The sequence below is a fragment of the Arthrobacter sp. SRS-W-1-2016 genome (assembly GCF_002009585.1).
GTDB classification, from domain to species: Bacteria; Actinomycetota; Actinomycetes; order Actinomycetales; family Micrococcaceae; genus Arthrobacter; species Arthrobacter bambusae_A.
In genome coordinates, this window is record NZ_MTPV01000065.1 from 1 (window position 1) to 55,819 (window position 55,819).

Sequence of the window (55,819 nt, forward strand, 5' to 3'; positions counted from 1 at the left end):
CCGCGCCCGGTCAATCACTTGCCGCCAACGGGCAACCCAACATACCGCGCCCGGTCATTTCTAAGTTGCCGTTGACAATGAGAATTGTGGTGCCGCTTGGCGAAGTTCTTGGATGTGCCGGAATTGTTGCTGTGGGGCAGTGCGCCTCGAGGCGCCATTTGTTACGAAGGGAGGTGGGTGACCTTCTTCGCTTCGCCGTCGTAGTGGAGGAGTGCAGCTGGATGCAGCCCATCTGAAGGATCACCGAGAACCGGTAGGAGCAGCCTCGACAAAGGCGGGCCGATTTAGGACTACCGGATAGGTCAAGCCAGGCGAGCGAGACGGGAAGGTATACGAGAGGAACCAGTGTCGTTAGCCTATTGAGGCGACGACAAGGCCAAGCCGTGGATATGGCTGGTACGCGGTGCACGCCCGCTCCTCTTTTCGGGCAGCGGACGCCTGGTCAGGCTTGTTCGTCACGGCTGGGAGGTCACAGGTGTACGAAGCCCGCTAGGTCAAGTTCATGTCTCTCGAGTTCATTACGCATCATAAGTCCATGTCTGAGCACCATAATCGGGGCGCAGACGTCTCGACCGACGGGCCAGAAGCGGGCTAACAATCGGAAATGTGCGTTACACGACGTCACCGGACCGGTCGGGTCGCTTTCAGTGCGGCCAGTATGAAGAGGGGAACCAGTCCCGCGGCGGTCATGATGACGCCGACGACGGCGGGCCCGGTCGCGCCGAGCGCTGATTCGAGTGTCTGGCCGGCGATCCATGAGCCCAGCGCGATTCCGGCGTTGAAGGCCGACACTGCGAGGGCGGCGGCCAGTGTGGGGGCAGGGGCTGCGAAGCGCACCGCGAGGCCTGTAGCGACGGGTGGGACTGCCATGCCGGTTGCACCGAGCAGGACGACGAGGGCTGCGGCGGCTGGGCCGTTGGTCGAGAGAGGGATAAGGGTGAGCAGGACGAGTATGACGCCAAGGGCTGCTGCGATGAATGTCCTGACCGGCTTGCTGTCCGCGAACCTACCGCCCGCGTTCGTTCCCAGGAGGGATCCTGCGCCGAAACCAACGAGCACAAGTGGCACGAGTGCTTCGGGTATACCTGAACGCTCAGTGAGCAGGGGCGAAATGTAGCTGAAGGTCGCCATATATCCGCCGGTCACCAGCACGGTCGCGGCGAGCAGCAGCCATAACCGTCCTGTGCGCAAGGCTGCGAGCTGGCTGCGGAATGACGAAAGCATCGCTGACTGAGGGTCCGCGGGTATGAGCCTTGCGATGAAGACGGCGGCCATAAGGGACAGGAGGGTCAACGCCCAGAAGGCTCCCCGCCAACCGACGGTTTGACCCGCCCAGGAACCCAGGGGCACGCCGATGACCGTGGCGAGTCCGACCCCGCTCATCATCACGCCCAGGGCCCGCGAAGCAGCCGCGGGTCCGGCGGCCGTGGTGGCGACGACGGATGCTACGGCCCAGAAGGCGCCGGTGACCAGTGCCGTGAGCACACGGGCGCCGAGGACGACGTCGTAGGTGTCGCTGAGGGCTGCGATAACGTGGCCCGCGGCGAAGACACACAGAGCGACGACCAGGACGGTCCGGCGCGGCAACCGAAGCGTCGCGATGGCCATGGCGGGCGCTCCCACGATCATCCCCAGGGCGAACGCCGTGATCAGTAGCCCGGCTTGGGCCAAGGTGATTCCGAAGTCGCCAGCCAGTTCGGGGAGCAGTCCGGCGATGACGAACTCGGTGGTGGTCATCAAGAACGTCCCGACCGTAAGGAGCAGGACGACCCAGGGGAGCTTGGACCGTACCGGGGGTGTGTTGTGCGCCGTCACGGCGGAGGTGGAAGACACGAAAGTCCTTTCAAGACTTGAGAATTCGGGGGTGCATGGGTCGGCGGGGGGATATTCATCGGCGAACCTCTTGCCCTTCAAGGAAATCAATTTCCCTGCCAACGTGGCAGACCCGGCTGAGAGGGGGTACCAACAGGGCCACCCTTGTTATCGGCGTCGGCCGTAATCTTGAAAGCATGACCGACAAGGAAGCTGCCCGGACGGCACTGCGGGAATTTCTCATGAGCCGCCGTGCCCGAATTACCCCCGAGGCCGCCGGCTTGCCCGTGGTTGGCACGAATCGACGGGTGAAGGGTCTGCGCCGTGAGGAAGTCGCGATGCTGGCGGGAATCAGCTCGGAGTATTACGTTCGTTTCGAACGCGGTGTGGCTGCGGGTGCGACGAGCAGCGTCATCGATTCCGTTGCGGCTGTACTGAAGCTGGACGAAACCGAACGCGAGCACCTGAACCGGCTGATGGTGGCGTTGTCTCCGCAGGGACGGAAGAGGAACCGCCCCGCGACCCCGGACGCAGTACGCCCGGGGATCCAGCTACTCCTCGACGCCATGGCCCATGTGCCGGCGTTCGTCCTTAATGGCCGCTTGGACCTGGTGGCCGCGAACAATCTGGGCAAGGCACTTTACGCTCCCATCTTCGAAATGACCGCCGATCAGCCGAACATGGCCCGGTTCATGTTCCTTCACGAGGAGGCAGCGCGCGCCTTCTGGCCCCGCTGGCAGGACATGGCCGGGGACGTCGTCGCGTTCCTCCGCACCGAAGCCGGCCTGCACCCGGATGACCCGGACCTTATCGATCTCGTCGGACACCTCTCCACACGGAGCGACGAATTCCGCACGCGATGGGCCGCTCACAATGTCCGCCCCCACACCGCTGGCACCAAGACTCTTCATCACCCGCTCATCGGGGAACTAACCATGCCCTACGAGGATCTCGGGATCAACGCCGCGCCGGGCCATCTGCTCATGGCCTACACACCTCGTGCCGGAACCCCGGAGCACGACGCTTTGCGGATGCTTGCCAGCTGGAACGCGTCCGTGACCGTGGAACCCGGCCTGTCAGCGAACGGAAAGGATCAAGATGATCGACCAGCTCAATGGGGCAAGCCGGCTATTCCCGATCATCGGTGACCCGGTTAAGCACGTCCAGTCTCCCCCGTGGTTGACGCGCACCTTCGCAGAACGTGGCCACAACGGGATTTGCATCCCGATGGAGGTGCCGGAGGGAGATCTTGGGGTTGTCATGGGAGGCCTCACTGCAACGCCGAATGTCGACGGCATCCTGGTGACAATGCCGCACAAGTTCACGGCGTTTGAGCACTGCGCCAGCAGCTCCGAGCGGGCCAGGATGCTCGGGGTGGTGAGTGTCATCAGGCGCAATGCGGACGGCACCTGGCACGGGGACATGCTTGACGGGCTCGCCTTCGTCAAGGCGCAGCTGGACCGCGGCGCCCGGATCGCGGGGGCCAGGGCTCTTCTTGTCGGCGCCGGGGGCGCGGGAAGCGCTATCGCCATCGCGCTTCTCGAAGCCGGTATCGGCGAACTAATCATCCACGATGCCGACGAGGCGCGCGTCGCCGGGCTTCTCGAGCTGCTCGCAGGCTTCGGCAACGGACGGGTGACCGCCGGCAGTCCTGATCCCGCGGGATGCGATCTGGTGTTCAACGCGACTCCGATGGGCATGGACGTCGGAGACCCCGTCCCGGTCGATACAACCCGGCTTACCCCGGCCATGTTCGTCGGAGATGTCATCTCCGGTCACGGCACCACTGCGTTTGTTGCAGCCGCGCAGGCCCACGGCTGCAAGACCGCCACCGGCGACCACATGGTCGAAGCCGTGCAGAACCTTATGGCCGACTTCATGCTGGGAGAATAGAGGTGGCCATGGGGGTCACTGCCAATACCCCTCTCAACAGGGACTCCCACATTATCTCTGCGGGCTGTTTCCTTAACGCATGACCCAACGTGAAACCACTGCGCCGGCGCCTGCCCGCATCAGCCAAGGCATGGTCATGCTCTTCGCGATCGCAGGCGGAGCGGCCGTGGCGAACCTTTACTGGGCCCAGCCGCTCCTGGAAGAAATTGCGTCCTCGTTCAGGGTCTCCACCGGTGAGGCCGGCCTGCTCGTCACAACAGCGCAGATCGGCTACGCCCTCGGCGTGTTCCTGATCGTCCCGCTGGGCGACGTCGTGGACCGCCGGCGCCTGCTCCCGCTCATGATGCTCGTCTGCGCCGCCGCCCTCACTGCGGCCGCCTTCGCACCGAGCTTCCAGGTATTGCTCCTCGCCCTTGTGCTGGTGGGCCTGACAACGGTTTCCGGGCCGCTGCTGACCCCGCTGGCCGGTGATCTCGCCGATCCCGCGCAGCGCGGCCACGTCATTGGAACGGTGGCGTCAGGATTGATGATCGGGGTCCTTGCGTCACGCACGATCAGCGGTTTCCTCGCGGAGTTGTTCGGTTGGCGAACCCCGTACGCTGTTGCAGCTGTCCTGGCCCTGGCGTTCGCGGTACTCCTTCGCAAGACCATCCCGCCGCTGGAGCCCCGGGCGAAATTGGGCTACGGCGCCTTGCTCGGGTCGGTCCTCACCGCGCTTCGGCGACATCCCGATGTGCGCGTGCCGCTCTTCGTCGCCGGCGTCGGCTTCGGCGTCCTGACCCTCTTCTGGACGGCGCTGACGTTCCTGCTCGCTTCGCCGCCGTTCTCGTTCTCCGTCACGACCATCGGGCTCTTCGGATTAGCCGGAATCACTGGGGCCATTGCGGCCCAGAGAGCGGGCCGTTTCCACGACCGCGGCTGGTCCACTCGCGCCATCAGCGCGGCCTTGGCGCTGACGATGCTTTCGTTCGTCGTCGCCGGCTTCGGCAGTGCCTCCATCATCATTCTGGTCGTTGCGATCATCCTGCTTGACGTCGCTGCACGGGCGATCGCTACCCTGGCACAAGCCCGCGTGCTTTCCGCCGACCATGATGCCCGCAGCCGCCTCAACACCGCGTACGTGGTCAGCAACTTCATCGGCGGGGCGGCCGGCTCCACCCTCGGGACCGCTCTGTGGCAACTCGGCGGATGGACCGCCGTCGTGATTGGCGGTGCCGTACTCTCCGGAATCGCCCTCGCCGCCTGGGCCGTCAGCGGCCATCGACCATCAACCAGACGCGCGTCCGCTGTGGTCTCCTGAGACTTTGCTGAAAGTGGTACTGACGGTGACTCCCTCGCAGCCTGTGGAAGCCCTCGTTGTCGTGGTTGAGTCCGCGTTCGAGGCGGGATAACGTGGTCGGCCAGACGTGCAGGGCGTAGGCTGCTTGCCGAAGGGTCAGGTGCTTGGCTGTCCGCACCGTCCGCAGTGATCCGGCGTCCGGTGGCGCCGCGGCTGGACGTGGCCTCGACCGGCTGACCGCCCGTGAAGGGAACGACTCTTGGGTGTCGCTGCCTTTCATCGTTCAACGGTCCTTCATGCGTTGACTCGCCGGTAAGAGTCCTGGCTGCTCGTAGTCTCGAGCGAAGTGAACCGGTCGTGGCGCTGGATTCGACTGCGCCTGCCTGAAGCGCAGTCCGGTTGACGCCGAAAACGGATGCTGGTCAATCTGACGTTCCAAGTCCCCGCGTCCGGTACGCCGTGTCTTTGTCCATGTTCCAGCCGGCGAGCATTCCGTAGCTGAGGAGTTGGTCGCTGAGTTTGGCCAGGCGGTAGCCGGGGTCTGCCTCCAGAGCGAGTTCAAGGAACTGGTGGGCCTTGCTGCCGCGGCCTTCCCACCAGTTGATATAGCCGACAGCAGTGAGAAGAGGCGCTGAGTGTTTGGTGCTGCTGTGGGTGTAGGCGTGAAGCAGTATTTGCTGGGCCCATTCGACGCGGTCCCACTGCGGCTTGCCCGGGGTTTGAGCCAGCAGGATCTGTTCCATGGGGCCGTCGACAGCTGGGATATCTGCCATGAGTTGGTCGCGGATGGCGGCGAATTGGAAGTTCGCGATCAGAGCAATGACTTGGTCATCGCTCGGGTAGGTTCTGGCATCGAGGATTCCTGCCCACAATGTGCGGGCCTTTTCGATTGCGCTGTGGTCGTGACACCGCCCGATCGATTCGATGTGGGTCTCAACGGCGTCGAAAGTCGCTTCCTTGTTTGATGCTGGCAGCACAATCCGGCCCGTCCGTGCGACGGCGCTGCCGCGGTAGACAAGCTCTGCGTTGATCTCGCTGGTATCGATCATCGACAGTGGAAGAGCGCGCCCGAGGCCAGGCTCGTCGTCGTAGGGGGATACTGTCTGGTCGCCGACGAGGAGGCCGTCCCGGATGGTGATGTGTCGCTCGGCGAGTGCGCCGGTCAGTGCGGCTATGACTGCTGCATACGGCTTGTTGTGGCCGGCTGTTGGTTCGGCCGAAGTGTAGACGGCGAAGAGAGCGCTGGTGGCATTCGTATCGTTGCCGAGATAGCCGGCGACAGTTTGTGCGTAGGCGAGTTCGCCGCCGTCGTGCTTTGGCAGATCCACGCGAAGGGTGGCGCCGATGTGGTTGCTGTCCAAGGTGATGCACACGAGGCTTTCGTGGGGCCAGAACCCTAGGGTGTGGCCGATGAAACTGAGGACATCGGCGGGGGTTTTGATAGTGAGCGTGTCCATGGTCCTTCTCTTTCAGAGGCGGCGTCAGCCGTGGCCGTTAGTTTTCGGCGTCGTTCTGTTAGCGGAGCCACTGCTGGGTGTGAGGGGCCGAAGTGCAACTTGGGGAACAGGGAACAATCCAAAAGATCGCGAGGAAATAAGCGACGGAGGAGCGCCGAACGAAGTTTTGGATTGGGGCCGGCGCAAAGCGCCCTGGTTGCACGGAGGACCCGCCCAGCGATGATCGAGCATCAGAACGACAAACTGCGAAGATTCTTCTGGTTGTTCATGGCTGATTTGTAGAAGCGCGGCATGACGCCGCAGCGTCTTGTGACCTCTGCATGGAACTTATTCTGAGAGCCGCGCGCTGGAGCGCCTTTCGAGGGCGAGCTCGGCGCGTTCGACGACGGACCGGTCGTGGGCGTCGAGCCGCCCGTCGGTCGCGAGGCTGGCCATTTCGCAGTCGCGGATTTCTACCAGGCGCCGGTGCAGCTGTGTTTCTGCATGTCGGCTGAGCGCGATGAGCCGGCTGGCACGCCGATTCTCGAGGATCAGCTCACGCTGGCCGGAGGCTATACGGTTCCAGATCGGCCTGATTTCCAGAAGCAGGAGCCGGACACGGAGCACGAAGGTGCCGTGTTTGAGGTGGCCTGCGAGCCGGGGGAGCAGGAGGCCCAGGCTGACCAGGACCACGGCGAACGTTTCGCCCACCCAGTACAAGAACGTCAGGACCGTCGCGGCGGGGCTGACGGCGCCGTCGAACTTCGTGACGGCTCCGTAGAACAGGCGGTCGAGGAGGACCAGAGCGAAGAGGATGCATCCGATGGCGATGAGGGCGAAGGCCGAGCGGAAGGCCCGTCCTCGCATGTTCGGAAGATTTTTGTGGCACACTCGTGCGATATCAAGGCAGATCCACATGATGAAGGCCGACCCGGTCCAGAGGAACACCGCCATTCCGGGCTGGTCGCCGTAGCTCAGAGGAAGGTTCGTGTCGGTGAGCGGGGTACGGCTGGCAAGGAATCCTGCCGTCACGGCCGAGCATGCGATGACCGCCGCCCACCGGCCGAAGGCGAGCTGCCGCCGTCGTGCTTCAACATCATCGACCGCCGCCAGGAGGATGGCGGTCCGGAACTGCCAGAATCCCAGGAGCAACGACACGAGAGTGGCCAAGCCGACGCGGTTCCGTCCACCGAGCATTGCGTCGACTCCGTAGTAGACGGCGGGGATGTAGAGGGTGCAGGCGATTGCCGCGAGGATGGTCGCGCGGAAGACGCTGCCGCGGTGTCGATCGAGCGCGGCGGGCAGCCGGAGGATCGTCAGGACCCAGAGCGTGGCTGCCGGGACGTATTCCATCAGCCGAAGACTTGACGGAACGCCAGCGGCTCCGGCGGGGTGCCGGCGTCGCTGTTGATGATGCGCGTTGCGAGCTGATCGGCGAGGGCTTCGGCGGCAAGCTCCGCGTCATCGGTGTAGCTGCTGCGGGCGAGGGCGCGCAGTACCAGTTCACCGTCGAGGTCAGGAAGGAGGGCTTTGACCAGTTCGCTGCTGACGCCGTCAAGGTCGTGGTCGAGGATCATGTGGCTGAATTCGTGGAGGATGATCTGTTGCCGGTGCCAGTCGGATTTGGTCGGGGCATGGAGGACGACGTCCCGGTCTTCGCAGATGAGCCAGACCCCGCACACTTCCTCGCGGGCTAGTTCGGGAAGCTCCGCAACAATGATGGTTCTGCCGCGCTTTTGTTCCAGTTTCTTGTGGATGAGCTCGAGCGTGGCGTCGTTGGGCAAGCTGAACGCGTGTTCGGCCTTCCTCGCTACTTTGCGGGCGTCACGGTAGTTCATTGCCGGCGTGGGCGGGGGAGTGCGGAACGTTGACCGGGCCGATCTGGTCCAGGGAATACCCGCCGGGGTACAGGCTCGAGCCTGCGTCGCCGGGGATGAAATGCGGCTTGGTTTTCAGCGGCCGACGGCGGGTGATCGCGTTGCGCATGGTTAGTCCGGTTTTGAGTGCGGCCCGGGAGATCCGGCCGCTGCGGGGGAGGCCGAGCGCGTCGGTGAGGCGGCCGTCGTCGAGCATCGTGCTGATGATCCGCTTCGCGAGGGGGCGGAGGACCTTCGGCAGACGGTCCTGGAATACTTGGACGGTGGCCCCCATCAGCTGCTGGCCCTCGGGCGATGGCGCAACGTGGGCTGCCTCGTAGCTGTCGAAGAATGCCTCGGCTTCTTCGTAGGTGGCGGGCATGCCAGTGACGCTCATGCGAATGCCCAGTTCGGTGAAGAAGCGTGAGGCGGCTACGAGCTCCGCCTTTGTGGGTTGGCGCCATGCGTGTTGCTGGATCCAGCGGATCGGTACCACCAGCAGGGTGAGCAGCACGTAGAGAAAGTCGTCCTTGCTGCCGGGGACGTTGCGGTGCACGCGGTTAAGCAACTCGACCATGGGGCGGCCGCGGTCGCTATCCAGTCCGCAGGCAATGAGTTCGTAGATCACGATGGCGGTGTCGTAGGAGCGCTTCATCGGGCGCTGCTGGATTTCGGCGTTGGTGTGGAGCGTCTTTGCGATGTCTGGGGTTGCGAAGTTGCGGTAGTAGGAGAGGAAGAACCCGAGTTCCATATCAGCGGCGAGATCGAAGAGCACCATCTGGCGGAAGGTGGCTTCCCAGTCGCTGGGGGAGGGAGTTTCCTGGCGGTCCAAGCTCGCGGCGAGGGTGGCGTTGATGTTCACAGTGCCCCCATTCGCCGTGCCTAAGTCTGCGTCCGAAGCTTGGGCTCCGGATCCCCAGCTAAGCTGACCTATTCCATGGTAGAACCGTTGCCATTACGTGGCTAGTTAACTTGTAGACGGGTCTACTTTCCCAGCGCATTGACCAGTCCCTTTTGCCCCTGATGCATCATGAGAGCGTGCGCGGCTGTGAAAGCTGGGGCTGCGATCGGGGCCAAGAAATTCATCCATCGCTGGGTGGGGCGGACTCGCCATTCGATGTCCATGCGGGTTGCTTCGCCATTTGTTTCGGGCCTGAGGGTTACGCGGCCGGTGCCGTGCAGGTGGCCACCGGCATCGAACTCAATTTCGTTTGGGGTGATCACCGTCGTTGGGTGGATGCTGATGGTGAGGGTGTAGCCCAAGGACGCCTTGAAGTTAAGGTACGCGGTGGTTGCCTTGAGAACGTCTTCCTGGGAGTTGCTTGCGGCCTCAGTACGAACGAGAGGTGCGGCGAAACTGCAGTATGGCCACCACTTGGGCCAGCTCATGTCGATGTCCGCGATGATCGCCCATACGTCCTCTGGGGTCGCCGGAAGGTGCCAGGAGGAATTGAGGTCGAAAAGGCGAGCGGTCATGGGGATATTTTGGCACCGATCTGCCTTCGACAGCGCCGGGCTTTCCTAGAGGCCGATCTCAAGCCATCGGCTTACAACGGTTCCGCGCTGCTACGCCGCTGGCTATGATCGCGTTCGCAGTGTCACTAAACCGGGCTTTGAGTGTCTTGCATAGCATGGGTTTTGAACCGTCCCGGGTTTGATGCCGCTATCTTCTTTGAGAAAGATAGTGATTATGCCCAAGCAGTTCCCGCCCGAAGTCCGTGACCGTGCAGTGCGCATGACCTTGGATCGGTTGTCCGAATACCCGTCTGTCTATGCTGCGTGCAAGGCCTTGGCGCCGAAGCTCGGGGTCGGCCCTGAATCGTTGCGGCGCTGGGTTGTCCAGGCCCAGGTCGATGCGGGTGAGAAGACCGGTCCGAGGAGTGATGAGCTGGAGGAGATCAAGCGGCTCCGGGCTGAGGTGCGGGACTTGAAGGAGTCCAACGAGATCCTCAAGCAGGCTTCGATTTTCTTCGCGAGGGAGCTGTGCGCCACGAGGCGCTGTGTGTATCGAGGGGCGGTGGAAGACCGTCCTCGTCGGGCCGTCGCAGCGGCCTGATTGAAGCTGGGGGCAGCCTGATCCGGGGAACGCCGGTGAGGGTGGCAAGCGGCCCCGACAAAGGCGGGACGAGCCGGGACTACCAGACGGCGCGGGTTCGCCGAGCAAGGTCAGAAGGTACAACGTGAGTGAACTGGTGTTTGACGCCCTGTAATCGCGAAGCCGTGCTCAAATCTGGTGGATATGGGCCGGTATGCAGCGCACCAGATGCCATGCGTGGCGTCTGGACTCCGAAGCCGTTTAGTTCTGTCGGCGGGGAGGCCACGGTGAAGGCCTGCGGCGTAGCCGTGGCGATGCTGCCGGGGTAGAGCCAGGTGCCTCCCTGACTGATCGATCACGCAGTGAACGTGGGAACCATTTCGTGGTTCCCCAACCGCTAGGTAGCCAGCCTTCCGGTTGGGGTAGGTCCGTTGCCGACCGAAGACCACAAGGTGGGGCGGAGGCCTCGTAGTAGTCGCGGGAGTAACGACCCGCCATTGGGGATCGGGAAAGCCGGTCACAGGGCGAAGGGGGCCAGCAAGTTAGCAGATTGAGTGAATGGAATGTCAGGAGGAATAGTCGCCGGTGAATATCGACGAACTGGAGCACGCCGTCGTTGCGGCGGAGCGACGGGTACTGAAGATCCAGACCAAGCTGCATAGTTGGGCCCGTGATGATGCTCATCGCCGGTTCGATGACCTGTTCAACCTCGTGGCTGACCCAGGCTTCTTGTTGGTGGCTTGGGACCGGGTGCAAGGGAACAAGGGTGCCCGTACTGCGGGTGTGGATGGCCGCACGGCGGCATCTATTCAGGATGGTGAAGGCGTCGAGGTGTTCCTTGACAGGCTGCGGTTGTCTTTGCTCGACCGCAGTTTCGTCCCGGTGCCGGTGCGGGAACGGATGATTCCGAAGGTGGGCGGGAAGATGCGCCGCCTTGGCATCCCGACTGTGGCCGACCGGGTCATCCAAGCCAGCCTGAAATTGGTGTTGGAGCCGATCTTTGAGGCGGATTTCCACCCGTGTTCCTATGGGTTCCGTCCGAAGCGTCGGGCCCATGATGCGGTTGCCGAGGTGCGTTATCTCGCGACGAGACCACGTTGCTATGACTGGATCGTCGAAGGAGATATCAAGGCGTGCTTCGATGAGATCGACCATACTGCCCTGATGGGCAGGGTTCGGTCTCGCATCGGTGACAAACGCGTCCTGGGACTGGTGAAGGCATTCTTGAAGGCTGGGATCCTCTCCGAGGGTCAGCAGCTGAAGGAAACCACCGCTGGAACCCCGCAGGGCGGGATCCTTTCTCCACTACTGGCCAATGTGGCGTTGTCGGTGCTTGACGAATTCGTCGCTCAAGCTCCCGGCGGCCCGTTGACCAGCAAACTGGAACGAGCCCGGCGGCTGCGCCATGGTCGACCAAATTTCCGCCTGGTGCGGTATGCGGACGACTGGTGCCTGATGATTCGAGGCACCAAGGCCGATGCCGAAGGGCTCCGGGAAGGGATCGCGGAGGTCTTGGCCACGATGGGTTTGCGCCTGTCGGAGGAGAAGACCTTGATCACCCATATTGATGAGGGCCTCGACTTTCTAGGATGGCGCATCCAGCGCCACCGTAAGCGAGGAACGAACGAGCACTACGTGTACGTCTATCCGGCAAAGAAGGCCGTGCAAGCGGCTAAGCGGAAGATCAAGACGTTGTGCCGACAGGTCACCGAGAACCAGTCGTTGGATGAACTGCTGCGTCGGTTGAACCCGATGCTGCGGGGCTGGTGCGCCTATTTCCGTCCCGGCGTTTCGTCCGCAGTCTTCTCCTACCTGAGCCACTACACGTGGCAGACGGTGTGGCGATGGTTGCGGCGGAAACATCGCCGGTCCACGGTCAAAGAACTCCGTCGGCAGTACTGCGGCGGAGGCTGGTGGCCAGCAAGCCAAGAGAGGGAAATGTTTCGTCCCGAGAAAGTGGGCACGAGCCGATACCGCTACCGCGGGTCGATTATCCCCTCGCCTTGGCCCACGACCGATGAAACAACCACCACGCCGCTTGACCGGCTTGTGGAGAGCCCGGTGCATTGAAAGGTGCCCGCCGGGTTCGGGAAGCGGTCCGGGGAAACAGGCCCGCCGTAAGGCTGGCACCGCGCCCCGGGCCGACTTTCACCGACCCTCGCCGCCGCTGATCTGCCGGTTCATCGATGAAATGCGGGCTGTTGGGTATGCGGTCGAGTCGATCTGCGGTGTCCTGCGGGAGCAGGGCGTGCAGGTCGCCGCACGAACCTACCGGGCGTGGAAGAAGCGCCTGCCGGCCCTGCGCACTATCGAAGACGCGCGCATCACCGATGCGCTCCGCAGTCTGAAGGTCCCGGATGCGAAGGGACGTCCACGGCCGGAGATCATGTACGGGAGGCGGAAGATGACGCAGTGGCTGCGCCGTAACGGCTTCCCGGAAGCCTCCAAACACACCGTGGACAGGCTCATGCGCCAAGAGCGCATGAATGGGCTCATCAGGGGCCGCCGGACCCGCACCACCATCCCGGGCAAGGACGACCGCCGTGCCGGTGACCTGCTGAACCGGGACTTCACCGCTCCGGCACCGAACCGGATCTGGGTCACTGATTTCACCTACGTCCCGGTCTGTTCCGGATTCGTCTACGTCGCCCTGGTTATCGACCTGTACTCCCGGGCGATCGTCGGCTGGGAAACTTCCACGATCAAGGACACCGCGTTCGTCGAACATTGCCTGCGGATGGCCCTGTGGCGTCGCGAACACACCGGCCGGCCGGCGCCGGCGGGACTGATTCACCACAGCGATGCGGGAAGCCAGTACACCTCGATCCGTTACACCGACACCCTGGCCCTGGAGGGCCTGCAGCCCTCGATTGGCAGCGTGGGTGATGCTTATGACAACGCAGCCGCCGAGACCGTGATGGGGTTGTTTAAGAACGAGGCAGTCGCGAAGGATTCACCGTTCCGTGCCGGGGCGTTGAAGACCGAAACCGACGTGATGGAAATCGTGTTCGAGTGGGTCCACTGGTACAACGACGAACGCCTGCATTCCGCCCTGGATCACCAGACGCCAGAGGAATATGAGCAGTCATATTATGATCGACCAACCGGCTCGTTACCCGACGACGCCGACAAAAAACAGGCGGCATGATTCCCGGGACGGTTCATTTCGAGGCACTGAGGTTACGAGACACCAAGTCGAGTTGGGAGAAGGAATCGGTTGCCCGCAAACGGATCCTTTCTGGATGTCATTGGGGCGCTCCGGCCGCGCTTCCTGCCTGGCGACGGCGTCTCGCCACGGAAGTGACCGAGGTGCCGACTATTCTGCAGAGATGGCAGAGTCGGATGGACCTTCAAATAACTCGAGGCAGACTAAACTCGCACTCATCGCGGCAACAACAGCCCTGGTTTCCGCGATTGTCGGGCCTACCGTGGCCATAGCTGCCACGCACTGGCAGACCGATGCGACAAGCACTCAAGCCCAAACAGAATTCATCCACTCAAACCGGCAACAGGCTTACTCAAAATACGCCGCTGACATAGAACAGCTTTACAGCATCTTGTGGGAGCATTTAGGTGCTGCACAGGCCGGGTTCCCGCACAAGTCCTCGGACGATTCATATCTCATCAAACTTCAAACTGAGACTGCGCCAGCCGTTCGCGGCGTGTTTCAGGACGAGGCCACAATAAGGCTCGTAGGTTCGAATGAACTGAGACTCGAGACGGTCATTCTCCACCGTTCCGTCATAAACATGTTCAACAACTTCAGTTGCGGGGTGGAGGGGCGTAATTGCGAATCGACGCAAGTGCTGGATTTCAACCACGTCTCCTCAAACCTTCAGGACGACGTCAAGTCCCTAGAGGCGGAAATAGACACATGGTCTTCAAAAGCAAGAGTTGACCTGGGAACTGAATGAGCGGTTATGTGCCCCCGCAGCCGTCATCGCAGGGCTGCCCTGGGATACACGGCCCTTGCCGTCCGTCAGGGCCTATGACGAGTTGCTGGCCAAACGCGCCGGCCACCCCGCAGGAAACGAGTCGAAGGAGAACATCTCATGAGCCCCACCGCACCGGCCACGACCATTACCCCGACCCTGCGCCGGCGGCGCGGCCTGACCGAGCAGGCCGCCGTCGCTGCCGTGGACCAGGCCTGCCGCCGGCTGCGCCTGCCCACGGTCAGGGCGGTTCTCGACGAAGCCCTCACCGTCGCCGGGAAAGAACAACTGAGCTACCAGGGCTTCCTCGCCGAGCTGCTACTGGCGGAGTGCGATGACCGGGACCGGCGATCCTCCATCCGCCGGGTCAAAGCCGCCAACTTTCCAAGAAACAAGTGGCTCGGGGATTTCGATTTCGACGCGAACCCGAACATCAACCCCGCCACCATCCACACTCTCGCCACCGGGGACTGGATCCGCAAAGGCGCACCCCTGTGCCTGATCGGCGACTCCGGCACGGGCAAAACCCACTTGCTCATCGGGCTCGGCACCGCGGCCGCGGAACAGGGCTACCGGGTCAAATACACCCTCGCGACCCGGCTCGTGAACGAACTCGTCGAAGCCGCCGACGAGAAAGTCCTCGCCAAGACCATCGCCCGCTACGGGCGGGTCGACCTGCTGTGTATTGACGAACTGGGTTATATGGAACTGGACCGCCGCGGCGCCGAACTCCTCTTCCAGGTCCTCACCGAACGAGAAGAAAAGAACTCCATCGCCATCGCCTCCAACGAATCCTTCTCCGGCTGGACCAAAACCTTCAGCGACCCGCGTCTATGCGCCGCAATCGTGGACAGACTCACCTTTAACGGAACCATCATCGAAACAGGCACCGACACCTACCGCCTCGCCCACACTATGGCCCGACAAACCGCAGGCTAACCGGGGCCGGAGTCGCCTACGTATCGCGGCGGTGTCTTGACCGTTCGATGAAGAACACCGTTCCCAAAGCCGCAACGCAGACCAAAGGAATTGCGATCGTAAGTGTTCGGGTAAGGGCCGGGATCGCGTACGCGAGAGTTGCCATCACAATCATGATGACAACTGACGGCAGGATGACCGCTAATCGTAGTTTCATCGGATTCTAGGAAGACCGTTCAGCGCGGTCTTCGGCCGTGCTCTACCTCAGCACCGGAACCAGAGAGAAACCGGGACCAGATGACGATTTGGGGAAGGCAGATGACCGCAGCAAATACTGCACCCATCCATGGTGTCGGTCCGCCAACCACGACAATCAACAGCGCCAGGGGAACGGAACATACAAGAGCGATGATTGACTGGCTCTCTGTCCTTCGCATTCGGTTTGCCTCCTTGCCGTTCATGGTAGCGGGGGCGGCACTGCAGAAAAAGGTCCCCCGGTTACAAGGGCCAGGGGAATAGGAGCAGTGGCCACGATGGGCCTGGATCAAGCCGTCCTAGCGGTCCTGAACGAAGTTGACATACTCAACACGCCCAGATTGTCTCGAAACCCTAGGGTTTCGAGGCACCTGGGTTATGAGACACCTCGCGAAGATCCCATCGCCGGTCTGTGGATCTCGGTCAGGTGGCCGACAGGGGGGCCACACGTATGAGAATTGGGTCATGACCAAAGTAGGAATCGGGCACACGCAGCAGCTCACCTTGAAGGATGTAAAGTGGTCGCCTCTTGGCGAACTGGAAAGTGTCGTCATGTCCGTCCGCATGCAGGGCCTCACGGCGCACCGACAAATCGCCGCACACTACGGAACCGGACATGAAGAACTGTCGAGTTTCTTCAACGATCTAGCCGAGCCCTGGTCAGGTTGGCAAGGCATCAAATCGTACCGGTCTCTAGAGCGGGACCTGCAGCTCGAAGCAACGCACGGGCAGCCACGTCAACCTCACCTCTGATTTGCGTGACCCGGAATTTCCCGGGACTCCTGAGACTTGGCGGGTCTGCGGCCAGTTGACCCTGGAACCGGGACAGGAACTCATCCAAATCAGCGAAGCACTGCGCAAATTCATGGGTGGTACCCGGCAATGCCCCGTAGGCGGCTTTGTGGATTCGTTTGTCCAAAGCCGCCTGTATAGGTCGTGGGACGAAACTGCCGCCCCTTCCCTGACGGGATTTTCACGGCCCTGACTGTCGACACGATCAGAGCAACGATGAACGCCACCGTGAGGACGGCGAGGATGACCAAGGTAGGTTTGACCTAAAAAGGGACCAGATCGAAGTCCGCATTGCATTTGTTGTGCATTGGAAAGACCTGGTTCGGTTCCAGCCGATGCTCACTCCGGTAGACATGGTCGTAAATTTCGCTCTCGGCCGCGCAGGTTTCATCAATCTCGAGGCCCCCCGCAAGTACCCCAACAGGCCCCGGCCCCCCGTCTAGAGCGAGAGAGGCCAGGGATAACCGTGCTTCTCTGCTACGGCGTGAAGGCGAAGAAACTCCGGTCGCTGTGACCAATCGTCCGGAAGCTGGACCGGCGCTAAAGATAAGGCAGTCAACATCAATGGGTCCGTTGATTTATCAAGACCGAGCTGTCGAACTACGAGTGCTTGGTGCATAGTCATAAGACTACGGAAGTCGTGCCCCTTGGTACTGGCGCATTTGTCGGCTTCTCTGTAAAGTCGCATCCCCTGGTGAACATCTCCCGCTGCAAGGTAAGCAAGGCCCAGCGTCGCCTTCAAAACGGGATCACTACTCGCATAAGGCTGGAGCATGGAGATTGCTCGCAGAGGATGTCCGGACATCGCAATAACATAGGCAGCATTGTTCAAAAGTGTTGGGTCCAGCCTCTCGTCGACGAAGGTCCGCTGTGCGACAGCCGCCGCAGCATCCCAGTCTTCCACCCCGATGCCCAATGCAATCATTGCTGCCGACGCTGCGTAGACGTTCCGTGGCTCGAGCGACAACCATTTCGTTGCCTCCTCAGCCGCGCGGACATTATTACCTTCTAGACTCGCAATCTGATATTGGATGTAAGCGGTGCGCTCCGGATCTATGTAATCCTTAGATGCGACAAACGCTCGTCTAAGTGCTGCCAAGTCGGCACGTCGATTAGACATTTGTGCAATATTTGAGACAACGGCGCTGCTAGTTGGATACTCGTCATTGAGTTTTGTCAGTTGCTTCATTGCTGCGGCGCGTTTAATGCGGCCATTGACGGCACGAAGTCGTAGAAGATTACTCGATACTTCTGCGAAGGTCGCGTCGTCCCCGGCTTTGCTTGCTAAACCACTCGCCACGTGAAGGTATTTCTCCGCTTTATTGTAGTCGCCGTCAATAAGAGAGGCTCTGGCCTGAAGAACAGCAAACTGAGCGACGGGTTTGACTCCCTCTTCAAGGAGGCGTTCGATCTCAGTAAGTACCGCGTCAGGGTGCCCACTCGTCACTAACATTTCGAGATATCGCAACGAAATGTCTTGGCGACCTGGTGCAGAACGGGTAGCTCTCAAGGCAGCTGCAAGTGCCTTTCGCTCTGAACCCACTCGCAGGAACGCTACGGAGAGGTTATGGGCGCTGTCGGCATCCGCAGGGCGACGACGAAGAGCTGACCTGAGTATAGGAATAGCATCTTTGTCTTTCCTCTCGCTGAGAAGAATGAAGGCAAGAAGAGGTTCCTTATCCTCTGATTCCACTTGGTCAATAAGTTCATGGGCTTTCTCAAAATTCCCTGCATCACTTAAAGCAGCCGCAACAAGTAGCTTCGTCTGAGCGTCCACGGGCAGTGAGGTAGCGATCTCTACAGTCTTATCGAGATCTTGTGCGCGAAGTACAACTTCAAGTGCAACTCTGACTGCAACTGGATCAAGCAACTCCCCACTTGACGTCAAAGAAGCCTCTTTAAACACCTCTCTGGCGACCTCAACGGCTTCGTCCTGAAAGGAGCATGCCTCTAGCGCCTGAGCTAGACGGGCCAAGGCTGTAGTAGTTCGCGAGGTCTCGAGGGCCAGGCGGGCTCGAACTAGCGATTGCTGAAGCGCAGCCGCAACAACAGCATTCATTTCCGCTTCGCCATTTCCCCTCCTCGAAGTGTGCATGACCGAGTTATCGAAGGCGTTGCGCGCGGTGGGGCGCGCAGGAACAGGCTCTACGTTTCGAAAAGTAATATCGTTACTTACCGATTCAATCATACCTAAGGCCTGCATTAGGCAGCCTTCCTCTCGTAGCGGCGCGCTTGACGCCTTTCGATTTTCAAGTGCTGAATTACGATATCAATCCGCCGCAATATCCATTCAAGCTTTTCTTTAGACTTTCTGTCACGGCTGAACGGTGATCCTAATAATCGACGAAGCGGGTCGGGATGACAAAGAGACCTTAAAACAATTTCTAAGTCGTTACGCACAGACTTAGGCAGTTTTTCGACGATGCCCCCTAAGACATAATCGTATTTTGCACTCAAAACGTTCAGATCTCGGCGTTGCCCGGACTGAAAGTCGCTTTGGCCTTGTGACAATGCTGATTTCATGTCTGTGATCACCAGGCTAGTGAGAGAGAAGCCGGTCAATAGCTCGATAAAAAGTGACCCGACGCCATAGTAGTCCGCGGCAAGGAAATCGTCTGTCCCATCTCCTCCTTGCCAGAAAATAGCCTCGGGCGGTGAGTGGTGCAGATCTCCTCGACCCATAACGTAGGCATAGATGTCACGCGTCGGCGCTAAAGAAATATCTTTGGCGCGGCCTAAGTCGCCGAATCGAATCACGGGTTTAGATTTATTGACCATGATTAGACAGTTGCTGCATTTTAGATCTCGATGAGCAACTCCTCCCTGGTGCATTCGCATGAGGCTTAGCACAGCAGATCGCCAAAGGCTCAAGGCTTCCACTAAATCAAGACGCTCTCGTGCAACCGGGTCGTTACTAATCTCATCAAGGGAACCAGAAGCGAGAGCGAGTGCTTGATACGGGACGTCAATGGGGATGACAACGCCACCAGAAAAGGTCGCGTGGAGAGTGTGCGATCCACCCTCGAGAAAGTTGATGACACCATCGCAGGATTCAAGTTTCCTTAGGAGGAGTCCCTCATTCTCAAAGTCGAGGACTGCTGCGGGATCGTTTTTACCAGGTTTGAGGATCTTGACTGCAGCGCGCGCTCCGCCTGAAACAGAAACAGCCTCAAAGACTAGGCCGAAGTACCCTTGGCCCAGCAATCGCTCGATCCTGTAGTTGCCCATGATTTCACCCACGAGTAAGGAGGTCCAGTCAACTGGGGGCGATGTAGAAGCAGCGGTCATGCTTTGTATTTTGCTCTAAGTCGACTTATTTCGGCAGGATGTGACTGAAGAATTTGGATAACATCCTCTGGTAATTTCCCTTGGGCTACAACGATGTCTTCAATCGGAACGCTGTAGTATTGCGCTAGCCGCTGAGCAGCTTCCTCACCAACTGGTCGCTCTCCCCGTTCCATGCGGGACAGCTGAGAAGGCGCAACACCGAGTTCCGTTGCGGTGAAGCGCAGTGTGTGGCCTTTGCGATGGCGGAGCTCCCGGAGTAACGAAGCAACACTTTCTCCTTTGTCCATGAGTGCAAGACTACTTTTCGTTGCCAAGCTTGGCAACACTAGGGTGCCGGATGACCTCAGGTTGGGATACATCCGAGGCGCGAAGTGTGCTCGAGTAATGGCCTGGCGGAACTCGACCGTAAGCCGGTCCCCAGCTGCGTCAAATCTGTTTGACGTGCTCTGCAGCGGTGCGCTTGGAGGCGTCTCGTAGGAATGCCTTCTACGCTCCACCTGGATTTGTCTCAGAACCCTTCGGATACTAGACGTATCGACGGTCGCATGATGGTCTCGCGAAGGAACGGCGGAACGCTGTGAGTCGGCGATTCTCATAACTATGTGTCGAAACCTTGCGGTTGAATCGCGGTACGAACCTTTAGTTACGAGACACCTGGAAGGGTCGTGACGAAGCTGATCGGATGCGCGAGGGTATCGACCGCAACTTGCGATGGCACGGTGGGCGTCAACGTCCGCCCCACGTTTACCCCACGGAAACGATGAGAAACGATGACATGTCAGCGACCTCGCGCAGCAATGAAATTCCCTAGATTCCGCGGATTTTCAAGTCAACTTCAGCCCTTGGCGACCAATGAAATACGCCGTCCCATGAGAAGAGGTCAGGAGTTCGAATCTCCTTAGCTCCACAGTGAAGGCCCTTTGACCTGCGGAAACGCTGGGGTGGAGGGCCTTCGTTGTTGCTGGGGTTGCGAAATCACCAACCTGGCACTGACATCGGTCCCGGGTTGAGACGGGCTCCGGTGGTTCTGCCCCTTTCGACCCGTCGAATCCTTCCCCCTGTACGGGTGTGAGGAAGCGCAGCGCGTTGGGTGAGGCCCAGGTTGTGTTCCATTGCGATCTCGGCCGCGTTCTCCACCTGTCCCGGGGAGCCGCCCATGACTTCGGCCAAGCCGGCGGCGGCCATCGAGGAAGCGGAGCCGACCTCGCCCTGGCAGCCCACTTCGGCGCCGGAGATCGAGGCCTGCTCCTTGCAGAGCACTCCGACGGCGCCCGCGGCGAGCAGGAACTTCACGGATTTAATGTTCAGGTGACCAGCAGGCCCCTTCGGGCCCGGCCTCCGGCAGCATGCGTCCCCGCCGTCCCCCTAACCTCGCAAGCTCGGTCAGGGAACCCGGACGGCGTGGGCCCATTCGGTCGCGGAAACGTCCGCTCAGCGGGCGTCTACGCGACCGAGCATGCAGAGGAGGTCGGACCCGACGGGCGTATCGATCCGATCCCGGACTACGCTAGGTTCGCGACGCCGGGGTAGAGCGGGTGCGCGGCGGCGAGTGCCTCCACGCGGTGACGCAGGCCGGAGAGGTCGGCGTCGGCGATCAGTGCCTCGGCGATGATGTCCGCAACTTCGCGGAACGCCGCTTCACCGAAGCCGCGGGTCGCCAGTGCCGGGGTGCCGATCCGCAGGCCGGAGGTCACCATCGGCGGACGCGGGTCGAACGGAACCGCGTTGCGGTTGACGGTGATGTCGATCGCGGCGAGGCGGTCCTCGGCTAATTGGGTTCCTCCCCGCTCTGCATCGGACCTGAGAGATTCCGCAGAACGCATTGTCGCATTGTGTTCCGCTTGCACCGTCGGTGAGCCGGACCGAAGCCTGGCTGCTTTCCAGAGTTGCCTCGCCGCGGCGGTACGGGGGCCTGAGAGATTCCACATTGCTATCGGCAGCGGGTTTACTTGTGCATGGCCTCATGGATCTGGAGCGCAAACCAAAGCTGGGCCAACGTGGAGGTTTCGGTCATGTCGAGCCCCGTCAACTCGCTGATTTTCCGGATGCGGTAGATGATGGTTTGGCGATGGGCGAAGAGCGCCGCGGCAGTCTTTTGCCATGACCTCTGAGTGTCCAAGTAGGTCTTCAAAGTCACGATGAGATCGCCTTCCTGGCTTTGTTCATACGTGAAGATCGGGCCGAGCAGCCGCTGTACCAACGCCGTTCCCTCCTCGAAACTCGTGAGCCCCAGCCAGGAGGGGCCCTCGGCGTAACGGGTCAGGCTTACGGCATTGCCTTTCGCTGAACCGAGCGCCCACAGCGATTCCTGGAGTGCGCGTTGGACGCCCCCGGCAGACGTAGGCGAGCTGATGCCAATCCGGACCCCGGGCCCCGCGCAGTGGATCAAAACGTCATCCGTCACCCCCGCGGTTGCCGCTACATGAAGGGTGTTGAGACGCCGCAGGCAAGCGGCCTGAAGTCCGTGGCGCCACAGTTCCACGTGAATGTTCGCCAGCCGCTCGCCGTCGTCGGCCCCTATCGAAACCACCACGAAATTCTGCGCGGAAATCTCAAAATCGCTGAGCCTGATCTCCAGTTCCGCGATCCCGAGGCGCCCATCGAACGCCTGCAGGAGGAATTCGCCTGCTAGGCGGTGCCGCCCTTCCAGGGACAGGGCCGTTCGCGAGAGTTCCAGTCCCAGCACCGTCGCCGCATGCAGAAGCACGACGGCGTCAGGGTGCGGATCGCTTTTCGGCAGCACCACCAGCACCGCATTGGCGTGGGTGGGGATGTCCATCATCAACACGTGCCGGTCCCGAAGCCGATGCCATTGGAACTTCTTTCCGGTCATGGGTATATGTCCCGTCAGGGGGGCCAATTCCGCTTGCAGGAAGTCCGGCAACGGCTCACCATCCGGGTGCCAGGGATGGAGGCATCGCCGGTCCACGACGAAAAGCTCCGCATTGAGCTCAGCCGCGAGTCCTTGGAGAAGGCCTTGCCAGTGGTCCTCAATTGTTCCCGCCGTACGAAGCAAGTCATACAACCGTGCGGTCTGACGCAGGCGTCGCGATTCCTCCAAAAGGGAAGCTTCAGCCACGGTTCGCGCGATAGCGATGAAGGGCAATGGATACGGAATGCTAATCAGCGGCAGCGGCAACTGCTCGCAGGCCGCCAGGAACTCCGGCAGCAGCTCCGGAGCATGCATCTTTTCCCCGATGGCAAGGGCACTGGCACCTGCATCGACGAGCGCCTCGGCGAGCGCAACTTGGCCTTGGGGGTCGGCGGGGATGGACAGGCCATTGGTCATCATCAGTTCGCCGCCGGTGACCCATTCCCACAGCCTCGGCAGGTCGGAGGTGTGTGCCCAGGTGATCCGGTTGTCCCTACCCGCCGACCCGGCCAAAAACGTGAGTCCAAGCTGAGGTTCCGCCACGAGCTCAGCCACAGTAATCGCCATGAAAATGCGCTCCCAAATCGTTGGTTTCCGGCCGATTTCAGAGTGCTTAGACATTTGTATAAGAGCCTCGGCCATTTGTAGTCAATCTACCGCTATACGTCGTGATGCACGTCACTAAGAATTGGATTACCTACTTCCCGCTCAAAGGCGAGCACCCCCACCTCCCAACATCGCTGCCAGCGTCGCCGCCCGGCAGCAAGCTACCGAAGGATCCTGGCATGACAACGCATCAGCCCATCGGCCCCGTCGACGCAACAAAAGTTCCCCGGTATGCGGGCCTCGGCACTTTCGCCAGGCTTCCCCAAATCGACCGCGTCCCGGACTACGACATTGCGATCGTCGGCGTACCGTTCGACGGCGGAACGTCCTTCCGGCCCGGCGCCCGTTTCGGTCCTGCCGCGGTCCGCGAAGCCTCCCGGCTTCTGCGTCCCGGGTACCATCCGGAATTGGACGTTGAGCCCGTCAACGAAGTCCAGGTTGTGGACGCCGGCGACATCGCCTGCACCCCCTACGACATCGCACGGGCCGTCCGTGAAATCGAAGAGCAGGCATTGCCCCTGATCAGTGAGGACAAGAAGCTCATCTCGATCGGTGGCGACCACACCATCGCCCTCCCGATGCTCAGGGCCCTGAACAAAGTGCACGGACCGGTCGCGTTGCTGCACTTCGATGCCCACCTGGATACATGGGACACCTACTTCGACCAGCCGGTCACACACGGAACCATCTTCCGGCGGGCGTTCGAGGAAGGCCTCCTCGTGGAAGATAGGTCCATGCACGTCGGAATCCGCGGGCCGGTCTATGACCGCAACGATTTCCTCCGCGACCATGAATTCGGATTCCAGATCATCCGCTGCTCGGACCTGGACGTCATAGGCGTTCCCGCCGCCATTGCTCGGGTCAAGGAGCGGCTCGGCGACACCCCGGTCTACGTCTCCATCGACATCGACGTCCTGGACCCCTCCTATGCGCCGGGCACCGGCACCCCTGAGATGGGCGGACTCCACTCCCGGGAGCTGCTGGCCCTGCTCCGCGGACTGGACGGCATTAACATCGTCGGTGCCGACGTCGTCGAGGTCGCGCCGGCCTACGACCATGCAGACATCACCTCGGTGGCCGCGGCCACCCTTGTCTTCGACCTCCTCGCGCTGATGGTGAATCGCGGCAAGGCCGAAACGTCCGCTGTCCGTCAATTGCAAGCAGCATCCTGGACCGCATCATGAGCACCCGAAGCAATCCCGCCGCTGTCACCGAAGTGCCCAGGCTCGAAGACAAAACCATTCAGCCCATCCCGTTGAACGAACGCCACGGAAAAGCGCGGGACCTCTTCACCATCTGGTTCGGGTCCAACATCATGATCATGACCATCGTTACCGGCGGACTCGCCACGACGGTGTTCGGGCTAAGCTTTGTGCCTGCCATCGTGGGAATCATCCTCGGAAACGTCATCGGTGGCATCTTCATGGCGCTGCACTCCGCCCAAGGACCGCAATTGGGCGTGGCACAGATGATCCAGACCCGCGGCCAATTCGGCTCCTTCGGAGCACTACTGATCGTTGTCATCGTGGTGATCATGTACGTCGGATTCTTCGCCGCGAACCTGGTCTTTGGCGGCGAGGCAATGGCCGCAGTCAGCCCGGACATCAGTGTTGACGCGGGCATCATCATCATCGGCGTCGTGAGCGTTGTTGCCACGATTTTCGGCTACCGGCTCATTCACGCCTATGCTCGGTTCCTCAGCATCGTGGCTGGTTTGGCGTTGCTTCTGGCCTTCGTCTGGATCATGTTCGTCCACGGGCTGCCTGCCACTTTCCTCTACCAGGGAAACTTCAACTGGGTCGGCTTCATGGCCACCGTCTCCGTATCCGCCTTGTGGCAGCTCGCCTACGCTCCGTACGTCTCGGACTACTCCCGCTACATGCCGCAAGGCACCGGCTCGGGTCCGGCGTTCTGGGCCTCCTACTCAGGCTGCGTCCTGGGCACGCTCTTCCCGATGATCCTGGGCGCCCTGGTGGGAACCTTGGCGGTCACGATGGGCGCAGACGCCGGCAACGTCGAAATCGTCGGCAGCATGGGAGCGTTGCTCCAGCCATGGACCCTGGCAGTCGTGGGAATCTTCTGCCTCGGCGTTGCAGCCTCGAACGCCATGAATCTCTACTGCGGCGTGCTGTGCAGCCTCACTATTGGCCAGACGTTCAAGCCGAACTGGCTGCCCCGCGCCAAGACCCGAAGCGTTGCGGCAATCATCCTCTTTACCTTCGCACTCCTGATCTCGCTGTTCGCACGCGACAATTTCATCCTGTTTTACACCAACTTCCTTTCCTTCCTGATGTACGTGCTGGTTCCCTGGACGGCCATCAACCTGGTCGACTACTACCTTCTCCGGCACGGCGACTACAGGGTTGAAGACTTCTTCAAGCGCGACGGCGGAGTGTACGGGCGCTTCAACTGGGTGGCCATCGGAGCCTACGTGGCAGGCGCCCTGGTCCAGCTTCCTTTCTCGGCAACAGCGATCTACACCGGGCCCGTCGCAGCGGCAATGGGTGGCGTGGACCTCTCATGGATCGTTGGCCTCGTTGTGGTTGCCCCGCTCTACTACGTCGCGGCACGCGTGTTCCGGAAGAAGGCCGAGGCCACAACGTTCCAGGCCCCCGTACTCGCAAGCGACTTGGTCTGACGCACCGCAGACCATTCGCCTGTACTTCCCATAAACTCCCGACGCCACGACCGGCGCTAGAAAACAAGGGCAAAATCATGACACTCATCAACACCGAACAGTTCATCGTCCGCCGCGTGAGCGAAGACAGCAGCTCCCCTGCAGCCCACCACGCCTCGGGCATCGTGCCATTGCCTCTGCCGCCCGGCGGGCACTTCATTGGAGGATCGTTTGTTCCGGGCACCTCTACCCACCTCATCGACGTCGTAGATCCCGCCACTGGACTGGTCATCGCCTCCGTGCAGGCCGGCACAGCCGCGGACGTTGACGTTGCTGTTGAAGCCGCCGTGGCTGCCCAGAAATCCTGGGGCGCCACCACGCCGAAGGAGCGGTCCGAGGTCTTGAACATGATCGCCAACATCATTGAAGCCAACCGTGAAGTCTTCGAAATCATCGAGTCCGCCAACACCGGCAAGCCGCGAACCGTTGCTGAGGACGATGTCTCCAGCACTATTGATACTTTCCGTTTCATGGCCGGAGCATCCCGCACGCTGACGTCCATGGCTGGCGGGGACTATGCGACCGGGCACACCTCGGTGATCCTCAGGGAGCCCGTGGGCGTGGTTGGCGTCATCACCCCGTGGAACTACCCGTTGCTGATGGCTGCCTGGAAGATCGCGCCCATCCTGGCCGCCGGAAACAGCATCGTCCTCAAGCCGTCGGAGCAGACACCGCTCTCGACGCTAAAGCTCGCGGAACTCCTGGCCGGACGTATTCCGGACGGAATCCTCAATGTCGTGACGGGACAGGGCCGGACCGTCGGACAGCGGATTTCCGAGCACCCTGACGTTGCCCTCGTCGCGTTGACGGGGAGCGTTGTCAGCGGGCAGGCCGTCGCGGAGACCGCGGCCAAATCGGTCAAGCGTGTTCATCTGGAACTCGGCGGCAAGGCTCCGGTTGTTGTGTTTGCAGACGCGGACCTCCGTGCTGCCGCCGCCGGCGTGCGAAACGCCGGGTACTGGAATGCCGGGCAGGACTGTGGCGCTGCGTGCCGCGTACTTGTGCACGAGTCGGTGGCTGCCGAGTTCACGGAACATTTGGTGCGTGAAGTCAGCACCCTGGTGGTCGGCGCTCCGGAGGCAGGGGACGACGTGGAAATCGGTCCCATGATTTCCCACCCGCACTTCGAACGAGTCAAGGAATCGCTGGCCGAGGCAAAAGCCGCCGGCCTGCACATGGCCATCGGAGGTTCTGCCCTCGAAGGACCCGGCTACTTCATCGAACCCACGGTCATCAGCAACGTGCCGGCCGGGGCGCCTATCGCCACCCGCGAGATCTTTGGTCCCGTGGTCACGGTCGAGACTTTCACTTCCACCGATGAAGCCATTGCACGGTCAAACGAGAGTCCCTACGGACTGTCTGCCTCGGTATGGACCCGGGATTCAAGCCTCTCGTTGAGCGTTCCAAAGCAACTCGACTTCGGTACGGTCTGGGTAAATTCACACTTGGTGTTGGCTTGCGAGGTACCGTGGGGCGGATTCAAGGGATCCGGCTACGGCCGGGACCTCTCGCTTTACGCCCTGGACGATTACTCCCGCACCAAGCACCTTATGATCAACCACGGCGCATGAGCGTTCAGACAAGCAACGGAGCTTAGCAATGACCACCGCGAACCTTCCCCGCACATCAGTCTCGTCGCGCGCGGCCACCCCGCCGGCCCCTTTCGGAACAGACGTCACCTGGACCAATTGGGGCGGGAACCAAAGTGCCACGCCGGCCTTCACCGTCCGGCCGCGGACTGAACAAGAAGCGCTCGACGCCGTTCGTTTCGCGATCCGCGAAGGCTTGCCCGTGCGGGCGGTCGGCTCAGGGCATTCGTCCTCACCGCTGGTCCAGACGGGGGGCGTCCTGATGGACATGTCCGCACTGTCGGGCATCACCGGAACCGACCCTGTCCGGCGTCGCGCCAGGGCCCTTGCAGGCACTACGATCAATGCCTTCGGCGATCCATTGTGGGAGCAAGGCCTCGCGCTGAGCAACCAGGGAGACATCGACAAACAGCAGATTGCTGGGGCGCTTTCAACCAGCACCCACGGTTCCGGGAAGGATCTGGGTAGCTTCTCCTCAAGCCTTCGTTGGGTGAAGCTGATCAATGGTTACGGCGAGATCGTCGAAATCGGCGAGGGGCAGCTCCGCGAACTCAGGGCAGCCCAGGTGGCTTTGGGTACCCTGGGGATCTTCCTTGAGGTGGAGTTGGCGGTTGAGGAGCGCTACTACCTGCAAGAACAAATCACCTATCCCACGTGGGCGGAGACCAAGGCAACGTGGCAGTCCGACATCGACGAGAACCGCCATTACTCGTTCCTCTGGTGCCCGGAAGAAGGTTCGTGCGAGCTCTTGGACCTCCCGGGCGCGCCAGGCCTTAGCATGGCAAACCGCAGCTACACCAAACGGTACAACATCGCGCAGATCCAGGACGAGGGCGAAATTTCGGGTACGGAAGGTGCCCGGCTCGACCGTTCGTACCGGATTTACCCGGGCGGATTCACCACACCGTTCCATGAACTCGAGTACTTTGTGCCGAGCGAAGTTGGACTGGCCGCCGTCGAGGCCGTCCAGGACCTGATCCGAACCAAACACCCTGACCAAAAATACCCCGTGGAGGTTCGCTGGGTGAAGGCCGATGAAGGCTACATGTCGCAGTTCCAGGGACGTGACACCACCGTCATCACCCTGACCACCGAACCCGGGACCGACTACTGGCAGTTCTTCCGTGATGCCGATACGGTGCTGCAGGAATTTGAGCCACGAGCGCACTGGGGAAAGATCCACTTTATGACCAGGAGCCGCTTGGAACGCCTCTACCCGGAGCTAGACACCTTCATCCAGATACGTCGCGAGTTCGATCCGCGCGGCATATTCCTCAACGACCACACCCGCGCCCTTGTAAGTTAATTGGCAGCCCCTGAAGGTCCGCCGCGTAAACGCCCACTATCAGGAGTAGAGGGGTCGGTGTTGCGTTAGGGTGGGACACGAAGGCCTCCTGGGTGGGCAGCGGTTCTTAGACAGCTCCACTCCACACCGGGAGGCCTTCGTCATGGCGGAAATCTATGCCGTGTTCTCACACGACTTCAACCAATGTCCCTGGGTGGGCAGTACGTCTGGCCGCTACGTCGGCATCGCGTCACGCTACGCAATTTTTTGGGCCCCGGGCTCTTCCGAAACCCCGGAATCCCGGGCTTGACTTCTCTCGGGAGCGTCAAAAACCTGCTCGGCGTGACACGGTTCCTCCTCAGGCCCACCTCCGTCAGCTCATCCGCTCCGCCAGGGACACGATGATTCCCTCCGGACCGCGCACGTAGGCCATTCGCCAGGCACCCTCGTACTGGCCGATGCCACCGACCAGCCCATACCCCTCCGCAGCCAGCCGATCGACCCGCGCCTGAAGATCGTCGACTTCGAAGGACAAGCTGCGCAGTCCTAGTTCGTTGGCCATGGCGGCAGGCGATCCCGGCTGGGGGTCCGGCCTGACGAAGCTGGAAAGCTCCACGCCGGTTCCTCCGTCAGATGTTCTCAACATGACGATCTCCGTACGGGAATCCGGGATCGCTGTGACCGTGTCGATGAAATCGCCCTCCACGAACGTCCGGCCTTCGACTTCGAGCCCGAGTCCGACGAAGAACGCCGTCACCTTATTGAGGTCCCGAACCGTGACACCGACATGGTCGAACCGCATGATGCGCGACATGGGAAAAGCCTCCAGATCTTCGTTTGCGCGGCCCCGGATGGAGCCCACAGCGGACTCTACGGCGGATTCACGTGGAGAGAAAGAGCTCTGTTCAGGTGGGGATCCTGTTCCGCCCGACTGCGGGAGGAGTTTCGGCACGCTCACCGGTGAGTGGGCGCCCCGTGCGTAGGCTGGGGGAGTGGCCATGCATAAGAGTCAGCTCAGCCTGGACCGGTCTGAAGCGGTGCGGTTGGTGCGAGGGCTTTTTCCTTCGTTCACCGAATCAGAGGTCACAGCGGTCGAGAGTACCGGGACGGTCAACTACCTGTATCGGGCGGGAACCCGCACCGCCGTCAGGTTCCCGATGCACGGCGGCGACGCTCACGAGGTCCGCGCAGTCCTCCTAGCGGAACACGCCGCAATGCTCGAGTTCGCCGCAGCGAGCACGGTGCCGTCTCCGTTGCCAGTTGCGATTGGTGACCCCGGCAGGGATTATCCATTGCCGTGGTCTGTCCAAACGTGGATCGAGGGCGAGATTGCGACCCCAGGCTCGGTCGCGTCATCCACATCGTTCGCGTTGGACGTCGCAGCGCTCATCGGGAGCCTTCGGCAGGCGGATACTAAGGGTCGCTCATTCTCCGGCGAGGGCCGCGGTGGGGAACTGACAGCGCACGACGGGTGGATCGCGCATTGCCTGCAACGAAGCGAAGGACTCTTGCCGGTGGATCGGCTCCGCCGGGCCTGGGGATCGTTCAGATCACTGCCTCGTCTAGGTGACGACGTGATGTGCCATAAGGATCTCATTCCCGGAAATGTGATCCTTAGGGACGGTCGCCTCGCGGGGATCCTGGACACTGGTGGCTTCGGCCCTGCTGACCCGGCGCTCGACCTCGTTGCCGCCTGGCACATGCTTGACTTCCCACGACGGGAAACCCTGCGAACCAGCCTCGCGATCGGGGACCTTGAATGGAGGCGGGGCGCCGCTTGGGCCTACCAGCAGGCAATCGGGCTCGTCTGGTACTACGCCGAATCGAATCCCACAATGAGCGCACTTGGGCGGAGCACGCTGATTCGCCTGCTCACGGATCCGATCCTGGGGTTGTAGAACGGATGCCGCCGGACATCTTGTGCCATGTCAGACTGAACCCATGTGTCCCCGTTCCGTGAAGCCGCCCACTCTGTCCCTCAGCGCAGAGTCCGAGAGCGCAGAATCAGACAGCGTAGCCGGCGGCGACCCGAAATCGTCGGGCGGTGCAAGCCCGACGCCGTCGAGCCGCGTACGCCGCCACCTCGCCTTGAGACTCGACGACGGCTGGCTCAAGTTCCAGACGCGTCTCGCAATCCGGCGCGGTCGGGTGGAGACCGTCATCCCTTACACCGGTTACGGCACCACTTCCTGGGTCCGGGTATTGGCGCGTGTCGTCCGCAGTGACGCGCGGGACACCGGGTCCGGTGCTCAGGCAAACGGGCTCAACCCATTGCAGGAAGGAATGCGCGGCTGGCGCAATTTCACGAGCGCGCCCGTGGCACACGCCGCCGTGCGCGTGACCATCGCAGGCACCGATCATGACGTCGAAGCGGACCGTGGAGGCGTGGTTGACGCGCGTATCCCGGTAGCCCTTGACGCCGGTTGGCACACAATCACGCTGCAATCCGGGGAATCCAGGATCGTGGAGGCGCCCGTGCAGATCGTCGCTGACGACACAGACTTCGGCGTCGTCTCCGACATCGACGACACCGTGATGGTCACGGCGCTTCCCCGCCCGTTCCTGGCCGCTTGGAACACTTTCGTACTCGACGAACACGCGAGGACGCCGACGCCGGGCATGGCTGTGCTGTACGAACGGATCGTCAGGACGGTGCCCGCGGCACCCGTGGTGTACCTGTCGACCGGAGCCTGGAACGTCGCACCGACGCTGTCGCGCTTCCTGTCCCGCAATCTGTATCCTGCCGGCCCCAAGCTTCTCACCGACTGGGGTCCCACCCCGGACCGCTGGTTCCGCAGCGGCCAGGAGCACAAGCGGACCTCCCTGGAACGTCTCGCGGCGGAGTTCCCCGGTGTCAAGTGGTTGCTGGTTGGTGACGACGGACAGCACGACGAGGCCATCTACGCCGAGTTCGCCCAACGCCATCCGCAGAACGTCAGGGCCATCGCGATCCGCCAGCTATCGGTCGGTGAGGCGGTGCTCGCGGGCGGACGGTCGAAGTCCGGGGGTCAACCCACCCCGGGTGTCCCCTGGATCTACTCTCCGGACGGTGCAGGGATGTCCGCCCAGCTCGAGCAGCTGGGCATCATCCGGCGCAGCCTCCGGTCCCCTATAGTTGGCAATTAGCGCCGCGCGTACCATTAGCTCAACCCTTCCATCATCATCATCTGGAGGTTGACGTGACAACTGCAATTATTGGAACCGGAAACATCGGGTCCCGGGTCGCCCGAAACCTTGTCCAAGGCGGCGAGCCAGTTGTTTTGGCAGCCCGAGATCAATCCCATGCTGAAGCGTTGGCAGCTGAGCTGGGTTCGTTGGCGAGTTCGGCGAGCGTCGCCGATGCGGTGTCACAGGCTGACGCCGTCGTGATGGCCGTGTGGCTGGACACCGAGAAGGAACTAGTCTCCCAATTGTCAGCAGCACTGGTCGGCAAAGTCGTGATCGACCCGACCAACCCGATCGGGCCTGATGGCCACGGCGGTTTTACCACTACGCTGCCGGAGGGCCAATCGGCGGCCTCGATCGTGGCAGCCCTTCTTCCAGCCGGTGCGTACTTGGTGAAGGCCTTCGGTACGTTGGGTGCTGACGCGCTGGGGTCGGCAGCCAACCGGCCGGACGAGCGGGCTGTTCTGTTCTACGCCACTGACGACGACGCGGGGGCCGAAACCGCGGAGCGGCTCATCAGTGCTGCTGGCTTTGATCCGGTCAAAGCCGGGGGAATCGATGCGGCCGGCAGATTGGAGCTGATGCGAGGCGATCTTCACCAGAATGGCGGCCTTGGTGGACGGCTTTTGAACGTTGACGAGGCGCGCGCCGCCCTCTAAGGCAGGTCGATCGCGGCAGCTTGCACAGAGAAGGCCCTCCGAACTGCGGAAACGCAGGATCGGAGGGCCTTCGCCAAGCCAGGGGTCAGACGAAAACGGAAAGCAGCAGTACGAATGCGAATCCGACGACGGAAATGATGGTTTCCATGACCGACCAGGTCTTGATTGTTTGCCCCACTGTCATCCCGAAGTATTCCTTGACCAGCCAGAAACCGGCGTCGTTGACGTGGGAGAAGAACAGCGATCCGGCACCGATGGCAAGCACAACCAGCGCAAGCTGGGCAGGCGACAGACCGGTCGCGAGGGGTGCGATGATTCCGGCGGCCGTCACCGTAGCAACGGTGGCCGAGCCGGTGGCGAGGCGAATCAGCACTGCGATGATCCATCCCAGCACGAGGGCCGACAGGCTGGCCGCTACCGCGATCTTGGCGATCGCGGTTCCGGTGCCGCCGTCGACGAGCACCTGCTTGAAACCGCCGCCCGCGCCGACGATGAGCATGACCCCGACAATCGGCAACAGGCTCTCGCCGATTTTCTTGGTCAGGGTGGAGGCGGAGAAGCCCACCCGGGTACCGAAAGTCACCATGGCCAGAAGGACCGCCACGAGCAGCGCAAAGACCGGATCGCCGATGAAGTCGAGCAAGGGCCGCAGGGCGGCGTTCTTGTCCATCCAAATGTCTGCTCCGGCTTTGATCAGCATGAGCACCAGCGGCGACAGTAGGGTCACCAGGGTCCAGGCGAAGGACGGGCTCCTGGTTGCTTGCGGATCCTGTGCTTTACCTGCGGGGGCGTCGCCGCGCGAACTGGCGGCTTTCGCGCCAGGGCCTTGGGAACTGTCCGGCCGGGCGTTCGCGCCTGCCCCAACGGTGACGGCCAAGCCGGCACCCGCAGCTCCGATCGGTACCATCCGTGCGGCGAGACGGCCAAAGAGGGGACCTGCGATGATGACGGTGGGAATGGCTATGAGCAGGCCGAAGGCAAGAGTCACACCAACATTGGCATGCAGGATGCCGATCGCGGCCAACGGGCCCGGGTGCGGCGGGATGAACCCGTGGAGCACGGACAAGCCTGCCAAGGCCGGAATGCCAAGGCGCATCGCCGGGCCCTTGGAACGGTGCACGGCCAGCATCACGACGGGTATGAGCAGCACGAGCCCGATCTCGAAAAACATGGGGATGCCGATGATGCCTGCGATGAGTGCCATCTTCCACGGGAGCGTTGCGGGCCGCCCATGAAGAAGCGTGTCCACGATCTTGTCCGCACCGCCGGAATCGGCCAAGAGCTTTCCTAGCATGGCTCCCAATGCAATGAGCACGCCGACATAGCCCAGCACCCCGCCAACGCCGTTTTCGTAGGACGTGGTCACCTTGTCCAACGCGATACCCGAGGCTATACCCACGAAGAGGGCGCCGATGCTGAGTGCCAGGAAAGCGTGCATCTTTACCCAGACGATCAGCAAGACGACTATCGCGATGCCGATGGCCGCCACCACAAGCACTTGGGTGTCATGGCCGGTCCACGGTTGATGCATCGCGTCCGTCGTGGCGTCTGTGGCGACTCCGGCGAAGGGTCTGTTAAGGATGGAGATTCCGTTCATGGTTCTCGTCCTGTTCCGCTCGGCCGCAGGCCGAACTTGTCCAAGATTTGTTGGGCAATCACTCCTGGAGCTGGACCAACGTCGATCCGGATTCCTGGCTCATCCGGGGACAGTTCCTCAAGGTCCGCGAACTGACTCCCCAACATACTGGCGGGCATGAAATGGCCGTGTCGTTCGGCCAGCCGTGCGCTGATGGTCCCGGGCGTCCCGGACAGAAAAACGAAGACGACACCTGAACCTCGGCGATTGATGATGTTTCGATAAGACCGCTTGAGCGCCGAACAAGTAATGACGCCGTTTTCCCCATGATCCAGCCTCCGGTCGACCCACTCGGCAACCTTCTCCAGCCAGGGATATCTGTCCTCATCCGTGAGCGGATGTCCCGCTGCCATCTTGTCGATGTTTGTTTGGGGATGCAAGGCATCGCCTTCTTCGAAGGCCCAGCCAAGCCGCCCCGCAAGGAGGGCGGCGACCGTGGACTTGCCGGAGCCGGAAACACCCATCAAAACCAGCACAACCGGTTCGACCAAAGCACGCGTCGCAAAGTCCAGAGGGTCCATGGAGCCCATCTTGGCAGCACGTTGGCCTCTGAGCCATAGCGAATCGCAGCTGATTTCCCGGCGGCCAAGGCCGGAAATGCTTCCATCAAGCGCATATAGGAAGCATACTGATGATCTACTCAATGAGGAGGGTCATGTCAGCAGTGAAAGGTGCAACAAGCGACACCATCGAAACCGACATCCCCGGCCGGATGGATCGGCTGCCGTGGTCCAGATGGCATTGGATGATCGTCATCGGCCTCGGCACCGTCTGGATCCTGGACGGACTGGAGGTCACGATCGTCGGCGCCATTGGGGACAGCCTCACGCAGCCGAATGGCGGCCTCGGCATGTCCACAGCGGACATTGGCGTCGCGGCCGCGGTCTATGTAGCGGGCGCCTGCGTCGGGGCCCTCGTTTTTGGGCATCTCACGGACAGGTTCGGGCGGAAGAAGCTCTTCCTGCTTACCCTCGGGCTGTATCTGCTTGCCACGGTGGCCACGGCGTTTTCCCTCAACCCGATGTGGTTCTTCATTTGCCGCTTCTTCACCGGTGCGGGCATTGGCGGAGAGTATGCGGCGATCAATTCCGCGATAGACGAGCTCATCCCGGCAGCACGTCGCGGCGTCGTGGATTTGGCCATCAACGGCTCTTTCTGGCTCGGCACGGCGTTCGGCGCCTCGCTTTCAGTGCTGTTGCTCAACCCGAGCATCTTCGCGCCGGGCATTGGCTGGCGTCTCGCCTTCGGCCTGGGAGCGTTTCTCGGCCTGCTGATCCTGCTTGTGCGGCGAAATGTGCCTGAATCGCCCCGTTGGATGTTCATCCACGGACGGGACAAAGAGGCGGATCAGCTCGTGCGCACGATCGAGGACGACGTCGAGGAGGCCACTGGGGAGAAGCTGTCGGCAGTCCACGAGACGCTCAAGGTTCGCCAGCGCAAGTCGATCGGCTTCGGTGTCATCATCAAGACGGCTGTCCAGCGCTACCCGAAGAGGGTCGTCCTGGGCTTGTCGCTCTTCATCGGCCAGGCCTTCCTCTACAACGCGGTGTTCTTCACCTATGCGCTCGTGCTGACGAAATTGCTGAACGTCCCCAGCGACCTTGCCCCATGGACGCTGGTCCCGATCGCCGTCGGCAACTTCCTTGGCCCGCTCGTCTTGGGCCGCTTCTTCGACAGCGTCGGGCGCCGCACGATGATTTCCGGTACCTACATCGCGTCAGGTGTCCTGCTTGCCATCACGGCGTTCGTCTTCGCCAGCGGAGCGCTTGATGCTTTCTGGCTCACCGCCTGCTGGATGGTGATTTTCTTCTTCGCTTCAGCGGGCGCCAGCTCCGCGTATCTGACAGTGAGTGAAATCTTCCCAATGGAGACTCGGGCCATGGCCATCGCGTTCTTCTACGCGGTGGGCACCGGACTGGGTGGCATCATCGGCCCCATCCTGTTCGGTAGGTTCGTGGGAGAGGGAATACAGTCCGTGGCCTTCGGTTATGTCATCGGCGCCGTGCTGATGGTCGCCGCCGGCGTCGTCGAGATCGTGTTCGGAGTTGAGGCCGCAAGACGGTCGCTGGAAGACATAGCTGCCCCGATCACTGCCCAGTCGGAGGGAGTACCGGCCTGACGACGGCTCAGTCCGAGCCCTTGCCGATCTCGGACAGGAGCGGCAATTCTCGAACGGCACGGGAGGCGGCAATCCAGCAAGCTGAAATCACGACGCCGGAGCTCGCCGCGGCGAGTACGGCACCGGTCGGAAGGAACAGGGCCAGAACACCGGCCAGAGCAGCGCCGATCGGGTCGATACCCCACGTGAGGACCCTGCTGGCGGATGAGAATCTTCCGAGGGCTTCGTGGGGAATAAGAAGCTGTTTGAGTGTTTCGGTTCCGGTGATGTTGACCATCACGCACGACGCCCAGAAACCGAGCGAAAGCCCGAGGAGAAGTACGTTCGAGACGACTTGTCCAGGCGTGAGTAAAAGCATGCCGAGGCCTGCGAGGGCTGGGAGCATGAAAGTTGCCATGAGTGCCCGGACAGGCCGAAACCTGTCCCAGACCCAGGGTGCGGCCATCATGGAGAGCAGGCCGATGATTCCGCCGACAGCTCCTGCGATTCCGACCTCGGCCGGCGTCATGGATCCAGTCCGCAGTGCATGTGTGACATAAACCGACTGGATCGCCGCCGTGAATAGGTTGAAATGGGCAATCGACAAGGTGACTGGCCGCATCACGCGATCCCGTACGAGAATTGCGAATCCTGAACCCAGCGACAAGAAGTAGCCCCTGAAAGTGAATGTCTCCGGTGGCGCCTGTCGCTCTTCCCGGATCCGGCCAACCGCCAGCGCTGACACCAAGTACGTGAGTGCATCCGAAATGAAGAGGGCCACAGGTGAGAGCAACTGCAGGAGTATTCCGGCCGTCGCTCCAGCACCAATGTCGCCAGCGGATCTGATTCCCGCGACCCAGGTGTTCGCCGTCGTCAGTTTGGAACGATGGGCGACGCTCGGGAGAAGGGCTGCGAAGGCGCTGTCGTAGAGCCCGGTCAAGCCCGACACCAGGAAAGCCGCAATTACGAGGGCGAGCAGTGAAAGGCTTCCCATGAGAAACAGAACTGCCATCGCGCTGAGGACCAGTGCTCGAAGTCCCGACATCACGGACATGAACCGCGTCCTGCGCACCTTATCGGTCCAGGGTCCCAGCAGCCCGAGAAAGACCACCGTTCCCAGTCCCGCTGCCGTGTTGATCCACGCGACCTCCGAGGCGGAAGAGTCAAGGATCTGGAGCGCCACGATGGGAATCGCGAACAGGGTGAGCTGGCTTCCGAAGAACGATACGGCTTCGCTCCACCACAGTGTGCTGAAATCGCGATTCCAGAGCTTGGCGGAGCTGCGCTCTATTTGATCGGTCACGATAGGTCCCCTGTCCGTGTTTGAGACGCTACAGACACCGCGCTTGCGAAACAAACCAGTCGACCCGATTTTAGCCTCATTGCCAGCACGGCTAGTTGCCAATATTTGGCAATCGGTTGTCAATGCGACACCAAGCTGGCTAGACTCGAGGCGAACGCATGCCCGTGAACGACCACTTGGCGCCATATGCCGCCGTGCGGGCGAAGGGATCCAAAGGAGATTTCCGTGACTGAAACCAATGCCGTGTGGAGCCTGTCCGGTTTCGGCGACGAAGTAGATCCCGATCCCGCGGTCCAGGCTGCCGTACTGCAGGCTCTCGGTGCCAGCCACATCGAAGTGCGCAGCGCGTGGGGCACCAATGTCTCCGAGCTCGAACCGGAAGAGGTTGAGCGGCTCAAGGCCATCCTGGACGGGAAGGGACTGAAGGTTTCCGCGGTCGCGAGCCCCATCGGCAAGATCGACGCCAGTGTTCCCGTGGAACATGAACTCGCCCGGCTGCGCCAGATTATTTCGGTGGCCAAGGGCCTCGATACCAAATACATCCGCATCTTCTCCTTCTACCGGGCCGAAGGGCAGAGCCCGGAAGACATCCGCGACTCAGTGATGGCGCGCCTGACCGCACTCACGAACGAAGCGGCCGCGTCCGGCGTCGTGCTCCTGCACGAAAACGAAAAGGGCATCTACGGCGATACGCCCGAGCGAGTCCTGGACCTCATGGAGACGGTCGATTCCCCTTCATTGCGGGTTGCCTGGGACAGCGCCAACTTTGTCCAGGTGGGCGTCAAGCCCTACACCGAGGGTTACGCCCGGCTGCGCCCGTATCTGGAGTACTTCCAGGTCAAGGATGCGGTGGCCGGTACCGGTGAAGTAGTGCCCGCCGGCGAAGGCGACGGCGAACTGGACGCCACCATCGCCGCACTCAAGGCCGATGGCTTTTCCGGCTTCTTTTCCCTCGAACCTCACCTGGCAAGCACCCACGAACTGGGCGGATTCTCCGGACCCGTAGCCTTCGGCGCCGCCGCGCGCGCCTTCGCGGCACTCGCTGCCAAGAACGGTGTTGCCCTCGCCTGAGGGCCTGTAGGTTCAAAGGAAAGAACTTTCGAGGGAGAAGAATGCCTACAGCAGCAGTCATCGGTTGCGGCGATGTATCGAGCGTGCACTTCGGAGCCATCGCCAAGATGGACGATGTTGAACTCGTGGCGGTCTGCGACACCGACGCCGGGCGCCTCCAGGCGGCAACGGCCGCCCACGGCGTGGCCGGGTACGCGGAATACCTGGAGATGCTCGACGCGGTGAGGCCCGACGTCGTGCATATCTGCACTCCGCACCACCTGCATGCCTCGCTGGCCGCGGACTGCCTTGAGCGCGAAGTCAACGTCATCGTCGAGAAGCCGCTCGCCCACACTCTCCAAGAGGGTCGCCGGCTGGTCGAGGCGGCGGAACGGAGCACGGCGAAGATCGCCGTCTGTTTCCAGAACCGCTACAACGCGACGTCGCAGGCCATGCGGAGACTGCTCGACGACGGCGGGCTGGGCCAGGTTCTGGGCGCCTCGGCAACCGTGATGTGGCACCGGACGGCCGAGTACTACCGGGACAGGCCGTGGCGCGGCACCTGGGCTGAAGGGGGCGGCGGCCTCATGATGAACCAGGCCATCCACACGGTGGATCTGCTCCAGTGGCTGGTAGGCGACGTAACCAAGGTGGAAGGCCACGCCTCCACCCGCTCCCTGGGCGGCGTGATCGAGGTGGAAGACACGGCGGAATTCATTGCCGGGCACTCCAACGGTGCTACCAGCGTCTTCTACGCCACCCTGGCCAACGCCACCAATGCACCTGTGACGCTGGACATCGTGACCGAAAAGGCCACCCTCTGCCTCCGGGGCGACCTCGTTGTCAGCTACGCCGACGGCACCGCGGAAACCATCCTGGAACGTGCCCTGGAATCGGGTGGGCGCGCGTATTGGGGAGTATCCCACGAACTCCTGATCAAGGACTTCTACGCCAAGCTCGGGGACCCTGCTCCGTTCTGGATCAGTCCTGCCGAAGCCGAAAAGTCACTCAGGATCGTCAAGGACATCTATGCCCAGAGCTACCCGGAAATCTCCGGGTACGTGGGCTAACCACGCGGCCTATGAGGGCCCGGAACTAACGGAGGACAAAGTGGCCAAAATCGGCGTGCAGGCAATGATGCTGAAGGGCAGTTTTGCCGAAGACGGAGCGTTTGAAACGCTCCGCAAGGTCAGCGCGATCGGGTACAACGCCGTCGAGATCTCCCAGATCCCGATGACACCGGAAAACGTTGCCGAACTGGACCGCTCCCGCGGCGAACTGGGCATGGACATCGCAGCGCTTTCGGTTGCCATGGAAACGCCCAAGGGTATGCCAGGCGATTCGCTCAAAGACCATTTCGACAAGATCGTGGACGACGCAAAGCGACTCGACACCCGCCTCCTGCGCATTGGCATGATGCCGTTCCCGGCCATGAAGTCGATCGACGCCGCTGTGGACTTCGCGAAGCAAGCCAACGAATACGCCGAAAACCTCCGGGAACACGGCATTGGCCTGTACTACCACAACCACCACATCGAGTTCGCGAAGCTCGACGGCAAGTACATGCTGGACATCATTGCCGAAAACTCTCCGGCCATGGGCATGGAAATCGACGTGCACTGGGTGCAGCGCGGCGGACTGGACCCTGTCCGGACCCTGGCCAAATACGCCGGACGCACTGCCATGGTGCACCTGAAGGACTACCGGATCGGCGAGCTGCCGGAGTTGGCCTTCGGGCTCCTCGAAACGGGGGACATCGCAGGCTTCATGGCCGAGTTCAAGAACGTGGTCCAGTTCGCCGAAGTGGGTGAAGGCAACCTTGACTTCCCATCCATCATTCCCGCGGCCCAGGCCGCCGGCGCCGAGTACTTGCTCGTGGAGCAGGACGAGCTCTACGGCCGCACGGTGTGGGAAGCGCTGCAGACTTCCTACGACAACCTCGTGGCCATGGGCCACGCCGACCTCTTCTAATCCCACTACAACGGAGATCCACTCATGAGCAAGAAAGTACGCCTAGGCATCATCGGCCTGGGCCAGCAGGGCGGCACGTACGCCAAGTTCATCACTGACGGAATGGTCCCGAACATGGAGATCGGCGCTATCTGCGACACCGATCCCGGAAAGAAGGAACTGGCAGCCTCCCGGTACCCCGATGCGCCTTTCTACGACGACTACATCGCCATGCTTGAAAGCGGCGACGTCGATGCGATCGTCACGTGCGTGCCGCATTACCTGCACCCGGAAATGGGCATCGAATCGCTCAAGCGCAATATCCACGCCCTCGTGGAGAAGCCCGCAGGCGTCTACACCAAGCAGGTCAAACGGCTCAATGAGTTCGCGGCCTCCAAACCCGGGCTTTCCTTCGGGATCATGTTCAACCAGCGCAACAACCCGCTGTACAAGAAGCTGAAGGAGATCGTCGACAACGGCGAGATCGGGGCTATCCGCCGCACCAACTGGATCATCACCAACTGGTGGCGTCCGCAGGGCTACTACAACTCCAGCGAATGGCGGGCCACGTGGGGCGGCGAAGGCGGGGGCGTCCTGGTCAACCAGGCACCACACCAGCTTGACCTGTGGCAGTGGATCTGCGGCGTTCCGAAGTCCGTCTACTCCAAGGTGGCGTACGGATTCCGCCGGGACATCGCCGTCGAAGACGAGGTCACCGCCGTCGTGGACTACGGCAACGGCGCCACCGGCGTTTTCGTGACGGCCACGCACGACCTCGTGGGCACGGACCGCTTCGAGATCCTGGGCGACCAGGGCAAGATCGTGGTGGAAAACAGCAAGACCGCCACGGTGACCCGCCTGGTCAAGCCCGAGCGCGAGCTCAGCGACGGAATGGACATGGACGATGTCCGCAAACTCTTCATGGGCGAATTGAAAGCCGAGGACTACTACACCACCGAGGTCATCGAGTTCGAGTCGGCCTGGGGCGGACAGCACGCGGGCGTCCTGGAGAACTTCGCGGCCAACATCCTGGACGGCACTCCTTTGTTGGCGCCCGGCTCGGACGGCATCAAGGGCGTCCGCCTGGCCAACGCCATCCACCTGTCGAGCTGGACCGGCAGGGAAGTCTCCCTCGACTTCGACGAAGACGAGTACATGCGCGAGCTGAACAAGCGCATCAGCGAAGAAGGCAAGTTCGCGGAACGTTCCTAGTTAGCGGGGCACCTCAGCAGGACACTCAAGCAGGACGGTCGCCGGCCGAAGGGATGGCAACCGTCCTGCTTTTGTTGCCATGCCGGATTACGATGGAGCCGTGACTGAAGCGACGAACTCCGGAGCAGTAACCTCCCCCGCCAAGCGTGGACGCGGGGAGAAATCCTCGCCCACCATCTACGACATCGCGAGGCTCGCGGGAGTCAACCCGTCCACGGTTTCGCGCGCGCTGAGCAAGCCGGGCAGGGTCAGTGCGAAGACCCAGAAAATCATCGAGGACGCCGCCGAACAGCTGAACTACCGGGTCAACCCCTTCGCCAGGGCACTTCCCACGGGCCGCACCCAGACGATCGGACTGATTGTCGCGGACATCACCAACCCGACGTTCTTCGATATCATCCGGGGCGCGGAAACCACAGGGTCTGCCCGGGACTACACCCTGGTGCTTGCCGAGTCCGCAGAGTCGCCTGAAACCGAGCTCGTTGCGGCCCGCAGGATGTTGAGCACGGTGGATGGCCTCATTTTGGCGAGTCCGCGCATGGACGACGAAAAGATCCTGGCCTTGGCCGCGGACAAGCCAGTGGCCGTGATCAACCGCGAAATAGAGGGAGTCCCGTGCGTGGTCCCCGACGTCAACAAAGGCATTAGCCAAGCCGTGCGGAGCCTCGCCGCCAATGGCCACCAGGAGCTCGCGTACGTTGCCGGGCCGCCGCAGTCGTGGATGTCGAGCCGCCGCTGGGAAGGCGTCCAGGCTGCCTGCGATTGGTACAAGTTGGGAGCGGTCCGCTTGGAATCGTCCAAGCCAACCGTCGACGGCGGCCGCCAAGTAGCGCGCGACGTCCTGGCGAGCGGCGCGACGGCGGTCATCACCTACAACGATCTCCTCGCCATCGGCCTCATGCAGGAGCTCCAGGCCGCCGGGATGCACGTTCCCGACCAGATCAGCATTGTGGGCTTCGACGACATCTTCGGGGCAGACTTCACGACCCCGCCGCTCACCACTGTCAGGTCGCCGTTGGGGGAGTGCGGTTCCCGCGCTGCCACCCTCCTGCTGGACATGTTGCTGGGCCAGGACGGGCCCGCGGAAGCCGTCCGGGTGGACACGGAGCTCGTGGTGCGCGGTTCAAGTGGGCGGTTGATCGCGTAGCTTCAAGCGATCCGGCGGATGGGTTGCAACGGGATGGCAATAGTTGGCAACCGGTTGACAGATCGGTTCTTCGGGCTGAAAATTGACCTATGTCACAGTCGATCGCAGCCAATCCTGACCGGCTCCTGCCCGCGGATCCCGGGACGCGCAGCATTGCGCACTCCCTGCTGGAGCGCGTCCAGGACCTGCCCATCATCTCTCCGCACGGCCACGTTGACGCCGCCGTCATCGAGCACAACACCCCGTTCCCTGATCCGGCCGCGCTCCTCGTCAGCCCGGACCACTACGTCACCCGGCTGATCCACGCCAGCGGAGTCCCCATGGACAGACTGCTCTCGGAAAGCGCCAACCCGTCCGAATCGCGTGAGATCTGGCGGACTTTCGTCCAGGCCTGGCCCCTCTTCGAGGGTACGGCGTCCGGATATTGGCTGCGCACGCAGTTCGAGAGCGTGTTCAAGCTGGGCGCGGATCTCGGCGAGATGTCTGCCGACGCCAGCTACGACGCCATTGCCGCCAAGCTCGTCGAGCCCGACTTCCGTCCCCGCCAGCTCTTCAAGGACTTCAACATCGAGGTCCTGGCCACCACGGACGATCCGCTGGACAGCCTGGCGAGTCACAAGGCGATCGCCGAGGATCCTTCGTTCAACGGCCGCGTGCTTCCGACCTTCCGTCCGGATGCCTACCTGAACATCGCGCACCCGGCGTGGAGTGCCAACGTGGAGAGGCTTGTCGATTCCGCCGGCGACGGGACCACCGGCTACGCCGGCTACATCAAGGCCCTGGAAAACCGCCGTCGTTATTTCGTGGACCATGGCGCGGTCTCCGCGGACCACGGCGTCCTCACCCCGGCAACGCTCAAGCTGGACCGGGCCGAAGCCGAGCGGATCTTCGAATTGGCGCGCGCCGGCAAGGCCACGGCCGAGGACCGCAACACCTTCGAGGCCCACATGATGTACCAGATGGCCAGGATGTCGGTCGAAGACGGCCTGGTCATGACGATCCACCCGGGTTCATTCCGCAACCACCACCAGCCCACCTTCGAGGCGTACGGAGCGGACACCGGCCACGACATCCCGTTTGCCACGAACTACACCGAAGCCATCCGCCCCCTGCTCCAGGACTTCGGCACGGCCAAGGACTTCCACCTGGTGCTGTTCACCCTGGACGAGACGGTGTTCTCCCGCGAACTGGCCCCGCTGGCAGGCTTTTACCCCTCTGTGTACCTTGGCGCGCCGTGGTGGTTCCTCGACGCACCGGACGCCATGCTCCGCTTCCGCTCCGCCGTCACCGAAACGACCGGTTTTTCGCGGTCCTCGGGCTTCATCGACGACACCCGCGCATTCTGCTCCATCCCTGCGCGGCACGACGCCTCCCGCCGGATCGAAGCGTCCTTCCTCGCCCGCCTCGTGGCCGAGCACCGTGTCAGCGAAGACCGAGCCCATGAAATCATCGTCGACGTCGTCGACTCCTCACCCCGAAGGGTCTTCAAGCTGTGAGCAACGAACCCGGGCAAACTGCGGATCTTCCCCGCTTGAGCCGTGCCATCAAGCCAATCGGCAAAGCCCCGGTGCGCATTGTGCACATGGGACTGGGAGCCTTCCACCGCTCCCACCAGGCCTGGTACACCCAGCATGCAGGCGACGCGGCTGAGTGGGGCATCGCAGCCTTCACCGGCCGCCGCCCGGATGCAGCAGAGGTCCTCGCCGCACAGGACGGCCTGTACACCGTCGTGGAACGCTCGGACGCAGGAGACTCCTTCGAAGTCATCGGCAGCATAGTCGAGGCCGTCGACGGTGCCGACGTCGAGCGTTTCGTCGACCGTGTCGCCGCGCCGCTGACTTCGCTCATCACGCTCACCATCACCGAGGCTGCTTACCGGATCGGGTCGGACGGGAAGCTGGACAACCAAGCGCCCGACGTCGTCGCGGACCTCGCCGTCCTCGCCGGCGGTTCTGCTTCCGGCAAGCCGACGACGCCGCTGGGCAGGCTCGTGCTGGGCCTCGCAGCGCGCCGCGACGCCGACGCCGGTCCCCTCGCCGTGGTTTGCTGCGACAACCTCTCCAGCAACGGGACCGTCGCCAGGAGCGCCGTGCTGGGGATGGCCAAGGCGTTCGACGCCGGACTCGCCGCCTGGATCGACGCCAACGTCAGCTTTGTCAGTACCTCTGTTGACCGCATCACGCCGCGGACGACGGACGCCGACATCGACGCCGTCGCTGCCGCGTGCGGCTACCGCGACGAATCGCCCGTGGTCGCCGAGCCTTTCCGCAACTGGGTGCTCAGCGGGGACTTCCCCGCGGGGCGACCGCACTGGGAGGACGCAGGCGCCGTTTTCGTGGACGAGATCGAGCCGTACGAGAACCGCAAGCTGTGGCTTCTCAACGGCGCACACTCCCTCCTCGCTTATGCCGGCCAGTTGCGCGGACACAAGACCGTGGCAGAAGCCCTCGCGGACGATTTCTGCCGACGGGCAGTGGAGGACTTCTGGGACGAGGCCGCTTCCAACCTGCCGGGTGAGGACCTGCGGATCCCCGAGTACCGGGCTGCCCTGCTGGAGCGTTTCGGCAATTCCCGGATCGCCCACCATCTGGCCCAGATAGCCATGGATGGCAGTGCCAAGCTGCGCATGCGGGCGCTGCCTGTACTCCGGGCCGAGCGCGCCGCCGGCCGAAGCGGCCAGGCCGCTGCCCGGATGATCGCGGCCTGGACTGCCTACACCGCCACGGCTACAGGCCTCCAGGACCCGCAAGCGGCAGACATTGCCGCCGCGAACCTCCTGCCCGGCCGTGCACGGCTCGAGGCCCTGCTCGGCCTCGTTGATCCCGACTTGGTTGCCGACGCGGGGATCGTGGACCTCGTTGAACGTTTGGCCGAGTCCTTTGCGGCCGCTGGCAACCTTAGGTAGTCCGCAGGCACTCTCGACGGCGCCCGTTGCCTTCCCCGTGAAGGCGGCGGGCGCCGTCGTTTAGGCCCCGATACATGAGCGAGCGTTCGCCGGATATTCGATATATGTGAGCGAGCGTTCGGCGCAACCGACGCTCGCTCACGTATGTGGGGTTTTCTCCTGACGCTCGCTCACGCATGTGGCATTTTTCCCCGACGGACGCTGGATTCCCATTGACGCGGAAATGTTTCATGGAAACATTTGGCAACCGCTTGCCTAACGGTTGCCGAGGTGACTAGAATTACATCAAGCTTCAACTAATTCAGGCCTGATTCGACCGAAGCCTTTCCATCATCGCAAGCCGGAACATGGGGTACCGGCAAGGGTAAAGGAGCCCGCAATGAACAAGCTCAGCAAACTCAGCATCGTAGGCTATGGGGCTGGCGACGCCGCCAACAACCTGGCCTTCACTACTGCCACCATGTTCCTGCTCGTCTACTACACCGACGTCGCAGGCATTTCCGCGGCGGCCGCCGGGACCCTGTTGCTTACCGTCAGGATCTTCGACGCTTTCGCTGACGTCTTTGCTGGACGGTTGGTTGACCGCGCGTACAGCAAGCGCTTTGGAAAATTCCGCCCATTCATCATGTTCGGCTCCATCCCGCTGCTGCTCCTGAGTGTCGCAGCCTTCTCCATTCCGCAGATTGGCGAAACGGGGATGTTGCTCTACGCCTACGTGACGTACGCCGCCCTCGGGCTGGCCTACTCGTTGGTGAACATCCCCTACGGTTCGCTGGCCGGCGCGATGACGCAAGATCCGGGGGAGCGGGCAAAACTGGGCTCGGCCCGCATGGTCGGCGCCCTTATGGTCAGTTCCGCGCTGGGTATCTTCGTGGCACCGCTGATCAGGCCCGGCGCCAACCTGCAGTCCACGTTCACCATCATTACCCTGGTCTTCGTCGTGATCGGCGCAGCGCTGTACTTCTTCACATTCCTCACCGCCAAGGAGCGCGTTCACCGGGCGGTCCCCAAGGTTTCCTTCAAGCAAAGCATGGCGACACTCAAGACCAACCGTCCGTTGCTCATGCTGTGCCTGAGTTCCTTCCTGTTCCTGACCGGCTACATGGCGCTGTCCTCGGTGCAGCTGTACTACTTGCGTGACGTACTCGGCCGGCTGGATCTCTACGCCGCCCTCGCGATCGTCCAGCTGGTGGTGACATTTGCCCTCGCTCCGCTCATGCCACGGCTGGTCCGGAACTTCGGCAAGAAGACCATTTACGTGGCTGCCGGGGTCCTCGCGATCATCGGTGGCGCAATCGTCTTCTTCGCTCCGGCCGCCATGGTCTGGGTCGGGTTCTCCGGTCTGCTCTTGAGCATGCTGGGCGTCATGGCCGTCAATATTGTGGTGTGGGCCCTGGAGGCTGACACGGTCGAATACGGCGAATGGAAGACCGGTGTCCGGACTGAAGGCATCACCTATGCGCTGTTCTCCTTCACCCGCAAGACGGGCCAGGCCGTCGGCGGAGCCCTTGCTGCATACGCACTCGCGGCGGGCGGCTATAAGTCGGGCACTGCGCACAGCACCGAATCCCTGCAGGCCATCCAATTTGCCGCAGGTGCGTTGCCGGCCGTCATGACCATCCTCGCGATCGTCGTCATGGCCAAATACAAGCTGAGCGACGCGTTCCATGCGCAGATTTTGGGCGAAATCAAAGCCCGCCGTTCCCTCGAAAGTTCCGGCGCCGAGCCAATCGGCGGGGGAGGCGCTGCCGGGAATCCTCCCGGTCGAGCGGTCGCGGAAACCTCGCCGGTGACCGGTGGATCGGGAAATATCTCGACGAAATAATACTGCAACCGGTTGCCAATAATTGTCATCCATCCTAAGATCGTCTTTACCCGCCCTGTGGTGCACGTCGCATCCGGGCCAGGCCAGCCCTCGATCAGCAACCCTGAAAGGACCAGCTGTGAAAATCATTGCCGCTGAAGTCTTCGTGACCAGCCCCACCCGGAACTTCGTGACCTTGCGGATCACCACCGAGGACGGCGTGACCGGCATCGGCGACGCGACCCTGAACGGCCGTGAACTCGCCGTGGCCGCGTACCTGAAGGAACACGTTGCGCAGCTGCTGATCGGCAAGGACCCGCACCGCATCGAGGACACCTGGCAGTTCCTCTACCGCTCCTCGTACTGGCGCCGTGGTCCGGTCACCATGGCCGCGATCGCCGCCGTCGACATGGCGCTGTGGGACATCAAGGGCAAAGTGGCCGGGCTGCCGGTCTACCAGCTCCTGGGCGGTGCCTCCCGTAACGGGCTGCGCGCGTACGGCCACGCCTCGGGCGCGGACATCCCTTCCTTGTTCGACTCGGTCCGGGAGCACCTGGAGCTGGGTTACAAGTCGATCCGCATCCAGACTGCCATCCCGGGCATCAAAGCCGTGTACGGCGTGGCCGCACAGGCGCAGGCCTCGGGTGAGCGCTACGACTACGAGCCAGCCGGTCGCGGTGCGTTCCCACAGGAAGAGGACTGGGACACGCGCGCCTACCTGCGCCACCTGCCCACCGTCTTCGAAGCGGTTCGGAATGAATTCGGCCCGGAAATCCCGCTACTGCACGATGGCCACCACCGCATGACCCCCATCCAGGCTGCCAAGCTCGGCAAGGCCCTGGAACCGTACGACCTGTTCTGGCTCGAAGACTGCACCCCGGCCGAAAACCAGGAAGGGCTGCGCCTGGTCCGCCAGCACACCACAACACCGCTGGCCATCGGCGAAATCTTCAACACGGTCTATGACTTCCAGACGCTCATCAAGGAACAGCTCATCGACTACGTCCGCGCCGCGTCGACGCACTTCGGCGGAATTTCGCCGCTGAAGAAGGTGATGGACTTCGCCGCCCAGTACCAGATCAAGTCCGGTTTCCACGGCCCCACCGACATTTCGCCCGTCGGTTTCGCCGCGCAGCTCCACGTGGGCCTGGCCATCCACAACTACGGCATCCAGGAGTACATGCAGCACTCAGACAAGACCAACACGGTCTTCGAGCAGTCCATGACCTTCACCGACGGCTATCTGCACCCGGGCGACAAGCCGGGCCTCGGCGTCGAATTCAACGAAGAAGCCGCCAACTCCTTCCCGTACCAGCAGGCCTACCTGCCCTACAACCGACTCGTGGACGGCACCGTCCATGACTGGTAGGAGCGTCGCCACGGCCGGCGACCCCATCGCCGGAGGGAACAAGCCGCGGCGCATCGTGGTGATGGGCGTCTCAGGTTGCGGCAAGACCACCATCGGGGACCTCGTGGCCCGGGCGCTGGGAGTTCCGTTCCTCGACGGCGATTCCCTCCACCCGGTGGAGAACGTTGCCAAAATGGCCGCCGGAACCCCGCTGACCGATGAAGACCGCTGGCCCTGGCTCGCGACCGTGGGCACCGAACTCGCCAACGCGGGCGACGGCGGGCTGGTTCTCGCGTGCTCTGCCCTCCGGCGCAGCTACCGGGACGCCATCCGCGAGAAGGCACCCGACACGGTTTTCCTGCACCTTCATGGCAGCAAAGAGGTGCTGAGGGAACGGACAGAGGGCCGTTCCGGCCACTTCATGCCGCCCGCGCTGCTGGACTCACAGCTCGCCACGCTGGAACCGCTCGACGCCGACGAGGCCGGGTTCGTCGTCGACATCGCCGTACCGGTCAGCGAGGTGGTCGCGGAGGCGCTCGCCGGGATTGCCGCCGTCGCAGGCTCCGAAGCTACGGCGGGGCACACCCGCGCCGGCGCCGTGGGCACCCAGGCGCGGCAGTTCGACGTCGACCTCCAGTCGGCGCCGTTCAACCTCGACGACGACGCCGTTGCCTGGGTGGACTCCACCATCCGAGGCATGAGCCTCGAGGAAAAAATCGGGCAGCTCTTCATCAACCACAACAACGATTACTCCCCGGAGTACCTCGACGGCGTGCTGGAGAACTATCACGTCGGCGGGATGAGGTACCGGCCGGGCCCGTCCGCCGCAGTCCAGGAACACATCCGTTATGCCCAGTCCAAAACACGCATCCCGCTCCTGGTCGCCTCCAACCCGGAAATGGGCGGAGCTGGAAGCTGCGACGACGGAACCTTCGTGTCGACCCACCTGCAGGCCGGTTCCCACCCGGACAAGTCCATTGCCAGGAAAATGGGCCAGGTGGCCGGAGTGGAAACCGCGGCTTTGGGCTGCAACTGGGCGTTCGCGCCGATCGTGGACATCCACTACAACTGGCGCAACACGGTCATCTCCACCCGGGCGTTCGGCAACACACCGGAAATCGTGGTGGAGCGCGCCAAGGAGTACTTCGACGGCATCAGCGAATCTCCCACCGTCTGCGCCATCAAGCATTTCCCCGGCGACGGCGTGGACGAACGCGACCAGCACGTGGTCACGTCGTACAACACGCTCGGGTACGCGGAGTGGAATTCCAGCTACGGACACGTATACCGGGAGATGATCGGCCACGGGGTCCAATCCATCATGGTCGGACACATCGGGGCTCCTGAGCTCACGCGGCATTTCCGGCCGGGGACTGAAGACCGGGATATCCTGCCCGCCACCCTTGCTCCGGAGCTACTGCAGGACCTGCTCCGTGGCGAGCTCGGCTTCAACGGACTGATCCTCACTGACGCATCGCAAATGGTCGGACTCACCCAGGCAAAGAAGCGCAAGGACCTCGTTCCAGCCACCATCGCCGCGGGCTGCGACATGTTCCTGTTCTTCCGCAACCCTACGGAGGACTTCCAATACATGATGGACGGTTACAAAACCGGCGTGATCACCGATCAGCGCCTGCATGACGCGTTGCGCCGGATCCTGGGGTTGAAGGCCAGCCTGGGGCTGCACAAGAAGCTGCCGCAAGAATTGACGCCGTCGGCCGAGGCGCTGCGGCTGATCGGCAGCGAGGCCCACCTCGCCGTCGCCGCCGAAATCGCGGACAAAACCGTCACCCTGATCAAGGACACCGCCGGCAACCTGCCCGTCACGCCGGAAACCCACAAGCGGATTCGCCTGTACGGCATCTCCGGCGGATCCGATTTCACCCGGGCGGACCCGCTGGCCTACCTGGATACGGTCAAGGAGGAACTTGAAGCCGCGGGGTTCGAGGTCCACCTCTTCAAGACGGCGGAACAGCGTGAGGCTGCGGGGGAGTCGGGCGTGAACTTCATGAGCGTCATCTCCGACGAAGCCACCGCCGATTATGCGGACAAGTATGATGCCGCATTCGTCTTCGCCAACGTCAAGGGCTTTGCCCAGGAGGCGGCGATCCGCATCAAATGGTCCAGCCCCATGGCGGCAGAAATCCCTTGGTACGTCACGGAAGTCCCCACGGTGTTCGTCTCGCTGAACCAGCCGAACCACTTGATCGACGTGCCGATGGTCAGGACGGCCATCAACGCCCATGCAGGGACGCGCGAGGCCATCCGGGCTACCATCCAGAAAATCCAAGGCAAGTCCGAGTTCCAGGGGACGTTCAACGAGAACGTGTTCTGCGATTCGTTCGACACACGGTTATAGGCCGGTTCCACCCTGTGGCGGCCACTTCCCGGAGGCACGGGGAGTGGCTGCCGCACGCCGGGGCCGGCTTCCTGGAGCTATGGAGTTCGAATCTCCTGACCTCCATATTGTCGATGCCCCGCAGTAGTATTCGGGCATGCCTGACCAGCCCGAATACCCCGCGCCGTTGAATTCAGTCGGCGCCCCGCCTCCGCGCCAAACGGAGCCCCTTTCAACCGTCTCCAGGGTGCCCGTGATCGCCAAGCTCGTTTGGCCGAAGTACCTTCAATATGTTCCGGCCATGGTCACCCGGACGTCGGAGGGCAAGGTCCTGGTCCAGTGGTGGCCGAATCCCTTCGGATCGGCCACCAGATTGACGTGGCTGAAGGATACGGACGTGAGGGCCGAGCTGCGCTACGAGCGTTGAGTCAGGCGGCCGGGTTCGCGACGTCCACCAGCTTGGTGTTGTCTTCGACGAGTTCCACGGGCCTCATCGTCCACGCCGACGACAAGGCATACGCCTCGCCCAGCACGGCGTCCAACAAGGCCTGGCCCCTGGTTTCCTTGGGGTCGATCCAATCGTCGATCAGGTCCGGAGAGATCGGAACCGGGATCCGGTCATGCAGATTGTGCAGCCGCTCATGGACGCCTTCCGGAGGTGAGTCCATGGTCAGGATCGAGCAGGACAAACGCCACGCGCCGGGTGCCGACTTGTCCTCGATGCTCTCGTCACGCCAGGGCGCAAACAAGCCGGCGAAGGTAATCAGCTCATCTTGAGGTTCGACGATGTAGCGCTGCTTGGGATCCTTTCGGCCGGGCCCCGATTTCTTCCACTCATAGTAGGCAGAGGCCGGAACCACCGCCCGCCACTTGGGCAGGGAAGCCCTGAATGCCGGTGTTGCGCCAGCCGTTTCCGATCGCGCGTTCCAAGTGGGCACCTTCGAATCGAAGGACTTGGAGAATGTTGGAACCAGGCCCCATCGCCCGGCCGCGAGCTCGCGACCGACTGACCCGTCTCCTGACCGTCCCCGCAGAAAGACCACGGGGTCGGTCGGGTTGATCTGGAGCGTTGGCGAGGGGTAGTCGGTATCACCGCGCAACACGGCACCGAGCTTCCTCGAGAGATAGTCTGCCTCGAAACCGACACTGAACCGACCGCACATATCGACATTCTCGCTTAGCGCTTGGGACAACGCCAGCCGTCGAAGTCCATACTGGAGCAAGATGGACCAATCCGCATCCTGATAGTCCGGACATTTGGAGGGCACCCATGAGCAACCCGCGCGGCGAGGACATGCCTCTGGCCAAGGGCGGCCCCGCGCGCTTGACCGGACCCGTTTTGGCCGGGGTTCTCCCGCACCAGCCTCGCACCGTGGTTGAGAAAGCCGCTGAAGTAGCGCTCAGCGCCGGTTTGGAGCTGGTCCTTGCCTTCGCCGACGTCACGAGTTTCCCGGCGGCAGGGGACCGGGACGGGCACTTGGCCGCTCAGGCGATTGATCCCGACGGAATCGACGACGACGCCGCGGCCATCTCGGAGTCGCTCCATTCCCGCATCGCGGATCAACTCGATGGAACGGGCGTGCAGTGGACCTTCGTGATGCTTGCCGGCGAGCCTGCCCGGTCACTAGGCCGTTACGCGGCGAGCATCAACGCTTCCATGATCGTGGTCGGAACAAAGGAACACGGCCTCGGACCGAAGTTTGAAGGACTGGTCACCGGATCGGTAGCCTTGCATCTGGCACATCGCCAAAACTGCCCCGTGCTCATGGTTCCCTTGGGCCGTCACGACCCAAGCAGGGATCAATGAAGGAAAGCAGCCCCGCCCCTCCCGGAGCCGAAGCAAAGACGGCGCCAACGGACAGGACCCTGCACCGACCCCTCCATCTACACGGCCGGTTCGTTCTGCTCGTCGCAGCCGGAGGAATCCTCGGGGCTTTGAGCCGCTACGGGTTTGGCATGGCGCTTCCCGCGCCGGACTCCTGGCCGCTGCCTACCCTTCTTATCAATCTGTCCGGCGCGCTCGCGCTGGGCTGGCTACTCGAAGCGCTCGCGCGGAGCGGGCCCGACGCCGGTCTCCGCCGGATTGCCCGCTTGGGCATTGGAAGTGGTTTCCTCGGGGCCTACACCACCTACAGCACCCTGGCGCTGGACTCGGTGCATCTCTTCGGAGCAGGACGCGGAGTGGACGCTATGTGGTACTTGGTGGCCAGCCTGTTGGGCGGCGTCGCGGCCACAACCCTTGGTATCTGGCTTGGGACGCTCCGGCACAAATCCGCCCCACGGGGGAAGGTCCAGCCATGACGCTCCTTCTGATCGCGCTCGCGGGCGGTGCAGGGGCGGCTGCGCGTTTCGTGGTGGACGGAGTGGTCCGTTCCTGGGCCCGGACTGCGCTGCCGCTGGGCACCATCTTCATCAACCTCTCCGGGTCGCTGCTCATGGGGATCCTGGCGGGACTGGTCATGGCGCATCAGGCTCCCGAATCCCTTCAGCTGATTCTCGGCACTGGATTCCTCGGCGGATACACGACCTTTAGTACGGCGAGCTTGGAGACGGTCCGGCTTGTCCAGAGCGGCCGGACCGGCCTTGCCTTCCTTAACGGCGTGGGCACTATGGCGGCATGCGTCGGGGCCGCGGCAGCCGGCGTCGGGCTCGTCTTGTTGTTCTGAAGCGGTACACCGCACACGTCCGGGAAAGTCACCTACACCCAGTGGCAACCAAACTCTGGAATAACCCCTCAGGAGAACTCTATGTTTGAAAAAGTCGTGCAGGACGGGGTCGTCCTGAAGCCCCTTGAGCCATGGCACGCCGGCGAGTTTGCCGAGCACATGAACAGGGCGAGAGACCATATCCGGCCGTGGGTCGGACCGACCTTTGTCACCGACACCGTCGAGGGTGCCCGTGCTACGCTTCAGCGTTACGCCACAGCCACTGCGAACGACGGGGCGCGCATCTATGGACTCTGGAACGAAGGCAGGATCGTCGGAGGCGTGATGTTTGTGACGTTTGACTCCGCCTGGGGCATTTGCGAGATCGGCTGCTGGCTCGAACCCGGTGCTGTCGGAGGCGGTCTCATCACCCGGTCGGTCCAGCTGCTCATGGAGTGGGCATTCGTGGAGCGTGGGATGTCCCGCATCGAATGGCGGTGCCGCACCGACAACGACCGCAGTGTTGCTGTCGCGCAGCGACTGGGTATGCGTTCGGACGGAGTCCTTCGCAGTAGCTGGGTCTACGACGGAAAGCGATACGACAAAGAGGTATTTTCAACACTTCGCGCGGAATGGATGAGCACACGGCCTGATATCGCTCGCTGAGAGTAGGGGGTCACTCAAGGCCACGGTGACGAAACTGTTCGATTAATCACTTTTGCCCCGCGGGTCCACTAGCCTCATCTGAGGACTAAGGGGGCCCATGTTGGAAATTGCGTTGACCTGCGCAAACGCAAACTTGAATGTAGATGCAGGGGGTACCTTCCATTTGCGGTGGGCGCCAGGTTCGTCGGTATCGGGCGCCGATGCCGACGCCGTCGTCGCTGCTGTCCGGGGTGTGACTGGAGGTCGGCTACAGCCGATGCTCGTCGAGGTCGTGGACGTATGTTTGGGTCTCGAGGCCAGAGCGACGCTGTTGGGGACCCGGTTTGTGTCCGCTGTTGCACTGGTCGGGGCTACGGTGGTCGATCGAGTGATGGCTGCCGCGTTGTTGCGTGAGCAAGAGTGCCCGCACGGATACTTCACGTCCGTCGAGGACGCCAGGGAATGGCTGAGAGGCTTGCCGGATCCCCAGGCGTTGGAAGAAGCGGTGGTCTGATTCACCGCGATTTTGGAGTGGGTATGCGGCCCCTCAAAGCGGCGGCTGTGAGATGCTGAGCGAGTGATTTTGGAGCACGCGATCCTCCCCGTACGTCCCGGCGGCGAGTCCGATTTCGAAGAGGCCTTCCGGGCGGCTCGACCCCTGATCAGCAGGCAGCCGGGGTTCCGCAGCCTGTCGATTTCACGCTCGATCGAGTCCCCGAACCTCTTCTTACTTCTCGTTGAGTGGGACTCGATAGAAGCCCACACGGAAGGCTTCCGCGGGTCCGCCGACTACGAGCGGTGGAAGGAGTTGCTGCACCATTTCTACGACCCGTTCCCCGTCGTCGAGCACTTCACGACGGTTCCGAAACGCGCCTCGTAATGGATCCGCGTGCGGGTCAGAGCAGGCCTTTGCGGACGGCTTCGTAGACGGTGCTGATGGTCGGCGTGAACCCGAGGCTGCGGGCGAGGCTCACATCCATTTGTCCCTTCCAAGGGTGGGTGAGCGGTTCCGCGGAAGAGCCGTAGGGGTGGCCGACGATCTGGGATAGCTCACTGTCCAGATCTGGCGGTCGTCGCGGGTGCGGAATACTGCGGCAAGGTGGATGACCGCGGTGACGCCTTCCACGGCTGCCGGCAGGGACTCGGGGCTGAGGATGTCACCTTCGGCGCGTTCCACGCCATCCGGGAGTTCTTTTCCGGGGCGGACGAGGGCGCGGCATTCGATGCCCGCTTCGGTGACTCTCTTGAGGAGACGGGGACCGACCAAGCCGGTTCCTCCGGTGACGAGAATGGTCATGGTTTCCCTCCGACGAGGGGTGCTGCGAGTCCGGCGAGCAGGATGCTGATGCCTTGGTCCAGTTCGGCGGCGCCGTCGTAGTCGGCGAGGAC

The 55,819-nt window shown here is 62.3% G+C and carries 50 protein-coding genes, 2 pseudogenes and 1 riboswitch; of the genes and pseudogenes, 34 read left to right on the plus strand and 18 right to left on the minus strand.

All coding sequences use genetic code 11. The features are described 5' to 3' along the window. Positions 1-621 precede the first annotated feature (621 nt). On the minus strand, positions 622-1,833 hold the full coding sequence (locus BMF89_RS16670) for an MFS transporter (protein WP_216353838.1): 1,212 nt from the start codon (positions 1,831-1,833) through the stop codon (positions 622-624). Between the two features lie 176 nt (positions 1,834-2,009). Between BMF89_RS16670 and BMF89_RS16675 the strand changes: the two genes are divergently transcribed. The 3 genes from BMF89_RS16675 (at position 2,010) to BMF89_RS16685 (ending at position 5,005) form a co-directional block, all read left to right on the plus strand. Then, positions 2,010-2,960 (plus strand): helix-turn-helix transcriptional regulator, encoded by a 951-nt coding sequence (locus tag BMF89_RS16675; protein WP_078108197.1) that lies wholly within the window; start codon positions 2,010-2,012, stop codon positions 2,958-2,960. Next, positions 2,911-3,705, plus strand: a complete 795-nt coding sequence (locus BMF89_RS16680) for a hypothetical protein (protein WP_078108198.1) — start codon at positions 2,911-2,913, stop codon at positions 3,703-3,705. Before BMF89_RS16675 ends, BMF89_RS16680 begins: the two co-directional genes overlap by 50 nt. Before the next feature lie 79 nt (positions 3,706-3,784). Beyond that, positions 3,785-5,005, plus strand: a complete 1,221-nt coding sequence (locus BMF89_RS16685; protein WP_078108199.1) for an MFS transporter — start codon at positions 3,785-3,787, stop codon at positions 5,003-5,005. Positions 5,006-5,406: 401 nt separating this feature from the next. Here the strand turns inward: BMF89_RS16685 and BMF89_RS16690 are convergent, their stop codons facing one another. The 5 genes from BMF89_RS16690 to BMF89_RS16710 all read right to left on the minus strand — a co-directional run bounded on the left by BMF89_RS16690 (position 5,407) and on the right by BMF89_RS16710 (position 9,752). Next, positions 5,407-6,441: a DUF4192 domain-containing protein gene (locus tag BMF89_RS16690; RefSeq protein WP_078108200.1), complete on the minus strand. Its 1,035-nt coding sequence runs from the start codon at positions 6,439-6,441 to the stop codon at positions 5,407-5,409. 327 nt (positions 6,442-6,768) lie between these two features. After that, positions 6,769-7,773 (minus strand): hypothetical protein, encoded by a 1,005-nt coding sequence (locus BMF89_RS16695; RefSeq protein WP_078108201.1) that lies wholly within the window; start codon positions 7,771-7,773, stop codon positions 6,769-6,771. Continuing rightward, on the minus strand, positions 7,773-8,258 hold the full coding sequence (locus BMF89_RS16700) for a hypothetical protein (protein WP_078108202.1): 486 nt from the start codon (positions 8,256-8,258) through the stop codon (positions 7,773-7,775). The genes BMF89_RS16695 and BMF89_RS16700 overlap by 1 nt, the downstream gene beginning before the upstream one ends. Further along, the gene (locus BMF89_RS16705; RefSeq protein WP_253190865.1) at positions 8,245-9,138 is read right to left on the minus strand and encodes an oxygenase MpaB family protein; all 894 of its coding nucleotides are present in this window, start codon (positions 9,136-9,138) and stop codon (positions 8,245-8,247) included. The genes BMF89_RS16700 and BMF89_RS16705 overlap by 14 nt, the downstream gene beginning before the upstream one ends. A 122-nt stretch (positions 9,139-9,260) precedes the next feature. After that, a complete protein-coding gene (locus BMF89_RS16710) occupies positions 9,261-9,752 on the minus strand; it encodes an SRPBCC family protein (RefSeq protein WP_078108203.1) in 492 nt (163 codons plus the stop codon). A gap of 214 nt (positions 9,753-9,966) precedes the next feature. Here BMF89_RS16710 and BMF89_RS22200 point away from each other — a divergent pair, with 214 nt between their 5' ends. The 6 genes from BMF89_RS22200 (at position 9,967) to BMF89_RS16745 (ending at position 16,169) form a co-directional block, all read left to right on the plus strand. Beyond that, positions 9,967-10,332, plus strand: a complete 366-nt coding sequence (locus BMF89_RS22200; RefSeq protein WP_216353839.1) for a transposase — start codon at positions 9,967-9,969, stop codon at positions 10,330-10,332. 564 nt (positions 10,333-10,896) lie between these two features. Continuing rightward, positions 10,897-12,381 (plus strand): group II intron reverse transcriptase/maturase, encoded by a 1,485-nt coding sequence (ltrA, locus tag BMF89_RS16725; protein WP_078108204.1) that lies wholly within the window; start codon positions 10,897-10,899, stop codon positions 12,379-12,381. Next, positions 12,329-13,459 carry an IS3 family transposase gene (locus tag BMF89_RS16730; protein WP_078108205.1) on the plus strand — a complete coding sequence of 377 codons (1,131 nt, stop codon included), beginning with the start codon at positions 12,329-12,331 and terminating at the stop codon, positions 13,457-13,459. The genes ltrA and BMF89_RS16730 overlap by 53 nt, the downstream gene beginning before the upstream one ends. Positions 13,460-13,640: 181 nt before the next feature. Continuing rightward, on the plus strand, positions 13,641-14,225 hold the full coding sequence (locus BMF89_RS16735) for a hypothetical protein (RefSeq protein WP_078108206.1): 585 nt from the start codon (positions 13,641-13,643) through the stop codon (positions 14,223-14,225). Positions 14,226-14,363: 138 nt separating this feature from the next. Beyond that, positions 14,364-15,182 (plus strand): IS21-like element helper ATPase IstB, encoded by an 819-nt coding sequence (istB, locus tag BMF89_RS16740; protein ID WP_078108207.1) that lies wholly within the window; start codon positions 14,364-14,366, stop codon positions 15,180-15,182. A 699-nt stretch (positions 15,183-15,881) separates the two neighbouring features. Beyond that, positions 15,882-16,169: a DUF6228 family protein gene (locus tag BMF89_RS16745; protein ID WP_078108208.1), complete on the plus strand. Its 288-nt coding sequence runs from the start codon at positions 15,882-15,884 to the stop codon at positions 16,167-16,169. A 478-nt stretch (positions 16,170-16,647) separates the two neighbouring features. On the opposite strand, the gene BMF89_RS16750 is transcribed toward BMF89_RS16745, so the two are convergent. From BMF89_RS16750 to BMF89_RS16775, 6 genes and pseudogenes are all read right to left on the minus strand, one after another. Further along, the gene (locus BMF89_RS16750) at positions 16,648-18,396 is read right to left on the minus strand and encodes a hypothetical protein (RefSeq protein ID WP_139359717.1); all 1,749 of its coding nucleotides are present in this window, start codon (positions 18,394-18,396) and stop codon (positions 16,648-16,650) included. Between the two features lie 14 nt (positions 18,397-18,410). After that, positions 18,411-19,496 carry a protein kinase gene (locus BMF89_RS16755; protein ID WP_078108210.1) on the minus strand — a complete coding sequence of 362 codons (1,086 nt, stop codon included), beginning with the start codon at positions 19,494-19,496 and terminating at the stop codon, positions 18,411-18,413. Next, positions 19,493-19,783, minus strand: coding sequence for a helix-turn-helix transcriptional regulator (locus BMF89_RS22005; protein ID WP_171983531.1), 291 nt, complete (start codon positions 19,781-19,783; stop codon positions 19,493-19,495). The genes BMF89_RS16755 and BMF89_RS22005 overlap by 4 nt, the downstream gene beginning before the upstream one ends. A gap of 802 nt (positions 19,784-20,585) precedes the next feature. Beyond that, positions 20,586-20,789, minus strand: a pseudogene (locus tag BMF89_RS16765) (L-serine ammonia-lyase, iron-sulfur-dependent, subunit alpha); the annotation flags it as partial. Positions 20,790-20,998: 209 nt separating this feature from the next. Continuing rightward, a pseudogene (locus BMF89_RS16770) lies at positions 20,999-21,265 on the minus strand (serine hydroxymethyltransferase); the annotation flags it as partial. A gap of 10 nt (positions 21,266-21,275) precedes the next feature. Further along, positions 21,276-21,390: riboswitch (glycine riboswitch) on the minus strand. Between the two features lie 51 nt (positions 21,391-21,441). Continuing rightward, complete coding sequence (locus BMF89_RS16775; RefSeq protein WP_078108212.1) at positions 21,442-22,935, minus strand: PucR family transcriptional regulator; 1,494 nt, start codon at positions 22,933-22,935, stop codon at positions 21,442-21,444. Positions 22,936-23,153: 218 nt separating this feature from the next. On the opposite strand from BMF89_RS16775, the gene speB reads away from it, so the two are divergent. The 4 genes from speB (at position 23,154) to BMF89_RS16795 (ending at position 28,546) form a co-directional block, all read left to right on the plus strand. After that, a complete protein-coding gene (gene speB, locus BMF89_RS16780) occupies positions 23,154-24,158 on the plus strand; it encodes an agmatinase (RefSeq protein ID WP_078108213.1) in 1,005 nt (334 codons plus the stop codon). Next, entirely contained in the window at positions 24,155-25,612 is a 1,458-nt protein-coding gene (locus BMF89_RS16785; protein WP_078108214.1) for a cytosine permease, read from the plus strand. The genes speB and BMF89_RS16785 overlap by 4 nt, the downstream gene beginning before the upstream one ends. A gap of 77 nt (positions 25,613-25,689) precedes the next feature. Further along, positions 25,690-27,222, plus strand: coding sequence for an aldehyde dehydrogenase family protein (locus BMF89_RS16790; protein ID WP_171983532.1), 1,533 nt, complete (start codon positions 25,690-25,692; stop codon positions 27,220-27,222). A gap of 28 nt (positions 27,223-27,250) precedes the next feature. Beyond that, the gene (locus BMF89_RS16795) at positions 27,251-28,546 is read left to right on the plus strand and encodes a D-arabinono-1,4-lactone oxidase (protein ID WP_078108215.1); all 1,296 of its coding nucleotides are present in this window, start codon (positions 27,251-27,253) and stop codon (positions 28,544-28,546) included. Between the two features lie 352 nt (positions 28,547-28,898). On the opposite strand, the gene BMF89_RS16800 is transcribed toward BMF89_RS16795, so the two are convergent. After that, a complete protein-coding gene (locus BMF89_RS16800) occupies positions 28,899-29,339 on the minus strand; it encodes a VOC family protein (RefSeq protein WP_078108237.1) in 441 nt (146 codons plus the stop codon). A gap of 184 nt (positions 29,340-29,523) precedes the next feature. Between BMF89_RS16800 and BMF89_RS16805 the strand changes: the two genes are divergently transcribed. The 3 genes from BMF89_RS16805 to BMF89_RS16815 are packed head-to-tail and all read left to right on the plus strand — an operon-like array spanning position 29,524 to position 32,349. Further along, positions 29,524-30,423: a phosphotransferase gene (locus BMF89_RS16805; protein ID WP_078108238.1), complete on the plus strand. Its 900-nt coding sequence runs from the start codon at positions 29,524-29,526 to the stop codon at positions 30,421-30,423. Between the two features lie 43 nt (positions 30,424-30,466). Further along, a complete protein-coding gene (locus tag BMF89_RS16810; RefSeq protein ID WP_078108216.1) occupies positions 30,467-31,651 on the plus strand; it encodes a phosphatase domain-containing protein in 1,185 nt (394 codons plus the stop codon). 53 nt (positions 31,652-31,704) lie between these two features. Continuing rightward, on the plus strand, positions 31,705-32,349 hold the full coding sequence (locus BMF89_RS16815; protein ID WP_171983533.1) for an NAD(P)-binding domain-containing protein: 645 nt from the start codon (positions 31,705-31,707) through the stop codon (positions 32,347-32,349). Positions 32,350-32,434: 85 nt separating this feature from the next. On the opposite strand, the gene BMF89_RS16820 is transcribed toward BMF89_RS16815, so the two are convergent. After that, positions 32,435-33,880, minus strand: a complete 1,446-nt coding sequence (locus tag BMF89_RS16820) for an SLC13 family permease (RefSeq protein WP_078108239.1) — start codon at positions 33,878-33,880, stop codon at positions 32,435-32,437. Positions 33,881-33,942: 62 nt separating this feature from the next. Next, positions 33,943-34,506 carry a gluconokinase gene (locus BMF89_RS16825; protein WP_078108218.1) on the minus strand — a complete coding sequence of 188 codons (564 nt, stop codon included), beginning with the start codon at positions 34,504-34,506 and terminating at the stop codon, positions 33,943-33,945. 134 nt (positions 34,507-34,640) lie between these two features. Between BMF89_RS16825 and BMF89_RS16830 the strand changes: the two genes are divergently transcribed. Further along, a complete protein-coding gene (locus tag BMF89_RS16830) occupies positions 34,641-36,104 on the plus strand; it encodes an MFS transporter (protein WP_078108219.1) in 1,464 nt (487 codons plus the stop codon). Between the two features lie 7 nt (positions 36,105-36,111). Here BMF89_RS16830 and BMF89_RS16835 read toward each other — a convergent pair whose 3' ends face one another. Continuing rightward, positions 36,112-37,386, minus strand: a complete 1,275-nt coding sequence (locus BMF89_RS16835; RefSeq protein ID WP_171983534.1) for an MFS transporter — start codon at positions 37,384-37,386, stop codon at positions 36,112-36,114. 186 nt (positions 37,387-37,572) lie between these two features. Between BMF89_RS16835 and BMF89_RS16840 the strand changes: the two genes are divergently transcribed. From BMF89_RS16840 to BMF89_RS21740, 11 genes are all read left to right on the plus strand, one after another. Next, entirely contained in the window at positions 37,573-38,457 is an 885-nt protein-coding gene (locus BMF89_RS16840) for a sugar phosphate isomerase/epimerase family protein (protein ID WP_078108221.1), read from the plus strand. A gap of 41 nt (positions 38,458-38,498) precedes the next feature. Next, positions 38,499-39,506: a Gfo/Idh/MocA family oxidoreductase gene (locus BMF89_RS16845; protein WP_078108222.1), complete on the plus strand. Its 1,008-nt coding sequence runs from the start codon at positions 38,499-38,501 to the stop codon at positions 39,504-39,506. 40 nt (positions 39,507-39,546) lie between these two features. Then, positions 39,547-40,407: a sugar phosphate isomerase/epimerase gene (locus BMF89_RS16850; protein WP_253190866.1), complete on the plus strand. Its 861-nt coding sequence runs from the start codon at positions 39,547-39,549 to the stop codon at positions 40,405-40,407. A gap of 24 nt (positions 40,408-40,431) precedes the next feature. Then, positions 40,432-41,598 (plus strand): Gfo/Idh/MocA family oxidoreductase, encoded by a 1,167-nt coding sequence (locus BMF89_RS16855; protein ID WP_078108223.1) that lies wholly within the window; start codon positions 40,432-40,434, stop codon positions 41,596-41,598. A 100-nt stretch (positions 41,599-41,698) separates the two neighbouring features. After that, positions 41,699-42,745, plus strand: a complete 1,047-nt coding sequence (locus BMF89_RS16860) for a LacI family DNA-binding transcriptional regulator (protein WP_078108241.1) — start codon at positions 41,699-41,701, stop codon at positions 42,743-42,745. A gap of 89 nt (positions 42,746-42,834) precedes the next feature. Beyond that, complete coding sequence (uxaC, locus tag BMF89_RS16865) at positions 42,835-44,241, plus strand: glucuronate isomerase (protein WP_078108224.1); 1,407 nt, start codon at positions 42,835-42,837, stop codon at positions 44,239-44,241. 86 nt (positions 44,242-44,327) lie between these two features. Beyond that, positions 44,328-45,650, plus strand: a complete 1,323-nt coding sequence (locus BMF89_RS16870; protein ID WP_078108242.1) for a mannitol dehydrogenase family protein — start codon at positions 44,328-44,330, stop codon at positions 45,648-45,650. Between the two features lie 379 nt (positions 45,651-46,029). Next, a complete protein-coding gene (gene uidB, locus BMF89_RS16875; RefSeq protein ID WP_078108225.1) occupies positions 46,030-47,475 on the plus strand; it encodes a glucuronide transporter in 1,446 nt (481 codons plus the stop codon). A gap of 118 nt (positions 47,476-47,593) precedes the next feature. Next, on the plus strand, positions 47,594-48,823 hold the full coding sequence (manD, locus tag BMF89_RS16880) for a D-mannonate dehydratase ManD (protein ID WP_059387443.1): 1,230 nt from the start codon (positions 47,594-47,596) through the stop codon (positions 48,821-48,823). Then, positions 48,813-51,161 (plus strand): gluconokinase, GntK/IdnK-type, encoded by a 2,349-nt coding sequence (locus BMF89_RS16885; RefSeq protein WP_078108226.1) that lies wholly within the window; start codon positions 48,813-48,815, stop codon positions 51,159-51,161. Before manD ends, BMF89_RS16885 begins: the two co-directional genes overlap by 11 nt. Positions 51,162-51,297: 136 nt before the next feature. Further along, positions 51,298-51,567: a hypothetical protein gene (locus BMF89_RS21740; RefSeq protein ID WP_139359719.1), complete on the plus strand. Its 270-nt coding sequence runs from the start codon at positions 51,298-51,300 to the stop codon at positions 51,565-51,567. A gap of 1 nt (position 51,568) precedes the next feature. On the opposite strand, the gene BMF89_RS16890 is transcribed toward BMF89_RS21740, so the two are convergent. Next, positions 51,569-52,303, minus strand: a complete 735-nt coding sequence (locus BMF89_RS16890) for an SOS response-associated peptidase (protein ID WP_078108227.1) — start codon at positions 52,301-52,303, stop codon at positions 51,569-51,571. 107 nt (positions 52,304-52,410) lie between these two features. Between BMF89_RS16890 and BMF89_RS16895 the strand changes: the two genes are divergently transcribed. The 6 genes from BMF89_RS16895 (at position 52,411) to BMF89_RS16920 (ending at position 55,310) form a co-directional block, all read left to right on the plus strand. Then, positions 52,411-52,947, plus strand: a complete 537-nt coding sequence (locus BMF89_RS16895) for a universal stress protein (protein WP_253190867.1) — start codon at positions 52,411-52,413, stop codon at positions 52,945-52,947. Continuing rightward, positions 52,944-53,441, plus strand: a complete 498-nt coding sequence (locus BMF89_RS16900) for a CrcB family protein (RefSeq protein WP_078108228.1) — start codon at positions 52,944-52,946, stop codon at positions 53,439-53,441. The genes BMF89_RS16895 and BMF89_RS16900 overlap by 4 nt, the downstream gene beginning before the upstream one ends. Beyond that, positions 53,438-53,806 (plus strand): fluoride efflux transporter CrcB, encoded by a 369-nt coding sequence (crcB, locus tag BMF89_RS16905; RefSeq protein ID WP_078108229.1) that lies wholly within the window; start codon positions 53,438-53,440, stop codon positions 53,804-53,806. Before BMF89_RS16900 ends, crcB begins: the two co-directional genes overlap by 4 nt. 81 nt (positions 53,807-53,887) lie before the next feature. Next, the gene (locus BMF89_RS16910) at positions 53,888-54,451 is read left to right on the plus strand and encodes a GNAT family protein (protein WP_078108230.1); all 564 of its coding nucleotides are present in this window, start codon (positions 53,888-53,890) and stop codon (positions 54,449-54,451) included. Positions 54,452-54,548: 97 nt separating this feature from the next. Beyond that, positions 54,549-54,944, plus strand: a complete 396-nt coding sequence (locus BMF89_RS22010; protein WP_216353840.1) for an STAS/SEC14 domain-containing protein — start codon at positions 54,549-54,551, stop codon at positions 54,942-54,944. A gap of 63 nt (positions 54,945-55,007) precedes the next feature. Further along, the gene (locus BMF89_RS16920) at positions 55,008-55,310 is read left to right on the plus strand and encodes an antibiotic biosynthesis monooxygenase (RefSeq protein ID WP_078108232.1); all 303 of its coding nucleotides are present in this window, start codon (positions 55,008-55,010) and stop codon (positions 55,308-55,310) included. A gap of 90 nt (positions 55,311-55,400) precedes the next feature. Here the strand turns inward: BMF89_RS16920 and BMF89_RS16925 are convergent, their stop codons facing one another. Continuing rightward, a complete protein-coding gene (locus tag BMF89_RS16925; protein WP_078108233.1) occupies positions 55,401-55,727 on the minus strand; it encodes an NAD-dependent epimerase/dehydratase family protein in 327 nt (108 codons plus the stop codon). Between the last annotated feature and the right edge of the window lie 92 nt (positions 55,728-55,819).

Coding starts and splice junctions, on each gene's coding strand:
- BMF89_RS16675 (WP_078108197.1), top strand. CDS start 2,010: ATGACCGACAAGGAAGCTGCCCGGACGGCACTGCGGGAATTTCTCATG.
- BMF89_RS16680 (WP_078108198.1), top strand. CDS start 2,911: ATGATCGACCAGCTCAATGGGGCAAGCCGGCTATTCCCGATCATCGGT.
- BMF89_RS16685 (WP_078108199.1), top strand. CDS start 3,785: ATGACCCAACGTGAAACCACTGCGCCGGCGCCTGCCCGCATCAGCCAA.
- BMF89_RS16690 (WP_078108200.1), bottom strand. CDS start 6,441: ATGGACACGCTCACTATCAAAACCCCCGCCGATGTCCTCAGTTTCATC.
- BMF89_RS16695 (WP_078108201.1), bottom strand. CDS start 7,773: ATGGAATACGTCCCGGCAGCCACGCTCTGGGTCCTGACGATCCTCCGG.
- BMF89_RS16700 (WP_078108202.1), bottom strand. CDS start 8,258: ATGAACTACCGTGACGCCCGCAAAGTAGCGAGGAAGGCCGAACACGCG.
- BMF89_RS16710 (WP_078108203.1), bottom strand. CDS start 9,752: ATGACCGCTCGCCTTTTCGACCTCAATTCCTCCTGGCACCTTCCGGCG.
- BMF89_RS22200 (WP_216353839.1), top strand. CDS start 9,967: ATGCCCAAGCAGTTCCCGCCCGAAGTCCGTGACCGTGCAGTGCGCATG.
- BMF89_RS16730 (WP_078108205.1), top strand. CDS start 12,329: ATGAAACAACCACCACGCCGCTTGACCGGCTTGTGGAGAGCCCGGTGC.
- BMF89_RS16735 (WP_078108206.1), top strand. CDS start 13,641: ATGGCAGAGTCGGATGGACCTTCAAATAACTCGAGGCAGACTAAACTC.
- istB (WP_078108207.1), top strand. CDS start 14,364: ATGAGCCCCACCGCACCGGCCACGACCATTACCCCGACCCTGCGCCGG.
- BMF89_RS16745 (WP_078108208.1), top strand. CDS start 15,882: ATGACCAAAGTAGGAATCGGGCACACGCAGCAGCTCACCTTGAAGGAT.
- BMF89_RS16750 (WP_139359717.1), bottom strand. CDS start 18,396: ATGATTGAATCGGTAAGTAACGATATTACTTTTCGAAACGTAGAGCCT.
- BMF89_RS16755 (WP_078108210.1), bottom strand. CDS start 19,496: ATGACCGCTGCTTCTACATCGCCCCCAGTTGACTGGACCTCCTTACTC.
- BMF89_RS22005 (WP_171983531.1), bottom strand. CDS start 19,783: ATGGACAAAGGAGAAAGTGTTGCTTCGTTACTCCGGGAGCTCCGCCAT.
- BMF89_RS16775 (WP_078108212.1), bottom strand. CDS start 22,935: ATGGCGATTACTGTGGCTGAGCTCGTGGCGGAACCTCAGCTTGGACTC.
- speB (WP_078108213.1), top strand. CDS start 23,154: ATGACAACGCATCAGCCCATCGGCCCCGTCGACGCAACAAAAGTTCCC.
- BMF89_RS16785 (WP_078108214.1), top strand. CDS start 24,155: ATGAGCACCCGAAGCAATCCCGCCGCTGTCACCGAAGTGCCCAGGCTC.
- BMF89_RS16790 (WP_171983532.1), top strand. CDS start 25,690: ATGACACTCATCAACACCGAACAGTTCATCGTCCGCCGCGTGAGCGAA.
- BMF89_RS16795 (WP_078108215.1), top strand. CDS start 27,251: ATGACCACCGCGAACCTTCCCCGCACATCAGTCTCGTCGCGCGCGGCC.
- BMF89_RS16800 (WP_078108237.1), bottom strand. CDS start 29,339: ATGTCGCGCATCATGCGGTTCGACCATGTCGGTGTCACGGTTCGGGAC.
- BMF89_RS16805 (WP_078108238.1), top strand. CDS start 29,524: ATGCATAAGAGTCAGCTCAGCCTGGACCGGTCTGAAGCGGTGCGGTTG.
- BMF89_RS16810 (WP_078108216.1), top strand. CDS start 30,467: ATGTGTCCCCGTTCCGTGAAGCCGCCCACTCTGTCCCTCAGCGCAGAG.
- BMF89_RS16820 (WP_078108239.1), bottom strand. CDS start 33,880: ATGCATCAACCGTGGACCGGCCATGACACCCAAGTGCTTGTGGTGGCG.
- BMF89_RS16825 (WP_078108218.1), bottom strand. CDS start 34,506: ATGGACCCTCTGGACTTTGCGACGCGTGCTTTGGTCGAACCGGTTGTG.
- BMF89_RS16830 (WP_078108219.1), top strand. CDS start 34,641: ATGTCAGCAGTGAAAGGTGCAACAAGCGACACCATCGAAACCGACATC.
- BMF89_RS16840 (WP_078108221.1), top strand. CDS start 37,573: ATGCCGCCGTGCGGGCGAAGGGATCCAAAGGAGATTTCCGTGACTGAA.
- BMF89_RS16845 (WP_078108222.1), top strand. CDS start 38,499: ATGCCTACAGCAGCAGTCATCGGTTGCGGCGATGTATCGAGCGTGCAC.
- BMF89_RS16855 (WP_078108223.1), top strand. CDS start 40,432: ATGAGCAAGAAAGTACGCCTAGGCATCATCGGCCTGGGCCAGCAGGGC.
- uxaC (WP_078108224.1), top strand. CDS start 42,835: ATGTCACAGTCGATCGCAGCCAATCCTGACCGGCTCCTGCCCGCGGAT.
- BMF89_RS16870 (WP_078108242.1), top strand. CDS start 44,328: ATGGGACTGGGAGCCTTCCACCGCTCCCACCAGGCCTGGTACACCCAG.
- uidB (WP_078108225.1), top strand. CDS start 46,030: ATGAACAAGCTCAGCAAACTCAGCATCGTAGGCTATGGGGCTGGCGAC.
- BMF89_RS16885 (WP_078108226.1), top strand. CDS start 48,813: ATGACTGGTAGGAGCGTCGCCACGGCCGGCGACCCCATCGCCGGAGGG.
- BMF89_RS21740 (WP_139359719.1), top strand. CDS start 51,298: ATGCCTGACCAGCCCGAATACCCCGCGCCGTTGAATTCAGTCGGCGCC.
- BMF89_RS16890 (WP_078108227.1), bottom strand. CDS start 52,303: ATGTGCGGTCGGTTCAGTGTCGGTTTCGAGGCAGACTATCTCTCGAGG.
- BMF89_RS16895 (WP_253190867.1), top strand. CDS start 52,411: ATGAGCAACCCGCGCGGCGAGGACATGCCTCTGGCCAAGGGCGGCCCC.
- BMF89_RS16900 (WP_078108228.1), top strand. CDS start 52,944: ATGAAGGAAAGCAGCCCCGCCCCTCCCGGAGCCGAAGCAAAGACGGCG.
- crcB (WP_078108229.1), top strand. CDS start 53,438: ATGACGCTCCTTCTGATCGCGCTCGCGGGCGGTGCAGGGGCGGCTGCG.
- BMF89_RS16910 (WP_078108230.1), top strand. CDS start 53,888: ATGTTTGAAAAAGTCGTGCAGGACGGGGTCGTCCTGAAGCCCCTTGAG.
- BMF89_RS22010 (WP_216353840.1), top strand. CDS start 54,549: ATGTTGGAAATTGCGTTGACCTGCGCAAACGCAAACTTGAATGTAGAT.
- BMF89_RS16925 (WP_078108233.1), bottom strand. CDS start 55,727: ATGACCATTCTCGTCACCGGAGGAACCGGCTTGGTCGGTCCCCGTCTC.